This is a genomic window from Streptomyces albidochromogenes (assembly GCF_005981925.1).
Taxonomy (GTDB): domain Bacteria; phylum Actinomycetota; class Actinomycetes; order Streptomycetales; family Streptomycetaceae; genus Streptomyces; species Streptomyces albidochromogenes.
In genome coordinates, this window is sequence record NZ_VBVX01000016.1 from 1 (window position 1) to 41,715 (window position 41,715).

The following is a 41,715-nucleotide window of genomic DNA, read 5'->3' on the forward strand; positions in this document are numbered from 1 at the left end:
GAGGCCGCGGGCGGCGCGGGCGGAGGCGCAGCGCGCGGTCGCGAAGCGGCCGCAGAGCCGTCGCGAACCGGCCGGCGTACGCGGGCCGGTGACGCCCGCCCCGCGTCCACAGGATGACGCCCGCCGTCAGGCACGCCGCCCCGACGAGGGAGCCCAGCCAGGAGTACGCGATGCCCGAGCCGGTCTCCTCCCGGTGCAGGGCGGCCGCCTGCGCGGCGGCCGCCGGTGTGGCCGGCGGGTCCAGGGGTACGGACGGCGGCTGCAGCGACCCGACCGGGTGGACCCGCCCGGCGGCGGCGAAGCCCCAGTCGAGCAGGGACCGGGCCTCCTCGTACACGGCGCGGCCGCCGCCCCGTTGCGGGTTCATCACCGTCACCAGCAGGCGGCGGCCGTCGCGTTGCGCGGCGGCGATCAGGGTGTGTCCCGCGCGGGTGGTGTAGCCGTTCTTGAGGCCGATGATGCCGGGGTACCGCTTGACCCCGTCGCTGCCGGTCAGCAACCGGTTGGTGTTGCGGATGCCGAACGTCCAGGTGGGTGTCCCGTCCCGGCGGGTGCCTCCGGGGAAGCGCGTGGCGGCGGTCGCGGCGTACTGGGCGAACTGCGGGTCGGCGAGCCCGGACCGCCCGAAGACGGCCAGGTCGTACGCCGAGGACACCTGGCCGGGGGCGTCGTACCCGTCCGGCGAGACCACGTGGGTGTCCAGCGCGCCCAGCGACCTGGCCTTGGCCTGCATCTGCGTCGCCGTGGCCTTCCAGCCGCCGTTCAGCTCCGCCAGGACGTGGACGGCGTCGTTGCCGGAGCTCAGGAAGACGCCCCGCCACAGGTCCGCGATGCGGTACGTGTGGCCCGGGTTCACGCCCACCAGGCTGCTGCCCTCGCCCACGGCGGCGAGTTCGGTGTCGGTGACCGTGTGCAGCGCCGCGCCGGAGAGCCGGGGGAGGGCGGTGAGCGCGAACAGGGTCTTGATGGTGCTGGCCGGCGGCAGCCGCCGGTGGGCGTCGTGGGCGGCCAGCACGTCGCCCGTGGTCACGTCCGCCACCAGCCACGACAGGGCGGACACCTCCCGCGGCAGCGCGGGCGCACCCGGCTTCGGGCGTACGTGGGTGCCCATCCGGTGCAGCAGGGCCTTGTTGACGGACGCGGGTCGCGGCGGCGGCAGGGGATCGTCCTGGGGGGCGGCCGCGGCGGGGGGCGTCAGGAGGGCCAGCGCACCGAGAGCGAACGCCGCACCGGTGAGAGTCCCGCGAACACTGGACAGGGTGATCATGCGACCAGCGTAAAAACGGACGGTCGTACGCGCAGGGCCGCTGGGCCGACCGGCCGAACCCGGCTTCCCTCAGGTGGTGCCGGGGTGACTGCGCGCCACGTAGACGGTGTTGGACGACGTTCCCCCGCGCAGCGGATTGGGGAAGTCGACGACGTGGGCCTCGGCCTCCGCGAAGACCTCGGTGAGCGCACGGTGGAACCCGTCGTCGGGCGGGTCGTTCGACCAGAGCGCGAAGACGCCGCCGGGGTGGAGGCGGTCGGCCAGAGCGCGCAGCCCGTCCGGCCGGTAGAGCGCCGCGTGCCGGGGGTGCAGGACGTGACGCGGTGAATGGTCGACGTCCAGCAGGACGGCGTGGAACCGGCGGCCCGGGTGCCGGGGATCCAGGCCGCGCGGGTCCCCGGCCATGGCGAAGAAGTCGCCCTGGACCAGGCGGCACCGGGGGTCCGCCGCCAGGCGGGAGCCCAGCGGTACGAGCCCCCGCCGGTGCCACTCGATCACTTCGCCCAGCGCGTCGACCACGACCAGCGCGCGGACGCGCGGGTCGTCCAGGGCCGCCTGTGCGGTGTACCCGAGGCCGAGCCCGCCCACGGCGACGTCCAGCCCGGTGTCCGCCAGCTTCGCCAGGCCGAGCCTGGTGAGCGCCGTCTCGCCGGCCGTGAACAGGCTGGACATCAGGAACTCGTCGCCGAGCTTGACCTCGTACACGTCCGTGCCCGACTCCGGATCGCGCCGCCGTCGCAGGCTGATCTCGCCGAGCGGGGTCGGGCGCCAGTCGAGCTCCTCGAAGCGCGCACCCACGCGTGCCCCTCTCTGCGGTTTCCTCGGTTTTGTCGGTTCCCTCGGGTTCCTCGTTCCGGCCGCGGCGCCCGGGACGCGCACGACGTCGTCCCGGGCGCCGCGGCCGGACACCCTGTCACGCGTCGATGATGACCGGGATGATGAGGGGCTTGCGGCGGTGGGTGCGGAACGCCCAGGACGCCACCGCGCGGGCGATGAGCTGTTCGAGCTGGTGGGCGTCTCCGACGCCTTCCTCGGCAGCCTTGGCCAGGACCTTCTCGATCACGGGAACGACCGCTTCGAACGTCGTGTCGTCGTGGACGAAGCCCCGGGCGAGGAAGTCGGGAGCCTCGGCCAGCGCCCCCGTGTCGGCGTCGACGATCGCGACGACCGTGACGACGCCTTCCTCCGCCAGAGTGAGACGGTCCTTGAGCGACGCCTCGGTCGCGCCGCCGACCGTCATGCCGTCGACGTACACGTAACCGGCCGGCACCTTGCCCGTGATGGACGCGCGCCCGTCGACCAGGTCGACCACGACTCCGTCCTCGGCGATGATCACCCGGTCGGGGTCGACACCGGTACGGATGGCCAGGTCGCCGTTGGCCCGCAGGTGGCGCCATTCGCCGTGCACGGGCATGACGTGCCGGGGCTTGACGATGTTGTAGCAGTAGACGAGCTCGCCGGCGCTGGCGTGGCCCGAGACGTGCACCTTGGCGTTGCCCTTGTGGACGACGTGGGCGCCCCAGCGGGTCAGTCCGTTGATCACCCGGTAGATGGCGTTCTCGTTGCCCGGGATGAGGGAGCTGGCGAGCAGGACCGTGTCGCCCTTGCCGATGCGGATCATGTGGTCGCGGTTGGCCATCCGGGACAGCGCGGCCATCGGCTCGCCCTGCGAACCGGTGCACACCAGGGTGATCTTGTTGTCGGGCAGCTTCTCCAGTTCCCGCAGGCTCACGATCAGCCCGGACGGCACCTTCAGGTACCCGAGTTCGCGGGCGATCCCCATGTTGCGGACCATCGACCGGCCCACGAAGGCGACCTTGCGGCCGTACTGGTGGGCGGCGTCCAGCACCTGCTGGATGCGGTGCACGTGGCTGGCGAAGCTGGAGACGATGACCCGCCTCGGGGCCGTACGCATGACCTGCTCGATCGCGGGGTTCAGATCGCGCTCGGACGTGGTGAAACCGGGCACCTCGGCGTTGGTCGAGTCGGTGAGGAAGAGGTCGACACCCTCCTCGCCGAGCCGGGCGAAGGCCCGCAGGTCGGTGATCCGCTCGTCCAGCGGGAACTGGTCCATCTTGAAGTCGCCGGTGTGCAGCACCATCCCGGCGGGCGTGCGGATCGCGATCGCGAGACTGTCCGGAATGGAGTGGTTGACCGCCACGAACTCGCAGTCGAAGGGGCCGAACCCCCGCCGGTCGCCCTCACGCACGCGCACGGTGCGCGGCCTGATGCCGTGCTCCTTGAGCTTGGCTTCGAGGAAGGCCAGCGTCAGCTTCGAGCCGACGACGGGAATGTCCGACCGTTCGCGCAGCAGGTACGGAACGGCGCCGATGTGGTCTTCGTGGCCGTGCGTCAGCACTACCGCCACGACGTCGTCCAGACGGTCGCGGATCGACGTGAAGTCGGGGAGGATCACGTCCACCCCGGGCTGGGTCTCCTCGGGGAACAGCACGCCGCAGTCCACGATGAGCAGCTTGCCGGCGTGCTCAAAGACGGTCATGTTGCGGCCGATCTCCCCCAGACCGCCCAGGGCGACGACCCTCAGCCCTCCGGCGGGGAGGGGAGGGGCGGCTTTGAGTTCGGGATGCGGATGGCTCATAACTTGTGACGTTACCGGAGGCCGCGCCGCAGATCCTTTACGGGTTCACCCAGCAGGTTCACCGGGACACCCGAAGTGAGGTGCCGCCCCGCCCGGAGGGGCGGCGGCGCGTCGCACCGGGTGACCGCGAGGTCCACGAACATCACCCGTCTGTGACGACGGACTCAGTTCCTGAACGCGATCACGGGGCAGGTTCAGTGGGGGACAGGCCGTCGTTCACCTCGCCGGTCGATCGATCGAGTGATGGCGGTGCCCCTGCTTTCCTTGGGCGAGCGTCCCGTGCTTATATTTGCCGCACGGCAACAATCGAACGGAGCTAGATCACCCCGGCCGGCTGCCAGGCCAGGCGTTGTCGGTGGGGGTCGTGAAGGGAATTCCAGGTGAGCAGCAGCCAGGCCGTGGCCCGAAAGCGTGTCGCAGACGCCATGCGGGGACGTGTCGAGGAGATAGCCGACCGGTGGGTGCGGCTGCAGGTGCAGCAGGCAGCCCTCAGCGGCGGAACGAGCGAGAGCGAGCTGCGCGAGGAGGCGGACACGCTGGTCGCCGCCCTCGTCACCGGGCTCGACAGCGCGCTGCCGATCGACCGCGTCGCCACCTCGCACGCCGAGCTCAACCGCGCGGTGACCGACCTGTCCCTGAACCGGGCGCGGGGAGGCGAGTCCCCGACCGCGACGGCGATGGCCGTCCTCGCCCTCAAGGAGGCCCTCCTGGAGGCCGTTCAGGAGAGCACGCAGGACAGCGGTGAGCTGTTCTCGGCGGCGCTGCTGATCAACAGGCTGCTGGACGGGGCCGGAGCGCTGTCGTTCGACACGTACGTCGAAGGGCGCGAGGAGATCATCCGCCGGCAGAGCAGGCAGTTGCTGGAGCTCTCGACGCCGGTGGTCCGGCTCTGGCGCCAGGTTCTCGGCGTGCCGCTGATCGGGACGCTGGACACGGCCCGCACGCAGGTGGTGATGGAGAACCTGCTCCAGGCGATCCAGGACCAGGAGGCGACGGTCGCCATCATCGACATCACCGGGGTGCCGACGGTGGACACGGCGGTGGCCCAGCATCTGATGCAGACGGTCAACGCGGTGCGGCTGATGGGGGCTGACTGCATCATCAGCGGCATCAGGCCGCCGATCGCGCAGACCATCGCGCAGCTGGGCATCGACCTGTCGACCATCATGACGCGGGCGACCCTGTCCGACGCGCTGTCCGAGGCCATCAAACTCACCGCCGGACCCCTGCCCACGCCCGACGCTCCGGCATCGCGATGAGCGGCCCCGCGTCCACCGGCGTCCCCATCCTGCGCCTCGGCGACGTCCTGATCACCGGGCTGCTCAACGAGCTCGACGACAAGGCCGCCCTGGCCTTCACCCACGAGCTGACGGAGCGCATCTCCGCCGACCGGGTGCGCGGCGTACTGATCGACATCTCCCGCCTGGAGATCATCGACTCCTTCGTCGCCCGGACGCTGATGGAGCTGGCGATGATGGCCAGGCTGCTGGGAGCGCGGGTCATCGTCGCCGGCATGCGGCCGCCCGTCGCCATCACGCTGGTCGAACTGGGCATCGAGCTCGTCGGTGTGGAGACCGCCCTGAACGCAGAACAAGGCATGGCCGCCCTGGGCTGGCGCCAAAGTCCGCAGCCCCCGGAAGGGGCCCACCGTGACTCAACTCGCTAACACCTCCACCACCTCGCACGCTGCCCGCACCGACACCGACGCCGCGGCGGAGCCCGGCACGACGCGGGTGGTACTGACCACGGAGGAGGACCTGCTGACGGTCCGCCACGCGGTACGTGCGGCCACTCTCGCGGTCGGTTTCGGCATCGTGGACCAGACCCGGGTGGTGACCGCCGCCAGCGAGCTGGCGCGCAACGCCTACATCCACGGCGGGGGAGGGGTGCTCACGATCGACTGTCCGCGCCGCCACGGCGGCAAGGGACTGCGGCTGACGATACGTGACGAGGGCCCCGGCATCCCCGACGTGGACGCGGCGCTGGTGGACGGCTTCACCACCGGCGCGGGTCTGGGGCACGGGCTGGGCGGTGCGCGCCGTCTCATGGACGAGTTCGAGGTACGGACCGTTCCCGGCGGCGGTACGACGGTCGTCGCCACGCGGTGGGTGCCGCGTTGACCCGTCGGGTCGTGCCGCCCACCGCCCTGGTGCGCATCGATCACTACAGCGCTGTGCACCTGGCGGCCGCGACGGCCCGTTCGATCGCCCAGGAGAGCGGACTTCCCGGTGCGATGCCGGACCGGGCCGCCGTACTGGCCTCTGAACTGGCCAGCAACCTGGACAAGCACGCCAAGGACGGCGCTCTGTACATCCAGGCGCTGCCCCTGGGAACGGGGCTGGAGATCCAGGCGGCCGATCGTGGTCCCGGCATGCCCGAGCTCCAGCGGTGTATGGCCGACGGTTACACGACGACCGGCACGCTGGGCGCCGGCCTGGGCGCGGTGAGCCGTATCGCGTCGGATTTCACCATTCGCACCCAGGTCGGCGTCGGCACCCTGGCCTGCGCCCGCCTGGCGCTGCCCGGGCAGCCGCAGCACCTCTGCCAGGGCGCGGGACTCGTCTGCCTGCCCGCCGAGGGCGAGGCGGACTGCGGGGACGCCGCCGCGCTCGTGGAGCACGACGGGGTCCGTACCGCCATCGTCATAGACGGTCTGGGCCACGGGCCCCACGCGGCCGAGGCCGCCCAGACCGCCCTGCGGGCCTTCGACGCCGCCGCGGACCGGCCGCTGCCCGGGATCGTCACCGCCCTGCACCGGGCGCTGCGCCACACCCGGGGCGCGGCCGTCGGACTGCTGCGGCCGCGCCCGGACCACGCGGAGTACTGCGGCATCGGCAACGTCCGCGCCCTGGCGCTCTCTCCCGACGGCGTCCACCACCGGCTGACCGGCCAGCCCGGCGTCGTCGGCTGGAAAATGCCTCCACCCCAGTCGCGCATGATTCCTCTGACCCCGGGAACAACAGCCGTACTCCACAGCGACGGCATCAACCACCAGTGGGCCCAGGCCCCGTCCCCGTTCCAGCTACGCCTTCCACCGCCCCTGCTCGCCACAGCCGTCGCCCACGGACACCGTTCCGGCCGTGACGACGCAACCGTGCTTGCCGTCAAGCCTCACCTAGGGCCCCGATGACCGACAGTCTCTTCCGTACTCTGCCGCCGTTGCGCCGGGCCGTGCGCCGCCTCGCACGCCGGCACCGCCTGCCCGCCGACGTCAGGGCCCGCCTCGCGCTGTCCGTGACGGACCTGGCCGACGGTGAACTGCGCGCCGGCCGGCCCGTCGCCCTGAGCGCCGCGCACGAAGCGATCCCCGCCGACACGGGCACGGGAGCGGGCGGGGACCCGGCCACCGGCACGGAGGCCCACTCCCACCTGCTCGCCGTCACGCTGCACTTCCCCGAGGCGCCCGGCCCGCTCACCACGGCGGACCTCCCGCTGCCGGCGGCCGAACCGTCGCGGGATTCCGTCACCTGGCGGATCCCCGTCTCGGAGCTGGAGGACGGCTCTCTCCCGGCCGGACTCCCGGCCGGACCTCCGGACGGCGGCGGACGCTGGACGGAGATGCGGGCCGTGGAGGAGGAGCTGCGCGCGGCGTTCGCCCGTACGGACGCTCTCGTCGCCGAGCACCGCCGTCTCAAGCACGAACTGGCCGAGACCAACGCCGGCGTGCTGGCCCTGTACGTCCAGCTGGAAGAACGCGACGAGCAACTGCGCAAGGCCCACGGCCAGATCCTCCAGGAACTCGAGGACGCCCTGCGCCCGCAGCCGCTCACCATCGAGGGCCTGGAACTGGCCGTCCACTACGCGCCGGCCGACCCCAACGCCCCCACCGGCGGCGACCACTACGACTGGTTCCAGCTCCCCGACGGCACCCTGCACATCACCGTCGTCGACGCCCTGGGACACGGCGTACGAAGCACCCGCAGCGCCCTGAACGTCACCCACGCCGTACGCACCCTCGCCCTCGAAGGCCACCCCCTCAAGTCGATCCTCGCGCGCACCCACGAGATCCTCATGCCGCTGGACCCCGAACTCATGGCCACAGTCCTGCTGGCCCGCCTCGACCCGGCCACCGGCGAACTGCAGATCGCCAACGGGAGCCACCCGCCCGCCCTCCTCCTCCAGGCCGACGGCACCGCGGGCTATCTTGATGTCAAAGGCAGAGGTGTGGGGTTCCCTGTGCCTGGCAGCGAGAGAGTCCGCCAGGAGGACTTCCGTCCCGGTGATCTCCTCGTTCTCTACACGGACGGGCTCACCGAGAGCCGAAGAGACCCGTGCGAGGGGGAGAGACGCCTCGTCGAGGCGGCCCGTCGGCACGCGAACAGACCGCTGGACGAAATCCCCGCAGCGGTCGTCGCTGACATGCACACCCTCGTCCTGCACTCCGACGACACGGTGGCCCTGACGGTCCGCAGGACGGCACTCCCGGGCCACCGGAACGAGACTCCCGAGACGAAGAACGCCCCGGGTAGGGTCAAGCGACTGCCTTTGCATTGTGACAACGGTTACTTAAGAGCGCGCCGACAACAGCGGTCCGCAACGGGATGCAAGAGTGCCCTACGAGGCAGTACATCAGGACGGCGCAGCCGGTCGAAGACAGCGCCGTTCGCGTGAAGTGCGTCGCGGACTACGAAGGAACCCACACCATGACCCAGGAGCCCGGTCGCTGGCTCGGAGCGGCTGAAAGTGCACTTCGGGCGGCGCCACCCACCAGCCTGCCGGCCGCAGCCGGCGCGCTGCTCGCCGACTATGTGGACGCCCGCGCCGTGACGCTGCTCCTCGCCGACTACGGCCTGAGCGTGCTTCAGCCCGTGACGCGTCTTCCGCGAACAGGCGAGACGGTACCTGCCCGGGGTGACCACCCGGCCGGCCGCGCGTTCTCGGCGCAGGCCCCGGTCGTCGCGGTGACCGGTGAGCCCGGGATGGTCACCACACACTTGCCCATCACCGTGCGGGGAGACCGCCTCGGGGTGCTGTCCGTACACCTGCCAGAGGCGATGGCGGGGGCGCCCCGCGTTCTGGAGCTCGCGGCCTTCGCCACGGCGTTCGGCCACGAACTGCTGGCGGCCGAACGCGACACCGATCTGTACCTCCAGGCCCGCCGGCGCAAGCGCCTCACCCTGGCCGCCGAGATGCAGTGGCAGCTCCTGCCCGGCCGCGGCTTCGCCCGCGAGGAATACACCCTCGGCGCCCACCTGGAGCCGGCCTACGCCATCGGCGGAGACAACTTCGACTGGAGCACCACCGACGACCACCTCACCATCACCGTCTGCGACGGCAGGGGACAGGGCATCCAAGCCGCCCTGCTCACCAACCTCACCGTCAGCGCCCTGCGCAACGCCCGGCGCGCCGGTATCTCCCTGCCCGACCAGGCATGCCTCGCCGACCAGGCGGTCTACGGCGAGTACGGCGGGGCCAAGTACTCATCGACGCTGCTGCTGCGCTTCGACCTGGCCACAGGGCAGGTGAGCGCGGTCGACGCGGGTTCCCCCCAGCTCTTCCGCCTGCGCAACCACATCGTCGAGCGGGTCGAACTCGAGGCTCAGCTGCCGCTCGGCATGTTCGAGGAAACGGAGTACCGGGAACAGACGCTGCACATCGAGCCCGGAGACCGTCTGATCATCGCGAGCAGCGGCGTGCACAGCGCCCTCTCAGCGGAAGGCAAGCTCTTCGGCGAGATCGCCCTGCGCGAGACCATCGCCGCCACGCACGCCACACCGCCCCACGAAGCCGCGCGCGCCGTCGTCGACGGGCTGATCCAGTACCACGGCAGTCACGACCTGGCCCACGACGCCGCCGTAGTCTGCCTGGACTGGCGCGGCCGCCCACCGTCCGAACCGCGACCGCTGATGTGAGTACGTCGCCACACGGCAGCCGAACCCGGGACCAGTCGCCCTGCACCTTCATCCAGAACGGTCGTCACTGGCTGTCGAGAAGGCATGCAAGCCGGTCACCAGCGCTGTCCGCTCAGCCGGCGTCATACGACTCAGCGCCTCACGGAACAGTTTCCGACGACCGGCGGACAACGCCTCGACCAGTTCCTGGCCCTGCACGGTGAGCACCAGCTCGATCTCGCGTCGATTGGTCGCAGGGCGTTCGCGGCGCAGCAGACCAGCTGCCTCAAGGCGATCGCACAGTCTGCTCACAGCGGGCGACCTCGTGCCGGCCTCCTCGGCCAACCGGGTCAGATTGATGCCCGGGCAGCGCCGCACGATCAGCAGCGCATCGAGCTGAAGTGACGACAGCCGAGGAAACACGTTGCGGGAAGCATGCTGCCAGGCCGACACGACCGCCCCCGCTGCTTCAGCCACCTCGGTCGCCACAACGTCCAAGGGCTCGTCCGACGGCGCCGCGCCTTTCATACAGCCGTCACCCTCATGGACACTCCTACGCCCTGCTTCACAGGCTGACTCTCTCGCGGCACCACCAAGCACCGATTACGGCTCACCTGCCCACTGAACGGAAACTATCCCCACCAGGGCGAAAGTTTCCCTCTTCTCCCGGCTGAGCCGGTCGAAGCAGTCGCTTCAGGACACCCGGATATGCGACTGCGCGCTCGGGGTCTGTTCAACACCCTGCGCCGCCGTCCAGGTAGGCCGGGGCCGATCCGCACGCGGGGGAGAGCTGAAGACGTCCGCTGCACGGCGGTAAGCCATCCCCGGAGACGCTCGCCCTGCCACTTCGGCGAACCTCCGGTTCCACCCGCCACCAGTCGTGTCGGGGTGCCGGGCAGACGAGAGTTCGCGACCGCTGCCTCGCCGCCGACTACACCGGAGAGGGAGCCTGCCTCTGATCGGGCAGGGCCACGCCAACGGTCCCTGTCGCAGTCAGCAGCTCGTAGGTCTCGGTCAGACGCAGCAGACCCGCAGGCTGATCCTGCAGCCCTGCCACCACCAGGCGGCCGGCCTCCCCACTGACGCGCTGACGCAGACGCAGCAGGGCATTCAAACCGCTGGAGTCCATGAAGGACACCCCCGACAAGTCCAGGCGCAGCGTCGTGCCGCTGATCGGTGCAGCGAGGGCGGCTTCCTCGACCGCAGGCGCGGACACCAAGTCCATTTCCCCGGCCACCCCGATCACTGTCACGTCTGCCTGCTGCTCGACAGTCACGGTGAAAGCATTCACAATTCGCCCCTCACTTCGGGGGTCGAGCCCATCACGGCGGCCCGCTGAGCGGGGCCGATCAGCACACGGCATGGGCCGTGCACAGCCAAGAGGAGACGCTCTCACCGCGCCAGGCCCCCGAGGGCACCGCAGCGGCACGCGCCTCCTACCAGGCCGGGCTGGTCTCCCTCCAGCATCCCACAAAATAATTGTCGTACGACAACAGTTGCACGAAAATGATTCCAACTGTGGCATTCGGCAGACTTCACGTCGGCCGGTGCTCACTACTACCGCCTCTGCTGCCCTGTATGAGCAACCCGAGGAACGCGGGCGTACCTACCCTTCCGCCGAACGTGCGCACCGCGTGAACAGCCCGCTGCACCTGCTCGGGACCGAAGTGCGGTCGCTCCATGACATGCCACGCAGGCGAGGGCCCCAGCGGCGTCAGCGCGGCGGATGGGCGGCGGCCAAGTACAGCAACCGCATCGTCCGGCCGCTGCGCTTCACAGCCGGGGAACGGGGCTGGCCGGCTGAACGCAGGCCGCAATCGGCAGCGGTTCATGGGCAAAACCTCGCAGGCCGCACGGTGGCCCATCGGCCCGGCAGGCGGCCCATGCCACGAGCAGCGCCCCGGTGAGCACCCAAGGCCCGTACCAGATCGCCGTCAGCCACGTGGGGTGAAAGAACGCCTGAACATTGGCGGCTGTCAACTCGTTGAGAAGTGGTCGGACTACTCCCAGTTGACCTCGCTGACGGTGGGCGGCAAGACGTACGCCGGCCAGTACGGGTCGACGGACCAGAGTGAGCGGATCAAGCTCGGCGACACCTTCTTCCACAACGGGCCCCTCGGCCTGTCCGCGAAGTCAACGGGCGGTGTGGACATGGGATTCAACCGGGAACCCGGGGGCACGTTGAACTCCATGCCGACCGGGGGGCAAGAGCCACTACTCCCTCACCGACGCACTCGGCTCCGTCATCGCGCTCGCCGACGACGCCGGCACCAAGGTCAACTCGTACTCGTCCAGCCCCCGCTGCGTCACCCGCGCGGTGACTTCGGAGACCGTCCCGCAGCCGCACCGGTTCGCCGGCGGCTACCCGGACCCCACCGGGCTGTACCTCTACGAGGCCCGGTACTACGACCCCAACATCGGCCGCTTCACCTCACCCGACCCCTCCGGCCAGTGAACCCCCCTCACCTGAACCGGCGACCGACCCACAACGGGCTCCTATCGCCGAGGGCACTATGAGGGGGGCTAAGGGCGCTCGGGAATACAGCAACTGACGCCTGGTCGTAAGACCGGGGACCAAGAAGGGATCAGCAATTGGAACTGCGGAGCGCGTACCTGCTGGCCAACGAAGGGCGCGTCATGCCCGAGGGCACAGCAGGACTCGTAACTTTGTCGGTAGCCATCGCTGCCCTCATAGCGGCGATTGTGTACGGAAGGGTCACCCGAAAGCGCGGCCGCAGAGACTGACGTCCTCTCTGACGATGCCGTGCATGCGCAACGTCGATGACCACAGCATGGAAGTGATGATTCTCGCCACAAGGAAGGATGCTGCGTGGACAGGCAGACCGTGATTGGGATTGCGGCCCTCGTTATCGGAGTAGCTCTGGTGCTGTCGCGGTCATACTTTGCCCGGGGTGCGACCCAGCAGCAGAACGTCTTCGGTAGGGCCAACTCAAGTAACCCTTCCTTCGCGCGAACGATGCCGGTAATCATTGGTGGCGGTATCGCCTTGTGCGGCGTGCTCGTCCTCGCCGGTGTCCTCGGAGTGCAGTAGTCGCCGGCCGAACGGCCGCGTATGCGGGTTTGAGGGCGCGGGCTACCAGCGCCCCCGACCTCTACGCCCCAAACGCCCGCGATCTGCTGGTGAGGGCCCAACTCCTGCTCGGCGCAATCCGATTGTGGTGGGCCAGTACGTACAACCTCAGCGCCCACCTGACGGCAGAGCTGAAGCGGTACGGGGCCGAGCACGACCTGGAGGATCGCGGTGATGCGCGGGGGAAGCCCAGCCGGCGGGCGATGGCCGTTCGGCAGCCCCCTCCACAACGGCGTTGCTGACAAGAACAGAGGAGCCGACGACTGTGGCCCCGCGGGATGGCGGGGCCACAGTCGTCGGCTGGGGTCCACAGCTCGGCCTTGTCACGTTCAGGCGGCAGTGCTTCCCTCTACACTGGTGGATCAGTTGTTCACGTCCTCGTTGAAGTCCTTCTCGCATGCCTCGCGTTCACTCTGCGTATTGGCATGCTTGACGCAGTCGTCGAAGTTCTTGAACTCCTCGGAGTTGAGGATCGACGCGCCGATCGCGATGATCACGACGGACGCGATCAGTCCCAGCGCGCCGAGCACCGCGCCGATGATGGACATCCTGCCGTGCGCTGCGCGGCCGCCGCGTGCCTTGCGTGCGCCGATGATTCCGAAGATCACAGCGAGCAGGCCCAGCACGATGCCGCCGAAGACCGTCCAGAAGAGCAGGATCGCCGCGACGCCGAGCACGAGCGCTGCGATCGCCAGTCCATTGCCCCGCTTCACACCCGGGTCAGGGGTCTGCGCGTGGTCGCCGGGCGTCTGGGGGTGGTTGGAGAAGGACACGCCATCACACTCATCTCTGCTTCCATGCCAACCAGTCGTTGTACGTGCTCCCTTGTGCCCTGGCGTCGGTGACGAATGCATACCGTTGTCATGCTGCAATAGAGACCCTGCCGCCCGGCAGTTCTGGCTAGTCCTCCGAGTGACCGGCAGTCCGGCCGATCAGCGCGATGATCGTCTTACCGGGGATTGGGCCGGGGCTGACCGTCACCTCGTCGCTCAGGCGGCGCACCATGTGCCAGCCGAAACCTCCGCTGCCGCCGTTCAAGTCGGGGGTAACCTCGCGTGGGTGTGCGGGGTTGGTGTCGCTGACCGCGACGATCACTGCCGCTTCGTCGGCGCACAGTTCAAGGGTGTAGCGGCCGCCGCCGTGGCGCACGGCGTTGGTGACGAGCTCGGACACCACCAGGACGAGGGTGTCCATCACTTCCGCAGCTGGCACCGGGCTGAGGCTGTCGGCGTACGCCCGGGCAATCTCGCGGGCGCGACAGATATCGGCAGTGCTGTCGCCCATAGCGCGAAGGGTGGCAACGGTGTTGGTGACCTTTGTGTCGTTCATGCACGTACACCCCACCTAGATCGGTTGTACCGCTTTGCGGAACAGGTCACGTGCCCGCTCAAACAGGTTTCACACGGGGACGGGAGAACGCGAAGATAGAAGTTGTGTCGCTGGCTGTCGGCCAGTTTCGAAGAGGGCCTAGGAGTTTCCAGCATTTCGCCGGATTGATCGCCAGGGAGAAGAAGGTCGACGCCATCGTGATCACCGGAGCGAGGAGCAATTCTGTACGAATGCCGAAGGCTCCGGAGGGCGGGTGGCATGTCACGCATCCGCACTCGACGCTTTCCCGCCGATTCCGCCGGCGGATATCCGGCAACAAGAACTCGGCACAGAGCCGGTCGACGGTGTTCTCCAGGTCAAGAGCCTGGTACCGCCCGGCACCAAGGGGCCCACACGTGCCGCGATATGGAAGAGGACTGCCCTGTATGGCAGCTCGAGCGGATGCTGCGTGAACGGCCTTGAGCCGTGTACGGCCTCTTGACGGGGGTAACTGCCGGTGCAGCAGACCAAGCCTGACTGGGGGTTCGTTGTGGCACGGACAGTCCTTCAAGACGCGGCCCGTACGGAACCGGAGAGACGGAGCACTCCGGGCAGGCCCCCGCTGTCCAGGTGGGGGCGAGCGGCGGCCATGCTCCTGGCTTTCGCGGGGACCGTGGTCTTCGCCGTGCTCTTGGCCCGGCTGACTCTGGAGCCTTCGGTTGCCTCTGAGCCGTTGACACACAGCAACTTGCGGCCCGGGGATTCCATCCGCGACTATCTCGCCCAGCCCGCTTTCCGTGACACCGTCAAGCAGCTCGGCGGCAATATCGTTCTCGGCATGCCCTTCGGCATGTTGCTGCCGGTTCTCGCGCCCCGCGCCCGGGGGCTCATTCGCGTCGTAGCGGTCACGGCACTGGTGATGATGCTGGTCGAGTTGGTGCAAGGAGCCCTTATCACCGGACGAGCCTTCGACATCGACGATGTGCTGCTCAACACGACGGGCGCCCTCCTGGGCTACCTACTGATCGGACGCCGACTGGGCCGCGCAGTGCACCCCCGGCGCCGGCATTGGTGGCATCGCTTCACGAAGCGCTCCAGCCCCGCCAACTAGCGGCAGGCGACCCTCCCGCAGTCGCACCAGTTCGCCGGCGGCTACCAGAGCCCACCGGCCTGTCCGACGATGAAACCTCGGCCCTGCAACATGGGTTACTTGCGAGGTTCCACCAGCCAACCTGCGCGAATTAGCCCTTAACTCCATCGGAGGGATCTTCCATGTACGCGACCGCAGACTGGACCAGCCTGTCCTACAAAGGTCTGGGCGGAACTCCCCTGTGGGTGCTCGTGATCATCGTGCTCGTTTGCACAGCGCTCGCGTTCCTGGCGAAGACCAGGAGGAAGTAGTAGGGGTGGCTGGGTGCGGCAAACAGCCTCGGCTAACGGCGCTGCGGAGATGCAGTGCACGCCTTCACTGCTGTAGTCACAGCGCCCGTCGCCACACCTCAGGTCGCTACGTAAAGGAGGAGTTGCTTTGAGCGAGCTCGCGGCGATCTGGTTCCCGGAGGGAGCCGCCGGACTGGTCCTGCTGGTAGTCGCGATTGCGGCGGTACTGATGGGGACTTTCATGGGGCGTTCGAAGCGGCGCGGGTGACGACGAGCCTATGCGGCAGGGCTACGGTGCCGGTTGTCGCCAACTGAGTGGTGAGCGAACGGGAATCGCGCATGGCTCCTCCCATGCGCAACCGAAGCCCTCCCCGTCGCGGTCGAGGCGGCGGGGGTCGCCAGCGCCGACACAGACCGGGCCCGGGAGGTCCGAGCAGTCGAGGTCGGGGCCGGCGGCCCTGGTGGGTAAGCACCGTCGGGTTCCGGCTCGAAGGCAGTCGACTCTGGGGGCTCGGCCGGCGGCGGGGAGCAGGTGCTGGATGCGATCGGTTGCGTCGGAGCCGTAGCAGTGCCCCGTCTCGGGGCGCATCGATCGCCAGGAGGCGTACCGTCGCAGAGGCGCCCTTGAGGAGATCCTGCGATCACCTGGTGTCCTTCCCGCCCGGTGGGAGCACGTATCTCACGCGCTGAAGGCGGCCGGACGGTCAGCAGGTGCTCGGTGCGGCCCCCGTCGGCGAAGCGGCCCGCGAGCCAGGGCAGGCCCTCGGTGCCGGCGCCCGCAGTCGCTGCGGTGTGCCCGGGGATGTGTTTGCTGGCGGACCTCACCGAGGCGCCCCGGCGGCACCGGTCGTCGGCCACTTCCTGCCGCGTGTATCGATCACACGCCGGCTTCCCCCGTCGTGCCTGCGCCCTCACGAACCAACGGTGCGGGCTCGCCGCGTTCGTGCGGGGCTCGCCATTGACGGACGTTACGTGAGAATCGCACGGCTGGTCATCCAGCCATTCAGGAAAGAACGGCCTCGGGGACAGCACGCAGACAAGCACTGAATGCGCCCCGGCGGCTCCGTTCGGATCCCAGCCGCGTGACCTGACCGCTACCCCCTGCGGCACGCCTTACCAGGCAGGTGGAAACGTTTCTCTTAATTACTTAATCCTTACACAGCTTGGTCGGCAAGCAGTTCCGCTTTTGACCAACCTCGGGGTCTGCGCGGTAGTCATCTGACCGCATTCACACTTTACTTATGATCGTATGTTCTTTAGCGGCCTTGTCATGGCATCCGCTCATGCAGGTAGCTATTGCCTGCACCCGCTTTCCCGCTCAGCGCTCCCGATGAGTGCCTGGGCAGGGCGGCTGTGAACCGGCGTCCGGTTCGCTGTCGGCCGGGGAGGGTGGTTGTAACCCCGTACGTGAGGAGAAGTCGTGAAGAAGGCTTACGAGGCACCGACACTCGCCCGGCTCGGGACGTTCCGGAAGAAGACCGGGCTTCTGGGGCGTTCCGGCAACGACCGGCTGATCCTGAGCAAGAACTGACCACCGACGGTTCTTGACTCGACGTCATGACTGAACTGCACGAGAGTGCGGGGGCGGGCCCCGGCGACGCGCACTTCGCGGTCTTCACCGACTGCCAGGACGCGGCCGCCGTGGCCCGCTCCCTCTCCCTCCCCGGAACACAGACCCTGGAGCACGCCTCCGGCCGGCCCTGGCTGGTGGGGCAGTGGCACGACCAGGAGATCGTCAGCGCGCGCGCCGGCCGTACGGCCCTCGCCGTCATCGGCTGCTGCCCGACGGACGCCGCGGAGCTCGAGCGCCATGCCGGGCGGCTGCGCGACCTCGCCGAACTCGACGCGCTGGCCCGCGCACTTCCCGGCAGCTTCCACCTGGTCGCCGCGCTCGACGGGCGGCTCAGGGTGCAGGGCACCGCCTCCGGACTCCGGCTGGTCTTCCATGCCCCCGTTGCCGGAGTCCACGTGGCCGCCTCGCGCGCCGACGTACTCGCCGCCATGCTCGGCGCCACCCCCGACGAGGAGCAACTGGCCGTCCGGCTGCTGTGGCCGACCCCTCATCCTCTCGCCCAGGAACCCATGTGGCGAGGCATCACCTCCGTCGCCCCGCACGACGCGCTGATCGTGACGGCGGACGGGCGAACCGTGCGCCACTCGCGCTGGTGGACGCCGCCGGAGCCGGTACGCACGCTCGACGACGGCGCGCCCCTCGTCCGCGAAGCCCTGGCCACCGCGGTCGATGCCCGTACCCGCCAGGGGGGCGTGGTCAGCTGCGACTTGTCCGGCGGGCTCGATTCCACCTCCCTCTGCTTCCTCGCCGACCGTTCCCCGGCCCGGGTGGTGGCCAGCACCTGGCCGGGCCGCGACCCGGCCGATACCGATCTGTACTGGGCCGAACAAGCGGCCCGGTCCCTGCCGGACGTCGAGCACGTCGTCTGGGACGCCGATGCCTCGCCGCTGGTCTACACCGACCTCCTCGGCATCGACGACCTGCTGGACGAGCCGACCATCGGCGTCATGGACCGCTCGCGGGTCCTGCACCACCTGCCCGGCCTGGCCGAGAGGGGCAGCCGCCTGCACATGACCGGCATCGGCGGCGACCACGTGGCCTGGTGCTCGGAGGCGTACTACCACCGCCTGGCGCGGACCCGCCCGCTGTTCGCCCTGCGCCAGCTCCGCGGTTTCCGGGCCCTGTGGCAATGGCCGCTCGGCGGCACGGCACGCGCCCTGGCCGACTCCCGGCCGTACGGGAAGTGGCTGGCCGACTCCAGCAGGCACCTGAGAGACCCCCTGCCCGCCACCGTCAGCACCAGCCTCGGCTGGGGCATGCCCCCTCGTCTCTTCGACTGGGTGACCGCCGACGCCGAACAACTGGTCCGCATGTCACTGCGCGAGGCGGGCGCACACGCGGTCCCGCTGCACCCGGACCGCGGCCTGCACGCCGACCTCGAACAGATCCGTTCGTGCACCCGCATCATCCGCCAGTGGGACCGGATGGCCGCCCGGGCCGGCCTGCCGATGGCATCGCCCTTCCTCGACGACCGCGTCATCGAGGCATGTCTCGCCGTTCGCCCGAGCGAGCGCGTCACGCCCTGGCAGTACAAACCCCTTCTGACGGCCGCCATGAGCGGGATCGTCCCCGACGCCTGCCTGCGGCGCACCAACAAGGCCGCTGCTTCCATGGACGCCGCCAACGGACTGCGCGAGCACCGCGCCGACCTGCTGGCGCTGTGGGAGGGCTCCCGGCTCGAACAGCTCGGCCTGGTCGACGCAGCCGCCCTGCGCCGCCTCGCCCAGCGACCGGCCACACCCGAACTGCGTGACGCCGTCCTCTACTCGACCATCGCCGCCGAGGTGTGGCTGCGCGGTCTGGACCGCACCGGCGGCCCCAAGGCACCAGCCGCCTCCCCTTGACAGAGAGCTTCCCTCTGACAGCCAGCTCCCCAACAGGAAGGCACCCGCATGGTCTTGAAGTTCGCCACCAATGTGTCCACGGCACAGACCGACTACGGCACCGTCCTCCTGGACGAACGCGCCGGGGAGTACTGGGAGTTGAACCCCACCGCCACCCTGGTGGTCAACATCCTGATGGCGGGCGGTGACGAAGCCGACGCGGCCGCCGCGCTCGCCGGCGAGTTCGACATCGACCTCGCCCAGGCGACGGATGATGTCGAAGCCCTGGTGAGGCAACTGCGAACGTCGGGGCTGGCCGGATGACGACGCCGAGTGCCCTGGAGCGCCCGAGCGGCGTCCCCTTCGCACGGCGCACGGCCGCGCGTGTCGTCCTGCTCCCCGCCGTCGTACTCTCGCTCCTGCCACCCCGCCGGATCCGCGCCGTACTCGATGTCGCATGCCGCGGGGCCCGCCCGGCCACCACCGCACAGGCCAAGGACGCACGGGACGCGATGTGCGCCGTGAGCCTGCGCTGCGCCGGCCCGAAGGGCTGTCTGCCCCGCTCCCTGGGGGCTGCGCTGCTGTGCCGACTCGGTGGCACCTGGCCGACCTGGTGCACGGGGGTACGCGTCGTACCGCCTTTCACCGCGCACGCCTGGATCGAGGCCGACGGTCACCCGGTCGACGAAGGGGTGCCCGACGACTACTTCACCCGTCTGATCGCCGTCGGCCCCACGAGCCGGCCGACGGGCCGATGACCGACAGCCCCGTCGTGGACTGCGAGAAGGCACCGACGGTCGGCGACCGCTCCACGCGGACCGCGGTCGCCACCATGTACCGGCTCACCACCGGGCACCGGGCTTCCGTCGTGGTAGCCACCGTGCTGACTCTGGCCGGTTCCGCGCTCGGTCTCGCGCAGCCGCTCGTCGCCAAACACGTCGTGGACGCGAGCGGACACGGCAAGGTGCTGTGGCCACTGCTGCTGCTCCTGGCGATTCTGTTCGTCACCGAAGCGGCGACCGGGGCGGTGGGGCGTTTCGTTCTGGAGCGGATGGGTGAGGGCGTCGTACGCGGACTGCGCCACAGCATGGTGGCGCGGCTGCTCCGCCTGGAGATGAGGGAGTACGACCGCCACCGCAGCGGCGATCTGATCTCCCGGGTCACGGCAGACTCCACCCTGCTCAGAGAAGTCGTGTCCCAAGCGCTTGTCGATCTGGTGACCGGGGCCCTCGTCGCCGCCGGCGCGATCGTTCTCATGGTGTGGATCGATCCGCTGCTGCTGCTTCTGGTCGCCCTGACCGTGACCGCTGCCGCCGTAGTCGTCGCCTCGCTGCTCAAGGGCATTCGCGCCGCCTCCGAGCGCATGCAGACGTCCGTGGGCGCGATCGCCGCAGACCTCGAACGCGCCCTCGGAGCGCTGCCGATGGTCCGCGTTCACCGGGCCGAGGACCGCGAAGCGGCCCGTATCGGAGAACGCGTCGAAGCTGCCTACACCGCGGGCGTACGCACCGCGAAACTTGCCTCCGTGATGAGCCCGGCGGTCGAACTGGCCGTTCAGGGATCCTTCCTGATCGTCCTGGTCATCGGCGGGCTGCGGGTGAACGGCCAGGCCAACTCCCTCGGCGACCTGGTGGCCTTCCTGCTGTACGCCTCCTACCTCGTTCTGCCGCTGTCGTCGGTCTTCCGCGCGGTCGGCCTCATCCAGCGCGGCATGGGCGCCTACCAGCGCATCGACCATGCGCTGTCCCTGCCGATGGAGCCCTCGCCAACCCGGCCACCGACTGGCCGGGCAGGTACCCGTACACGTACAAGCGAACCCGACCGGTACGGCCGGCAGCACCAGGAGGCCGCCCTCGCGCTGCGAGACCTGAGCTTCGGGTACACCCCGGACCGGCCGGTGCTGCACAGCGTCTCCTTCACTGTCCCTCACCGACGCCAGACGGCCCTTGTCGGCCGGTCGGGTGCCGGAAAGAGCACGATCTTCGCCCTGATCGCCAGGTTCTACGAACCCGACTCCGGAAGTCTGTTGTTCGACGGCCGGCCCTCCACCGAACTGAGCCGCGCCGCCAGCCGAGAGCGCATCGCCGTCGTCGATCAGAGCACGCATGTCGTCCACGGCTCGCTTCACGACAACATCACCTACGCCGCGCCCGACGCCACCGACGCGGAAGTGCGGCGCGTCGTCGAACTCGCGCAACTGGAGGAAGTCGTGCGGCGGCTGCCCGGCGGTTTGTCAGGCATGCTCGGCGAGCGCGGCGGCACGCTCTCGGCCGGCGAGCGCCAGCGCGTGGCGCTGGCCCGCGCCCTGCTGGCCCGCCCCGCACTCCTCCTGCTCGACGAGCCCACATCCCACCTCGACACCATCAACGAGACCGCGCTCACCACCGTGATGAGGGATGCCGCGCAGGAATGCGCCCTGCTGGTCATCGCCCACCGGCTCTCCACGGTCCAGCACGCCGACCAGATCGTCGTGCTCGAGAGCGGCCGCACCGCCGCTTGCGGGCGCCACGAGGATTTGCTCACCACCAGCCCCATCTACCGCCGACTGGCCGCCGGACAAATGCTCCGCCCGGCCGACCCCGCACCCCTCACCCGTGACGACCTTTCGCCGTCCTCACAGCCCGCTGTGACCCGAGCGGGCACGACTCCGACCTCAGTGGCTCACCCGCAGAGGCGCCCGGAATGAACGTACGACTCACCCGGCACAGCCATGCGCCAGGTGGGCGTTTCCATGGGCTGGGGGCTGCCGCCGGTACTCAGCGGCGGCAGGCGGCGACGATGGTCAGCAGGACGAGCGCGATGGCCGCCAGCTGGAGGCACCCGTGCCATCTGCCCCCCTCTTGCGCGTCTCGACGCGGCCACCGGGGGAGTGCCGGGATGCTTCCCGGCGTAGTGCTCGATCTGCCGGCGCAGTCCCTCGGATGCGCGGATTGGCGGTGGGGCGGCGCGAGGCTGCTTCCCCCGCCGGCACGCAGCAGCTGATCGCCCCGGATCACCAGGCAGCGGATGCGTGATACGGCTACTGACGCGAAGCTGAAGGTATGACTGATCCACTCGTTCCTCCCGAGGAGACACCTCCGGCCGAAGGCTCCACTGCCGAGGCCCACGAAGAGCGGGCCGACGGCGGTATGTGGGAGCACCCGGGCTGGTGGGTGTGGCTGATCATCATCGGTGCCGTGATCGTCGCCGCCTACTTCGTCGCCCGCATGATCTCTCTGTGACCCTGGGCAGCACCAAACCTGCTCCACCGGCCCCGCCTGGAGCCACCGGACACCCCGTCGGGGCCATCATCCCGGGGTGTGGGCCGTCACCCGCTCACGACCGATGCAACAGCCGTCATAGGTTTCCATGCGACTTTGCGGGCGCATGAAGCCGGGCACGCAGGCCAGCGATGTCACGGAACTCGGCCGCTCAGGTCGCGAAGGCATCCGGTGCGGCAGCGACGCGGCACACAAGGTGCGGTACGGCTGCTGCGCGGCTCAGCCCGGCAGCCGTAGCGTCGCACCCTCCCGTAGGCCCGTGATCTGTTCCCCGGCGCGTCTTCAGCCGCCGACGTGGATTCCGGGGCGGCGTGCGGGGTCGGGTTCGTGGCTGCGGATGATTTCGCGGGTGACGGGAGCGGTGTCGCCGCGTCCGATCAGGAAGTAGCGGAACATGTGCGTCAGTGGGCTTCCTTCGGCCCAGGCGAAGTAGCAGTGAGGCCGCACACCGATGTGGTCGCGCAGGGCGAGGAGGATCGTGGCGATCGCGTTCGGCGCGGCGGGGGCTTCCGCCCGCAGGATGCGGTAGCCGTCGACCTCGACGCCGCGCACGGTGAGGGTCTCGCTGAAATCGGAGGGGTCGACGACATCGATCTCCAGGAAGAGGACGTCAGCGGGGCCGGGTACCGGGTTGGTGCCGCGTTGTTCGCGCTCCTTGTCCCTGTACTCCGCCACGTCGCCCGCCTGACGCCGGTTGGCGATGATGTTGATCGAGTTGTCGTGGGCGAGTGTGTCGGTGATGAACCGGCGGGCCGCGCTGTCGAAGACGAGGCGGTCGGCGCGCAGCTCGGTGGTGCGCGACACCCGGGAGATCAGTGACACGGCGATGATGCCGGCGATGAACATGCCCGAGAGGGCGATGCCGTCGGGCTTGTCGATGATGTTCGCCACCAGGGCGTAGAGCAGTACCGCGGTGAGCGCGGCGAAGCCGGCGGTGGTGACGCGTTGGCGGCGGCGCAGCGCGGAGACGGTGACGGCGAAGGCGCCGGAGACCATCATGGCCAGGATGCCGGTGGCGTAGGCGCCGGCCTGCTTGTCGACGTCGGCGTCGAACGCGATGGTGATGATGATGCACAGGGCCGTGTAGACCAGGACGACCGGGCGTACCGCTCGTCCCCATTCGGGGGCCATGCCGTAATCGGGCAGGTAGCGGGGCACGATGTTGACCAGCCCGGCCATGGCGGACGCGCCCGCGAACCACAGGATCAGGATGGTGCTGATGTCGTAGACGGTGCCGAAGGCTTCGCCGACGTGCTCGTGCGCCAGCCGGGCCAGGGCACGGCCGTTGGCCGCGCCGCCGGCCTCGAACTCGTTCTCGGGGATGAGAACGGTGGCGACGAAACTTGCGGACAGCAAATACACGCTCATGATCAGCGCGGCGGTGGTCAGCAGCCTTCGGGTGTTGCGGATACGCGAACGCAGCCGCTGTTCCGGAGTTTCGCCGTCGGCGGTCACGAGCGGCATCATGCTCACGCCGGTCTCGAATCCGGACAGGCCGAGCACCAACAGGGGAAACGCCAGCAGCGCAGGGCCCATCAGGTCGCCGAACCCGCCCCCGCCTTCGACGAGAGCGTCGGTCCAGGCCGACCAGGCGCCCGGCGTCGTGAACACATGCACCAGCCCGACGGCGATGACCACCGCGTTCAGGGCAAGGAAGACAGCGACGAGCGGGATGGCGACGCTAACCGCTTCGCTGAACCCGAGGAGGAACACCCCTCCGAGCACCACCAGCAGCGCCACGGTGAGGGCGACCTCGTGGCCGTGCAGGGCCGCGGGGAAGAAAGGGTTCTCCACTACGTGCACGGAGGCGTCCGCCGTGGACAGGGTGATCGTGATGATCCACGAGGTGGCAACGAAGCCGAGGAGTACGAGCACGAACAGCTTGCCCCACCAGAACGGCAGCAGGTCCTCCAGCATTGCCACGGACCCGGCCCCGTGCGGGCTTTCCTTGGTCACCCGTCGGTACATCGGCAGCATTCCCAGCAAAGTGAGCGCCACGATCAGGAGCGTCGCCAGCGGCGAGACCGCCCCGGCCGCGAGGGCGGCGATCGCCGGTACGTAGGCCAGGCTGGAGAAGTAGTCCACCCCGGTCAGGCACATCACCTTCCACCAGGCATGCGGCTCGGCATGGCCCTGACCGGCCGCGGGGCCGATCGGCTGCACCTGGTGGCAGCAACCACCGGGCAAGCCCTCCGCTGGGCTGCTTCCGCACGGCGGGACTGTCCACGACTTCCGGCACGGCCGGTTCGTTCGCGTCGCCCATATCCCCCATCAACCTTTCTCCGCCCGGCAGGCATGGCCCGGCAGGCACTTCACCAACCGCAAACGATCACCGAGTGTGCGGCCTTCAGCTAGTACCCCTTTGACGAGGGGGTACGTGTCGACCGCCCCAGTGCCCTCTGCTTCAGGAGCTCAATCCCGGAGCGGCAATCTGCGCCCGCCAGTTGGCTTCGAAGTCGTCCAACAGCTGCGGGTGTACCGGGCGGGAACTGACGCTGAGGCATCGTTCGATGCGGTGTGCCACATCCTTGCCCGTGCTGGGTTTGACGCCCTCAGGCCCTCAACCTGTGGCGAGCATGCCCGTTCTGCCGAATGGTTCTAGTAGGCCAGTTTCGGATCCCCGGGGTCTCGCGGGCCGTCGTTCGCGTGACGGTGCGCCGGGTATGGACTGGACTCCGCTGCTCGAGGAAGTCTCAGACGCGGTGGAGATGCTGGCCGCGCAGGTTCGCGGCCGGCGCTGGTGGGCCACCGCTGCGCCGGGTCCTGGCCGGGGGAGGAGTCGCTGGTGATCACGGGAGGCGCATGTGTACGGGCGCAAGCCGCCGTCCCAACCGCACTGGCTGCCCCGCCCCGTGCGATTTACCAGCCGCATCGGCGAACGATGGACGCACCTCGGCAGGCCACTGCGGTGCGGAGGTGGCGCATCGCGGCATGGCCCCGCGGACCAGGACTGTCCAGCCACAACTGGCCCGCCTGGAGGATGGGGTGCGATAGAACGCTTCTGCCAGCATCGCGGAGCAAGCCCTGCTTCTCCGGGGGGTGACGTCTGGCATGGCCGTTTGAGGGCATGAGTCCTACTCAAAGCGGCTTCCTGGCCGGTCGTTGAGCAAGAGGAGGGGGATCGTCGATGAGTGTACTGGGCGTTGTAATCCTGTGTCTGTTCATGGCGATCGGCGTGGTGCAGGTCGTCAAGCCGCAGTTGCTGTGGAGGATAAACCGACCCTTTTAGGCGCCCTTCGTGAAGGACTACGACGCCGCTGAGCCCTCCCGTGCCGGTTACATGATGGCGCGTGCCGTAGGCGTGGTGTTCGTGGTGGCAGCGGCAACGATGCTGCTGTCGTCCCTTCGCTAGCAACAGTCAGAATGCGGGGGCTCTTGAGGACACTCCGAGAGCCGAGAACCGGGCACTGAACATGGGGTGAAGAGGCATGGAACTGGCTGCGATGTGGCCTGACGGGGCGATAGGGAAAGTGCTCGCGGTGGCAGTGTTCGTGGTCCTGCTGTGCATGTTCTCTTGGGGCCTGTACCGAAAGAGGCGCTAAGGCTGTCCTATGTGGTGAGGCTGCGGAAGCGTTTGTAGCAGCAGATGGTGGCTGCCAGTTGCGAGAAGTGCCAGGGAGTTGTCAGGGTGATGCTCGTAGCGGTGGTTGAGCCGGCGGTCGGTCAGTTATGAGATGGTGCGTTGATGACCCAGCGGCGCCGGCCGAGGCATTCGCTGGACTCGATTCCTTTACGCGCGATCCGCAGGCCGATGCCCTAGCTGCGTAGCCAAACTGCAAGGCATGGGAGCTATCCGGGGCGAAGGCCGCCGTCGGGAACGCCGCAGTGATCGCCGACGGAGGCTATCGAGGTCCGGGCTCGTCATCCACGCCGCCGTGACCCTGGGCAGAGCGAACTGCCTGCCTGGAAGGAAGAACACAACGCCTCTCACCGCACGATCCGCGCTCAGGTCGAGCATGCCTTCGCCCGGATGAAGACCTGGAAAATCCTGCGATTGCCGTCTCAAGGGCGATGGCGTGCACCACGCGCTGCTCGGCATCGGCCATCTGCACAACGTCGGGCGCCGTGACTGACTGCACCCGGCCCGAAGCACTGTCCGTTCAGGATTCGGCGGGCAGGAGCTGGACCAGGCCGACCCAGTTCTCCTCGTCCACCTTGGTCTGGGTGGCGCGGACCTTCCAGCGGCCGGCGGGCAGTGGGACCGGTGCCTCGGCGGGCATCCCGCCGTCGGGGTACTCGATGCCCAGGTCGGGGCCCGCTTCGGCGGAGTCCATGAGCACCGCCGGACCGTCCGAGGCCCAGGTGCCGCACTCCTCCCACACCGTGGCCGGGTCTGCGAGGACAGTGTCCGCCGCGGCTCTCAGTCCGGCCTCGGATTCTGCGGCAAGCCACTGCAGGAACGCTCGGTGCTGGGGCAGATAGCAGCTGGTCGCCGGCTCGTCCGCCAGCACCAGAGCCTGAGCACCGTTCTCGTCGAGGGGGATCACACCGGCCAGATCGTCCACCGCGCAGGCCCGCTCGTAGTCGTCTGGGGCGGTGGCGTCTCCCGCCATGAGACCACTCTCCGCCGTCCCACCGCCCCAGGAGGCCAGGGCGGAGACGGGGACGACGATCAGAGGGCCGCCCATCGACTCCACCCAGACGGGGGAGGGGCCAGAGGCATCGTCTGCGGTGGATGAAGAGGTGATCATGCACGTCAGTGTGCCCTCGCCCACTGACAATGTCCCCTCGGTCATCGGAACCCAGCATGGGGAAAGGCTCAGCGCCTGCGGCAAGCAGCAGTTACGGGACAGCCCTCAGGTCTGTCAGTTCGTACCGCGCGCAGCGTCACCCTGCTTGCAGCACCTGAGTCCCGCTCGTAGGGGCGCACCACACCCATGCGCCCGATCTACCACCCAGGCGTTTCCCAACTCAAAGACACCACTTCCTGGTCGAACAGGGCGTTTCACCGCTGAACAATGGATCTCGCACTCCGCTTACAAAGCCAGATGCCTCAAGGGGCGGGCACAGGTTTCGATGGTCTGGCAACCGGAGCCGGACGGCTGGTCCACCTGCGGGCCATCACCTGCGGGTACGCCGTAGACCGGTACTGGTGTCCGCGATCAGGACAGGGAGGAGGTTGATGGCGCGTTCCTGCAGCCGTCCGATCGGGACGGCGTGCTGGATGTGTCGACGCTGATCATCTTGACCCAGGCCGCGGGCTCGTAGCAGGCGAGCGCACAGGACGTACAGGGCCGCCCACCGAGCCATGAGCGGGTGCAGCTCCCGCTTCATCCGCGGCCGAACGGGTCAGGAACAACCCTGTCCGGGGTCGCTGTAGCCTCATCCCGGTAGACGTAGCGGCGGTCTGGCGGCGGATGGGTGCTCCGGCTATCAGCAGCACTGGTGAGGTGAGAAGGATGGCTGCCGGGATCACGACTCTCGAGGCAGTGAGCTTCGCTTTTCCTCGTATCACATGCGCTCAGCATGCTGGGCCTGATGCCGCTTGTCAGCCGGGCGACTTTGATCCGACCTTGGTGATCCCTTCGCGTTCACTTGCCGTGCCGTGCCTGGTCTGAGCATCGAACCCGAACCGGCCCAGGCAGGCCCTCGGCTCGAAGAACAAGTGGCCCGCCACCCGCTACGACGTGGGCGAACCGTGTGACGATCTGAGACCTTCCTCGAAGGCGACTGAGCCAGACCCCGACGAGCTCGCGGGAGACCCCGAGCCGGCTGAAACCCGGTAGTCAGGTCGCGGTGGGTATGTAGGGCGCTGCTGCTACTTGGGCCATAGTCCGCAGCTTCATGAAGTAGCGGGCGCAGTACTCCTCGTTGATCAGAGGAACGATTTTGTCGAGGTTGGTGATGCAGCCCCAGAGGGAGGCGATGCCACTGTCGTCGAGCTCGCCCTTCAGCTCCCTCTGTATGAGCCCGGCGACGTCGGCGTCCAGGAGGATCAGGTCTACGCCGTCGAAGTCCACGCCACGGAAGCTGTCGGGGAACAGTGAGTGCAGGTGGTCCTCCCACAGCCGGGCGAGGCCGCCGTCGGGCTGGGCTCCGCCCACGCCGGCGGCTGTCGACTCTGCCGTGGACGGTGGGCGAAGGAGCAGGGAGACGGCATCGAAGACGGCCCGCACCATGGCGACGGCCCGGAGCGGGTGGAGGGCGGCACTTGACTTGGCGCCCTGCGCCAGCTTGTCGCGCAGCAGTCGGCCGCGGTTGAGTTCGGCGGCGAGTCCGGCCGTGATGAGTCCTGCGTGTGTGGCCCGTTCGATGAGGACGTGGAGCGGTTCCTTCGCGGCGAGACGCTCGGCAAGGACGTGCTCCAGAGCGAACAAGGAATGCGTGACGGCGGCGGTGGCGAACTCGTACCGGTAGTAGGAGTGCCGGATGAGTTCGCGCGAGGTCTCCATCGCGCTCATGACGTACATCGACGCGTCGCCGGGCAGAACCAGGTCGGCAACCAGGGCGTGCATGTCCGCATACTCGGCAACGAGGTCGCGGGCGCGCGGGTCCCGCACCGGCGGGAGGAGCGGGTCGGGCGGCGGCGGCAGGGTGTTCACCGGTGCAGTCTTGTAGCCAAAAGGCTGTCGGTCCATCGGATTCGTTCGGGGTGGGCGCCCCGCTGCCACGTGTCGCCACCGGCCCAGTCGACCTTGAGAGCAAGCCCACGCGGATAGCTGCCTTCCCGGAATATCGCTGGGCCCTGTGGCCATCGGCCGTTACCGTGCGACTCAGGACCAAGGGGATGGGCGGGCTGATGCTCCCAACGCTGCTGGTGGACGTGGACGGACCGCTGAACCCGTTTGCCGCCAAGCCGCACCGGCGGCCCGCCGGTTATGAGACGCACCGGCTTCTCACACCACGCTGGGAGGCCGCTGAGCGGCGCCGTCTGACCGAGTGGGGTTTGCCGAACAAGCGGATGAAGCCGCTGCGGGTGTGGCTCAACCCGGATCACGGCCCGGCCTTGGAAGCGCTCCCCTTCGACCTGGTGTGGGCAACGACGTGGGAGGAAGAAGCCAACACCTACGTCGCCCCCGTCCTGGGATTGCCCGAGCTGCCCTTCATCGCCTGGCCATCACCGCGGCCTGTGCCCGCCGGCGATGTGTTCTGGAAGACGCCGGAGATCGTCACCTGGGCCCAGGGCCGGGCCTTCGCCTGGATCGACGACGAGATCACCGAGGCGGACCGCACCTGGGTCGGGGAGCACCACATGGGTCCCGCCCTCCTGCACCGAGTCGACCCCCGATACGGCCTCACCCTCGACGACTTCGCCGCACTGACGACATGGGCAACCGCCCTCGACTGAATTCCACAACCGGTCGACAGCCACCTGTGGCGTCGTCCCGCGTGATCGCGCACAGCCGTCGGGAGACAGATCACCGCACCCCGTCCGACGCGCCGTTGCCGACAGGAGTATCTGTCGCCCAACCGGCAAGTGGGACCGTGGACCGACACCACCCCAGCACGAGCGAACGGGCCGACCGTGTCACGACCGCGTACAGCGAATCCCTGCCGGGCGACTCCCGGACGATCCTGGACCGTTCGGCTCACCGGGCGCGGCGACCGTTCGGCAACCGTCACTTGCACCATCGCCGCGTGCCGGATGCCGCCCCGCTCCAAGGACCTTGCGGCCATGTGCGCCTTCGCCGCCCAGCGCGTGGCCGCCCACGCCGAGCCCCGCAAGTCGTCGGCCCGGCCGCGCCCTGCGGCCACGGCGTCGTGGCGCGGGACAGGGGCGCTGAGCCGCGGCCGATCCGGCTGATCCCCCGGCCGGCAGACCAACTCCATACAGTGCTCCAGCCCAACCGCGCCTGGGGTACGCGAAAGCGCCGATTGCGGGCCCAAGGGCGGCTGCTAGCGTCCAGCTACGTGAATGACAGCGTGTACGTGGGTAATGCGGGCAAGGACGCGGCGCTTGATCGGGGATGGCTCCTTGGCCACTTCAAGGACGCGGGGGACCCGCGCCACAGTGAGGCTGTGGAGATCAAGTGGGGTGTACACCCCGGTGGCGATGAGCGCTCGCAGTGGGTGAAGGGAGAGAAGCGCACAGCTCTCCTGGTCCTCATCAGTGGCCGCTTTCGCGTGGAGTTCCCCGGCCGCAGCGTTGTCCTGGATCAGCAGGGCGATTACGTCGTGTGGGGGCGCAATGTTGATCACTCGTGGTTCGCGGAGGAGGAGTCGGTGGTCCTGACCGTCCGGTGGCCGTCGGTGCCCGGCTATGCGGTGACGGAGCAGGCCCAGGTGCGACCGCAACCCTGATCAGGAAGGGGGCGCTTGTTACAGCGATCCGCTGATGACGACGACGAGGGCGGTCGCCTCGCAGCGGAACCCACGCGCCCACGCACCCGTGTCTCGAGCCGCTACGGGCTCACCTCGGCGTGGGCGCAGAGTGCACGTCGTACGGGATGCGCTGGGCCGCCTCGCCCACCCTGCCCCGCTGCCGGACGGCGCCCGAGGAACTGGCCGATGTCGCCGCCGGGCAGACCCGGCGCCAGCTCATCGAGGCGTTCGGCACCCTGAGCGGGCCATTCAAGTCCTGGACGGCCGGATCAGTCGCCTGCAACAGCTGCCGACCTCCGCCCGCCGGCGCAGCACGGCCGGCCCCGAGTCCGAGCTGTTGGTCCAGGTACGCGGCCAGCTACCGGACCTCAGCGAACCAGGCCTCCAGCTGGACGCGCCCGGATGGGCGCTCGCCTCGAAGCGGCGACAGCCCGGCCCACCCAGTAACTGAAACTCCAGGAACGCGACGACGACCTCGCCGTCGCCCGCGCTGCCAACCGCGAGCTCATGGCCCAGCTCAACCGCCACGCCGACCGCTTACCCCACCCGACTGGGGTGAGCGCTTGGCCGTTCCGGACGCGCGGGCTACAGCGCCGCGTTCGAGAAGGCGGTCCAACATCCTGTCGGCGATCTGCTGATCCTCGACCGCGTCAGCCTCGACAAGGCGTGGAGGGGTTTCGGGCTGGGCCCGGCGCTGGCCGTCGAGGCGATCCGCCGGCCCTCCGGGGGCTGTTGCGCGGTAGCGGTCTATCCCGGCATGGGCGAGTACCCCGAAGACCGCGAGCAGGTCACCGAGGCCTATCGGCTCAAGGCGAAGAAGAAGATTGCCGGGCTGTGGGAGAGCATCGGCTTCCAGCCCATCCGTCACGGGGTATGGCTCCTGGACACCGGCCTGCGCCGACCGGAGGAGCTCATGCAGGCCCGCCGAGCTCAACTGTGCGCGCTCGGCACGGCCTTCCAGCAGCCCGCTTCCGCCTGAAAGCGCCCGGCGGGCGCCACGGGCAGATCAGACGGCACCGGGTCGTGCCGTCGAGGTCGCGGACGATCCGGCGCTTCCTTCGAGCGCCGCATCCCGCGGATGACACGAACAGCGAGGACGAAGGACAGAGGGGGAGCGGGGAACGATGGGGGAGAGGCAGCCGGTGGGAAAGGACATCCAGGAGACACTGGACTGGGCACGGCAGCGCCTTGAGGAGCTGGGCGTTTTCGCAACGGAGGACGGCCTGCGGTGGGCAGCGGCCCACGGGCTCGTCCTGTCCGTGTGGCGCAACGGCCCGATTGAGGACGCGCACGCCTCCCGGCCGACCAGCCGGCGCAAGGCATTGCACGACGGGACGATGCTCGCCCACAACACCTGGCTCACCCGGCAGGCCTTCGACGTCCTGGGCTCCGACGACCAGTTCCGTCTCTATGCGCTGGAGGACATGGTCCTGGACCGGGACACGGTCTGGCCGGGATGCGAGGGGACCCTGACGGACTTCGGCTGGGGATTCCTCGGAGAGATCAAGAAGCAGGTGAACAGCGCATCGACATGTTCAGGCACTTCGAGAAGGGACTGCCGCCGGACGACTTCCTCGTCTTCGCCGGCGCTCCCCGGATCGGGACCCGCGATGACCATGACGGTATGCCGAAATGGCCTGCCTGCGTGGAAGCGGCGATGCGACGGCTGCGCGGCGAGGACGAGGAGTTTCTTCGCGAGTGGGGTGACTTGATGACCCGTATCGGTCCCACTCCCGCTCCCGTCACCGCGGACCATGAGACAACCCGGAGACTGCTGCTGGAGTCGCCCTGGCAACTGGGCGCCGAGAACCTGAACTGGTTCGCCTGGAACCCGATCCTGCAACCAGGCACGACACAGTAGGCGCGGCGGCGCACGGCCGCCAGATACAGCGATAGCGAGATCGCGCGGGAGGATCTACTCTCAGAGTGCCAGCACGTCATGTCTCGCAACTTCCGTTATGGACCCCTGCGGTGGTCGAGGGCACGGTGGCTGCTGCTCTGTGCGTGCGAGTCGGCGCGGCCGCCAGGTGGCGAGCTGGGATAACCGCTGTCTCGGACGGGGGCTCATTTATGCCGATCCGGGCCCGGGCACCGCACGACGCAGACGGTACCTCGTAGGCGTAGTGCCGGATGTGGGTGGGGGAGTACCACTCATAGCTCACGCTTTCACCCGGCAGGATCACCTCCCAGCCGGTGACCCCCTGCTCTGCCAGTACCTCTTCTGCTGCCGTGGCGGCGGTCTGGCGGACCCAGTGGGTGGCCCCACCCAGGTTGGGATCCCGCAGAGGCCCGGCGATCTGGCGCTCACCCCTCAGCAGGAGCACCCTGCCGTAAATGGGGTCCGTGCTGGCGGAAACGTTGGTGAGCTCCGCGCAGTTGTGCGCTCCATTGACGCGCAGCGCATACATGCTCTCCCAGCCGGGGGCCGGCTGAACCTGCGGCCGACCGTCAGGGCACGCCAGAATCTGGCTCGTCACTGGATCCCTCTCCTGGAGGGGTGCGGCAGCGGCGGGGGCCGAGAACAGGCTGAGCAGCAGGGCCGCCGCCGTAGTCGTGGCTGCCGTGTGTCGTTGGCTGTGTCCGCTGGTCATACCCGCCTCCCCGTGCTCCCTGACCGGACACTTCCATTGTCTCTCTGTCGACGAGCTCATGGCCGGTCTGCTCGACAACAAGAAGACCGACTCCGCCAACCCCCTGCTCCGCATCATCGGAACGCTCAAGCCGGGCCAAGACCCTCTCCCGGCTCCCTCCACCGCAGGTCCGTGTCGGGTGATGTGTGCGTGGACGGGCTCGAGGGCGGCCTTTCCGGTGCAGGACAGGGCCGGATCGCTTGGGAGTGGCGGGTGTCGGGGACGGTTGGCTGCCAGGCCAAGTACCTCTCCCACTTGCGGACAGAAATCTGTGCTCGTCGGAGTAGACATTGGGTGGTGATTTGGTTATGGTTTCTCTCGTACCGCAGAGAGATCGCAGGGTCTGGCAGAGATGAACTGCCGGGCAGCAGGACCGCAGTTGTAGTTCGCAGGGCGGTGCGGTGGTGGAGTTTCGAAGCCAGGTTTGTTGCAGGACGGCGACGGGACTGACGACCGCACCGGGTAGCCCGCAGTGATCAGGGGCCGCCGTGAGCAGTACGCCAGTTGACGCAGTGTCAGTACCCGCAAGTGCAGTTCGCAGTACCCAGCAGTGAAGTCAGAGAAGTACCTCGGTGAAGGCGTCGGCTGCGGGCGCGCGCACCGGGAGGTTCGGCAGTGGGGTTCTAAGCCAGAGCAGACGCAAGACGGACAACGGGGCTGGCTGTCGAAGAGTGGCGCTGACGCAGGCCACTGAGCAGGTCGCATCACCAGCAGTAGTGCAGTACCCGTTTGGTAAGCAGTTGATCCCAGAGGGAAGAACGGAGGAACGAGGCGCCATCAGGATCGCCCGGGCGGAAGTCTTTGAGTCCGGGTACCGCAGGACATCCGATAGTGAGGTGGCCTCCGGTCAAGCAACCGCGATCCCCGCACCCCCGACAGCAACCAGGTCGGGCACGCGGACACAAGAGGCCGGCGCAGTAACCAGGGCCGGCAGATGGTGTAGCAGTTCCTTCGGGGCCCTGGTGCCAATGGCACCAGGGCCCCTCCAGCATGTTCCACAGGAAGGTGCGATGACCGCAGACGACACCCACGGCCGTCTCGACGACGATGACTACCCCGCCTACACCACGGGCCGGGCCGCCGACATGATCGGCACCACCCAGGGCTTCCTGCGCGCTCTCGGCGACGCCCGTCTCATCACCCCGCTGCGCTCAGAGGGTGGTCACCGCCGCTACTCCCGCTACCAGCTGCGTATCGCCGCCCGGGCCCGGGAGCTCGTCGATCAGGGCATCCCCATCGAGGCCGCGTGCCGCATCATCGTCCTCGAGGACCAGCTCGAAGAAGCCCAGCGCATCAACGCCGAACACCGCCGCACCGTCGGATCGGCGAACTCAACGGCCGCAGCCTGAGACGGCCGAGACCTACAGCTCCTCAGAGTCCGTGGCTGCCACCCACACATGCTGCCCGGGACGCAAAGCGTTCCGGGCAACTTCGCTCACTTGGACCGGCCGACGGCCAGGACCGCACCATTGCCGCCTGGTGTGAGCCGCCGACGTGGATGCCAGCAGGAACACCCCGCCCAACGACCAGCAGCGACACGACCCGTCACCCCGCGCGTCTGCAGCTTCGGGCGCAGGACGGCATGAAGCAGTGCCGGGGGACCGGCAGCGCGCGCAGAGCGGCTTGACGGTGGAAGTGCTCTGTACGGGTTGCCCGGTGCGCGTCGCGCACCCGCTGCGCCAGCACCGTAGTGGCCCGACGCGCCTCACCGATCGCCGCGTGCGGCTGCTCGGTCAGCCGCAGGGCATTCAGCCGGCCACCCGGCTGCAGCCCCGCACCCAGATACTGCTTGTCCGAGGAAGCCACACCTTCATGGTGCTCCCCGTGCGCCCGACCATACGGGGCGCGAGAAGCACGCTGCCGCCCGTAACGGCGGCCGGCGGTCCGTTGAAGGGCTGGGGAACGGTGTCCTCGGCGCGGGTCCCTGTCACTCGCAGGGATAGCTGGTGATGCGGACGGTGTACGCCGCGGCGACCCAGCGGTTGGTGCCCACGTTGCGGAAGCCGTTGGTGGTGGACGCCGACGCGAGGATCGTGGCGCCGTTGGGGTAGGAGTCGACGACCCGGTACTGGGTGCCGGGTCCGCTGCGGACCAGCAGACCGCCGCTGGCGTTGACCCTGTAGTAGCACCGGGTGGCGAGCACACCGGCCGGCACGAGCTCCACGGCCGCGCCCGTCGTGCGGGCGGGTGCGGCGGCCTGGGCCGTGAGACCACCGCCGAGGAGCGCGGCAGCGGACAGGGCCGCCACGGCCGCCGTGCGGGCGGCGGAGCGACGCGGAGACATGGTGAGGCGTGCTGCTTTGACGGTCATGGAATCGATTCCCCTTGCGTCGTCGGTTCTGGGTGCGGAACACGTACGTAGGAGCAGGCCCGGGCCGGCCGAGCGGTGCGTCCTCCCCTTGTCGAAGGCGGCTTACCTCCAGGAGTTCGACGCCGAGCATCCCCGGACACGCCGAACGCCTTGAATACTCCTGGTTGCCGACACGGGCTGCTACGCCCTTAAGCCATGGCTTAAGGGCACACCGCCACGCTGCGGTTCCCGGCCAGCAGCTCCCGGCCGAGGGCAGTTGCCACGTGCAGGACGGAACCACCGCGACGACTGGTGGTGATGAGGCGCGCGTCGTGCAGTGCCTTCGTGTGCTGGCTGAACGGCCGCCAGGGAGACACCGAGTCGCGCGGCCAGTTCAGTGGTGTTGCAGGCAGGACCTTGATCGGGATTGTGACCAGCCCGAACGAGATGGCGCCGCTCCAGACGGGGCGTGGCATACGACCTCCAGCAGGATGAGGAATCAAGCCCCAAACGGACAGGTGCGCGAGGCTCGGCAGCGGTTGTGCGGAGATGCCGTTCAGGTGAGCCGGTGAGCGGCGGTCTCGGTGAGCCGCCGGATCAGTGGCAACGCCTGGATCGGCAGAGCGAAGGAGCCCCCGGCGTGGCCGTGACGATCCGGCCGGGGGCTTTCGCCCGCGCAGCCGTTGGACCGCGAGAAGATGCAGGCCGGCGTTGCTCAACGGTTCCGGGCCCAGGCCGGGCTGTCGAAATGCAGGATGCCTGCCACCGCGGCGCCGGGCCGGGAAGACCGCTGCCATGGTGTGAGGGACGGTTCAGGTGCTCGCGGTTCGGGGTCGTGGGTACAGCCTGACTGCGGCCGGGTCAAACTGCTCGAGACCGATAACGCCACTCGCGTCTCCGATGGAGATCTGGATTCCGTCGATTTTGCTCAAAGGGGTGATGTCGATGGTGTCGGATTGTGTCCCACGGCAGTTGATGAAGAACCGCTCAAGGCTGGGGAAGAGACCCGGGACCAGGTTGAGCTGGGCGTCTGAGATCGGCAGGAGTCGGAGGTAGGTGATATTGCGCATGGGGGCGGCTTGATTGAGGTCGTAATCGGATAGGCAGAGTTCTGTCAGATGCGGGAGTGTGGATACTTCTTCCCATTCTTCGCTGCTGGGGGCGGTGTTGCTTACCAGAACTTCCAGTTGCTGCCATCTGGAGATCCCGGCTAAAGCGTGTTGCAGAACCGTCAGGAAGATCGTGTAGGACGTCACTCCGGAGATCAACAGGCGTCGAGAGCTACCAGGAAACCGGACAGAACGCAGCCGTCAGCGGTCCGGTTCATGGCGCGAAACCGGCGTCGGATCAATTCTGCAACACGCTTTAGGCCGTGTATCGAAAGAGTCCTGCTGAACACCGCGAGCCGATTTCGACGGCACGTGGCTGTCAGTGCCCTCAAGTAGGTTCTGTCCGTTCGGCCTGACAGGTGGGTCGTGGAGCTGAGGGATTCGTCGTAGTGAGCATCTACCTGCACTTTCGTGCCGTGGCTGAGTCCGAGATCCGGGATGACCACACCTGGCTCGCCGCGTTCATGTCTGAGGCTTGGGAAAACGACGACGCCGAGTACGTCGCAGGCATCGCCCACTCGATCAACAAGGGCTGGGACGCTGTAAACGACCTCTACGCAGCCGCCGATGCCCTCTATACAGACGCCGACGAGCCCTGGAATTTGCCGATCTACGGCGGCCGCCCGGTACCCCACAGCGCTGACGCCGATTCCTCCGATCCCCCGCTGATGCTTCTGGAGCCGTCTGGGGTGTCACAGGCCGCGCGTTTCCTTACGACTGTCTCTTTCGACGAGCTGTGGAACGTCGTCGACGCAAGGTTCAGCGCCCTCGGCCGGACCAAGCAGGAGCACCTCGAACATCACAGGAACCTCCAAGAGTTCTACGGACAGGCGGCTTCGGCAGGCCACGCGGTGGTCAAAGCGGTATGGGCTTGAGTCGTGGCTACGTGCTGATCACAGCCATTCGTTGATGGCCGCGACCAGCACGGTCGCCTCGTAGCGGACGGCGAGTTTGTCGTACCGGGTTGCGACAGCGCGGTGTCTCTTGAGACGGTTGATCCCGCACTCGACCGCGTGGCGTTCGCGGTAGTCGACCGGGTCGAAGCGCGGCGGCCGGCCACCGCGGGAACCGCGCTTCCGGCGGTTGCGGGCCTGGTCGGCCTTGTCGGGGATGGTGCAGCGGATCCCGCGGCGCCGCAGGTAGGCGCGGTTCCCGCGGGAGGCGTACGCCTTGTCCGCCCGCACGCGATGGGGACGGACCCGTGGCCGGCCCGGACCGACGCGGGGCACGCGAACCCTCTCCAACACCGGTTCGAACTGCGGCGAGTCCCCGCGCTGCCCGGCCGTGACCACGATGGCCATGGGTTTCTGACCCTGCTCGACAGCCAGGTGGAGCTTGGGGGTGAACCCGCCGCGCGACCGTCCCAGCCTATGATCATGGGGCTCGGTGAAGATACCGCCCGGTGGTTCCATCTGCAGGTCGCCCTGCTTACGGGCGCCGGCCGCGTGCTGGTGGGCGCGGCAGACCGTGGAGTCGACGTTCAGGTCCCAGACGATCGCGCCCTTCGCGTCGGCCAGGGACTGGAGGCGGGTGAGGATCCGGTGCCAGACGCCGTTCCGCTGCCATCGGCGGAACAGGTCGTAGACCCGGTTCCACGGGCCGTACTCGGCGGGCACGTCCCGCCACGGAACGCCGGTCCGGACACGGAACCGTATGCCGTCGATCAGCTGCCGCCGAGGCCAGACGGGCGGCCGCCCCGCCCTGGCACCCTTCGGCAACAGCGGCTCCAGCACTGCCCACTGCTCGTCCGTGAGATCTCCCCGACCCATGAACCGTGATCATTCACAGCCCAAGATCCACTTTCGATACACGGCCTAGTTGTATTGATCTGCAACGTTGTTGACGCGGGTGATGGGCGGGTGTCCGCCGAGTGCGGTGTGGCAGCGGTGGTGGTTGTAGGCGTGGAGGAAGTCTGACAGAGCTGCTGTCCGCTCGTGGTTCGAGGCGTAGGGCCGCAGGTAGGCCCACTCGTCAAGGAGCGTCCGGTTGAAGCGTTCGACCTTGCCGTTGGTCTGCGGCCGGTAGGGCCGGATCTTCTTGTGGCTGATGCCGGCCGCGGTGAGGCTCTGGGTGAAGAGCCTGGGCTTGTAGCAGGCTCCGTTGTCGGTCAGGACACGTTCGACGGTGATGCCGTGGTCGGCGAAGAACGCGTTCGCGCGTTGCCAGAAGGCGATGGCGGTGTGCTGGCGCTCGTCGGGCAGGACCTCGCTGTAGGCCAGGCGGGAGTGGTCGTCGACGGCGGAGTGGATGTAGCTGTAGCCGATCACCGGAGTGTAGCTCTTGCGCTCGGTCGTGGTGGCCTGACGATTACGGTCGCCGGCCGTCCTGCCGACGGTCCGCCATCCGCCGCCGTCTGGGATGTTGCCGAGCTTCTTGATGTCGACGTGGACCAGTTCGCCGGGCCGGTCACGTTCGTAGCGGCGGATCGGCTCGCCGGTGGGCCGGTCGAGCCAGGCCAGACGGTTCAGGCCGTGCCGGAGAAGGATGCGGTGCACGGTCGAGGCCGGAAGGCCAAGGATCGGGCCGATCCGTGCCGGGCCGAGCTTGCGGTCGGTCCGCAGGCGGCAGACACGGGTCTCGACAGCAACGGAGGTCCGGTGCGGAGTGGTGCGGGGTCGGCTGGAACGGTCGCGCAGGCCCGCGTCGCCCTCGGTTCGCCAGAGGCGGACCCATTTGTGGGCCGTGGGGCGGGATATGCCCATCTCCGCGGCCACGTGCGCGACGGGACGGCCCGCCAGGACCCGTTCGACCAGGATCCGCCTGCCGTGAACGGTCAGCCGGGCATTACGGTGGGACACGAAGACCTCCGTGCGGTGTAGTCCTAGACACCTCCACCACACCGGAGGTCTTCGCCATGATCAAGACCTGGCCGGCGTTAACAACGCTCGTGATCAATACACCTAGTGGGTGATGAGGCGGATCCTGCCGTTGTCGGTGCTTCCGGGGGCGGCGGTGAAGCCGAACCGGGCGCGGGTCTCGACGGTGATGCCGGTCTGGGTGGCGGCCCTGGCCCGGGCGGCTTCCTTGACCTTGGGCTGCCAGGTTTTCTCGACCGCGGCCTTCAGACGTCGGCCGTGCTCACCGGTCGCTGTCTTGATCTTCTTGTCGCGGTGGCGCTCGACGGTGCGCCCGGAGACGCCGATCTGCGCTCCGACGCGGCGGGCGAGCTCGGTCCTGCTGGCGGGCTTGAGGGCGGTGCCGCGCTGGGCACGCCGGTCGGCTGTCTCGGCTCGCTTCAGCAGGTGCTGGATCTGGCCGTAGGTGGTGGCGGGCAGCGGTCGGGTCGCGGTCTCGCGTTCCGCACGGGCGAGGGCGTCGTAGATGTGTCCCACCGGTGGGTGTCCCTACTCGTCGTAAGTCGTGGCGTCGTGGTGGGCCTTGAAGCGTCTGGCGGAGGAAGGGGCGCTGGTTGATGAAACCGGCGCTCCACGTCAGGTTGCGGGTGCCCTCGTGTTCGACCCTGCCACGCCTGATGCCAAGTACCGCAAGGGAGGGCGCCCGGGGCGTAGATCGCGTCCGGCAGAGCCCGGAACACCGCGGCGCCCTGGGCGAGGGTGGCCCTGCCGCATTCGGCCGCAGTAACCCCGGGCGGTGGGTGATGATGGGCCGGTGAATACCGCCCCTGCCGACGCCCCTGTGTCCCATGTGCCCGCGTGGCCTTTGTTTCCTGATCAGGTGCGGGGGAGGGATGCGGTGGTGCGTCATCTGCGCCGCCCCGGTACCCGGGCGCAGTACATCTCGGCAACAGGCACGGGTAAGACTCTGGTCGCGATCCGGGTCGCTCTCGCGCTCCGGGCGCGGTTGACGCTGGTTGTGGTGCCGACCCTGGATCTGGCCGCGCAGACTGCTTTGGCGTGGCGGCTACCTGCGTCACATGATCATTGTGTCGTCGATGGATACGGCCGGCCATGAACAGCTCGCGGCCGCGCAGGTCGGCTCGACCGGCAGCCCCGAGGCCCTGGCCGCCCTGCTGTCGGTGGTGGGGGAGGGGCCGGGCGAGATCCCGTTCCTGACGGTGATCTGCACGTACGACTCCCTCAGCAAGGTCCGCGATGCCCAGCACGCCGGCCGGGCGGTGCCGGCGTTCGACTTGGCGGTGATGGACGAGGCGCACCGGATCGCGGGGCGGGCGGAGAAGAAGTGGACGCTCATCAACGACCAGGCGGCCATCCGCGCAGATCGCCGCCTGTTCATGACCGCGACCCCACGCAGCTTCGCCGCACCCGAGCTGTCGGAGTCCGCCAGCCTGATCCGCCCGCGCCGCCGGCGCGGCGCCCCCGACACGGACGCGGAGGCGTTCGCCAACTCGATGTCGAACCACGCCGTCTACGGCCCCGTCGTCCACGACTACCCCCTCGCGACCGCCATCGCGGACGGCCGCGCCGCGGACTACCGCATCGTGGTGCCCACCATCAGCGACGACGACCTGCGCACCCAGCTCAACCTCACCACCCCCGCCAACACCAGCGACGACGCGGACAAGCCGGGCACGGATGGGGCGCTGCGCACCACCGCCCTACACCTCGCGGTCCTCAAAGCCATGGCCCAGCACAGCCTGCGAAGAGTGCTCGTGTACTTCCACCTCGTCGAGGACGCCAAACGATTCACCCGCGAACTCGGCCACACCCTGCGCCTGCTGCGCCGCACCGCCCCCGACCCGGTTCCCGATGTGGAACCCGAGCTGTTCTTCGTCCACGGCGAGCACACGCCCGACGAGCGTGCCGGTATCTTCGCCGCCTTCGCCGCCGCCCGGTGCGCGATCATGACCAACGCCAAGCTCATCTCGGAAGGCGTCGACATCCCGAGCGTGGACGCGATCGTCTTCGCCGACCCCACCGGCAGCATCGTCCGCTGCGTCCAGGCCCTCGGCCGCGCCCTGAGGACCGACGTGAGCGGCAAGACCGCCAGCCTCGTCGTCCCCGCCTACGTCCCCGCCGGCGCAAACCCCGAAGACATCCTCGGCACCGCCTACGAGCCGGTCTGGGCGATCACCACCGCCCTGGCCAGCCACGACCACCGCATCCTCGAGCGGTTGCCGAACAAGGCGAACCGACTGCCGCGCGAGACGAGCGCGCTGGTGATGAAGCGCTGGCACTTCGACTTCACCGTCCACCCCGAACGCATCGCCCGCGCCATGGACCTGATCGCCTTCAACCCCCGCGGCCCCCTCACCCGCACCCGCCGCGAAGGCCTCACCTCAGCCCAGGCCTTCCACGACACCTACGGCCACCTCGACGTCCCCACCGACTACACCGACCCCGTCGGCTTCGAACTCGGCCGCTTCATCACCAC

40 protein-coding genes and 3 pseudogenes are annotated in these 41,715 nt (G+C 68.7%); 25 read left to right on the forward strand and 18 right to left on the reverse strand.

Features of this window, described 5'->3' with window-relative positions:
- The 3 genes from E2E34_RS03965 to E2E34_RS03975 all read right to left on the reverse strand — a co-directional run.
- Positions 1-1,267 (reverse strand): D-alanyl-D-alanine carboxypeptidase family protein (locus E2E34_RS03965; protein WP_138900497.1); only part of this gene is annotated, 1,267 nt, incomplete at its 3' end.
- A gap of 69 nt (positions 1,268-1,336) precedes the next feature.
- Positions 1,337-2,065 carry a polyamine aminopropyltransferase gene (locus tag E2E34_RS03970; RefSeq protein WP_138900498.1) on the reverse strand — a complete coding sequence of 243 codons (729 nt, stop codon included), beginning with the start codon at positions 2,063-2,065 and terminating at the stop codon, positions 1,337-1,339.
- Positions 2,066-2,180: 115 nt separating this feature from the next.
- On the reverse strand, positions 2,181-3,866 hold the full coding sequence (locus tag E2E34_RS03975; RefSeq protein WP_138900499.1) for a ribonuclease J: 1,686 nt from the start codon (positions 3,864-3,866) through the stop codon (positions 2,181-2,183).
- A 380-nt stretch (positions 3,867-4,246) separates the two neighbouring features.
- Between E2E34_RS03975 and E2E34_RS03980 the strand changes: the two genes are divergently transcribed.
- The 6 genes from E2E34_RS03980 to E2E34_RS04005 all read left to right on the forward strand — a co-directional run bounded on the left by E2E34_RS03980 (position 4,247) and on the right by E2E34_RS04005 (position 9,718).
- Positions 4,247-5,125 (forward strand): STAS domain-containing protein, encoded by an 879-nt coding sequence (locus tag E2E34_RS03980; protein ID WP_138900500.1) that lies wholly within the window; start codon positions 4,247-4,249, stop codon positions 5,123-5,125.
- Positions 5,122-5,532, forward strand: a complete 411-nt coding sequence (locus E2E34_RS03985) for an STAS domain-containing protein (RefSeq protein WP_138900501.1) — start codon at positions 5,122-5,124, stop codon at positions 5,530-5,532. The genes E2E34_RS03980 and E2E34_RS03985 overlap by 4 nt, the downstream gene beginning before the upstream one ends.
- Before the next feature lie 67 nt (positions 5,533-5,599).
- Positions 5,600-5,986: an ATP-binding protein gene (locus E2E34_RS03990; RefSeq protein ID WP_167518202.1), complete on the forward strand. Its 387-nt coding sequence runs from the start codon at positions 5,600-5,602 to the stop codon at positions 5,984-5,986.
- A complete protein-coding gene (locus E2E34_RS03995) occupies positions 5,983-6,996 on the forward strand; it encodes a SpoIIE family protein phosphatase (RefSeq protein ID WP_208765139.1) in 1,014 nt (337 codons plus the stop codon). Before E2E34_RS03990 ends, E2E34_RS03995 begins: the two co-directional genes overlap by 4 nt.
- Complete coding sequence (locus tag E2E34_RS04000; protein WP_138900503.1) at positions 6,993-8,477, forward strand: PP2C family protein-serine/threonine phosphatase; 1,485 nt, start codon at positions 6,993-6,995, stop codon at positions 8,475-8,477. Before E2E34_RS03995 ends, E2E34_RS04000 begins: the two co-directional genes overlap by 4 nt.
- A 32-nt stretch (positions 8,478-8,509) precedes the next feature.
- Positions 8,510-9,718 carry a PP2C family protein-serine/threonine phosphatase gene (locus E2E34_RS04005; protein WP_138900504.1) on the forward strand — a complete coding sequence of 403 codons (1,209 nt, stop codon included), beginning with the start codon at positions 8,510-8,512 and terminating at the stop codon, positions 9,716-9,718.
- Positions 9,719-9,766: 48 nt separating this feature from the next.
- Here E2E34_RS04005 and E2E34_RS04010 read toward each other — a convergent pair whose 3' ends face one another.
- Entirely contained in the window at positions 9,767-10,225 is a 459-nt protein-coding gene (locus E2E34_RS04010; protein ID WP_138900505.1) for a MarR family winged helix-turn-helix transcriptional regulator, read from the reverse strand.
- Positions 10,226-10,628: 403 nt separating this feature from the next.
- Positions 10,629-10,973 carry an STAS domain-containing protein gene (locus tag E2E34_RS35260; RefSeq protein WP_167518201.1) on the reverse strand — a complete coding sequence of 115 codons (345 nt, stop codon included), beginning with the start codon at positions 10,971-10,973 and terminating at the stop codon, positions 10,629-10,631.
- Positions 10,974-11,686: 713 nt separating this feature from the next.
- Between E2E34_RS35260 and E2E34_RS04020 the strand changes: the two are divergent.
- Positions 11,687-12,149: pseudogene (locus tag E2E34_RS04020) on the forward strand (RHS repeat-associated core domain-containing protein); the annotation flags it as partial.
- A 1,001-nt stretch (positions 12,150-13,150) separates the two neighbouring features.
- On the opposite strand, the gene E2E34_RS04025 reads toward E2E34_RS04020, so the two are convergent.
- Together E2E34_RS04025 and E2E34_RS04030 are read right to left on the reverse strand one after the other, a co-directional pair.
- On the reverse strand, positions 13,151-13,561 hold the full coding sequence (locus E2E34_RS04025) for a DUF4190 domain-containing protein (protein ID WP_138900507.1): 411 nt from the start codon (positions 13,559-13,561) through the stop codon (positions 13,151-13,153).
- Positions 13,562-13,688: 127 nt separating this feature from the next.
- Complete coding sequence (locus tag E2E34_RS04030; protein WP_138900508.1) at positions 13,689-14,117, reverse strand: ATP-binding protein; 429 nt, start codon at positions 14,115-14,117, stop codon at positions 13,689-13,691.
- A 529-nt stretch (positions 14,118-14,646) separates the two neighbouring features.
- On the opposite strand from E2E34_RS04030, the gene E2E34_RS04035 reads away from it, so the two are divergent.
- From E2E34_RS04035 to E2E34_RS04070, 7 genes are all read left to right on the forward strand, one after another.
- Positions 14,647-15,207 (forward strand): VanZ family protein, encoded by a 561-nt coding sequence (locus E2E34_RS04035; protein ID WP_425573456.1) that lies wholly within the window; start codon positions 14,647-14,649, stop codon positions 15,205-15,207.
- Positions 15,208-16,896: 1,689 nt separating this feature from the next.
- The gene (locus tag E2E34_RS04045) at positions 16,897-17,007 is read left to right on the forward strand and encodes a keywimysin-related RiPP (RefSeq protein WP_138900510.1); all 111 of its coding nucleotides are present in this window, start codon (positions 16,897-16,899) and stop codon (positions 17,005-17,007) included.
- A gap of 26 nt (positions 17,008-17,033) precedes the next feature.
- Positions 17,034-18,893 (forward strand): lasso peptide isopeptide bond-forming cyclase, encoded by a 1,860-nt coding sequence (locus E2E34_RS04050; RefSeq protein WP_138900511.1) that lies wholly within the window; start codon positions 17,034-17,036, stop codon positions 18,891-18,893.
- Between the two features lie 48 nt (positions 18,894-18,941).
- Positions 18,942-19,196: a lasso peptide biosynthesis PqqD family chaperone gene (locus tag E2E34_RS04055; protein WP_138900512.1), complete on the forward strand. Its 255-nt coding sequence runs from the start codon at positions 18,942-18,944 to the stop codon at positions 19,194-19,196.
- Positions 19,193-19,630, forward strand: a complete 438-nt coding sequence (locus tag E2E34_RS04060) for a lasso peptide biosynthesis B2 protein (RefSeq protein ID WP_138900513.1) — start codon at positions 19,193-19,195, stop codon at positions 19,628-19,630. The genes E2E34_RS04055 and E2E34_RS04060 overlap by 4 nt, the downstream gene beginning before the upstream one ends.
- Positions 19,627-21,558 carry an ABC transporter ATP-binding protein gene (locus tag E2E34_RS04065; protein ID WP_138900514.1) on the forward strand — a complete coding sequence of 644 codons (1,932 nt, stop codon included), beginning with the start codon at positions 19,627-19,629 and terminating at the stop codon, positions 21,556-21,558. The genes E2E34_RS04060 and E2E34_RS04065 overlap by 4 nt, the downstream gene beginning before the upstream one ends.
- Positions 21,559-21,913: 355 nt before the next feature.
- Positions 21,914-22,093, forward strand: a complete 180-nt coding sequence (locus E2E34_RS04070; protein ID WP_138900515.1) for a DUF6480 family protein — start codon at positions 21,914-21,916, stop codon at positions 22,091-22,093.
- A gap of 321 nt (positions 22,094-22,414) precedes the next feature.
- On the opposite strand, the gene E2E34_RS04075 is transcribed toward E2E34_RS04070, so the two are convergent.
- A complete protein-coding gene (locus E2E34_RS04075; protein ID WP_244315502.1) occupies positions 22,415-24,295 on the reverse strand; it encodes an APC family permease in 1,881 nt (626 codons plus the stop codon).
- 1,075 nt (positions 24,296-25,370) lie between these two features.
- On the opposite strand from E2E34_RS04075, the gene E2E34_RS37610 reads away from it, so the two are divergent.
- Positions 25,371-25,484, forward strand: a complete 114-nt coding sequence (locus E2E34_RS37610) for a DUF6199 family natural product biosynthesis protein (RefSeq protein ID WP_244315503.1) — start codon at positions 25,371-25,373, stop codon at positions 25,482-25,484.
- Positions 25,485-25,681: 197 nt separating this feature from the next.
- Here the strand turns inward: E2E34_RS37610 and E2E34_RS36210 are convergent.
- Positions 25,682-25,885: pseudogene (locus E2E34_RS36210) on the reverse strand (IS5/IS1182 family transposase); the annotation flags it as partial.
- A 24-nt stretch (positions 25,886-25,909) separates the two neighbouring features.
- Here E2E34_RS36210 and E2E34_RS04090 point away from each other — a divergent pair.
- Positions 25,910-26,205, forward strand: a pseudogene (locus E2E34_RS04090) (transposase family protein); the annotation flags it as partial.
- Between the two features lie 27 nt (positions 26,206-26,232).
- Here E2E34_RS04090 and E2E34_RS04095 read toward each other — a convergent pair.
- Together E2E34_RS04095 and E2E34_RS04100 are read right to left on the reverse strand one after the other, a co-directional pair.
- Positions 26,233-26,823, reverse strand: a complete 591-nt coding sequence (locus tag E2E34_RS04095) for an Imm21 family immunity protein (protein ID WP_138900516.1) — start codon at positions 26,821-26,823, stop codon at positions 26,233-26,235.
- A 1,035-nt stretch (positions 26,824-27,858) separates the two neighbouring features.
- Positions 27,859-28,674 carry a hypothetical protein gene (locus E2E34_RS04100; protein ID WP_244315504.1) on the reverse strand — a complete coding sequence of 272 codons (816 nt, stop codon included), beginning with the start codon at positions 28,672-28,674 and terminating at the stop codon, positions 27,859-27,861.
- A gap of 185 nt (positions 28,675-28,859) precedes the next feature.
- Here E2E34_RS04100 and E2E34_RS04105 point away from each other — a divergent pair, with 185 nt between their 5' ends.
- The 6 genes from E2E34_RS04105 to E2E34_RS04125 all read left to right on the forward strand — a co-directional run bounded on the left by E2E34_RS04105 (position 28,860) and on the right by E2E34_RS04125 (position 34,373).
- Entirely contained in the window at positions 28,860-29,420 is a 561-nt protein-coding gene (locus tag E2E34_RS04105; RefSeq protein WP_208765140.1) for a hypothetical protein, read from the forward strand.
- Between the two features lie 563 nt (positions 29,421-29,983).
- Complete coding sequence (locus E2E34_RS04110; protein ID WP_138900518.1) at positions 29,984-30,373, forward strand: cupin domain-containing protein; 390 nt, start codon at positions 29,984-29,986, stop codon at positions 30,371-30,373.
- Between the two features lie 778 nt (positions 30,374-31,151).
- A complete protein-coding gene (locus E2E34_RS04115) occupies positions 31,152-31,373 on the forward strand; it encodes a hypothetical protein (protein ID WP_138900519.1) in 222 nt (73 codons plus the stop codon).
- Positions 31,374-31,536: 163 nt separating this feature from the next.
- A complete protein-coding gene (locus E2E34_RS04120) occupies positions 31,537-32,106 on the forward strand; it encodes a hypothetical protein (RefSeq protein ID WP_244315505.1) in 570 nt (189 codons plus the stop codon).
- The gene (locus E2E34_RS36215) at positions 32,106-32,255 is read left to right on the forward strand and encodes a hypothetical protein (protein WP_244315506.1); all 150 of its coding nucleotides are present in this window, start codon (positions 32,106-32,108) and stop codon (positions 32,253-32,255) included. The genes E2E34_RS04120 and E2E34_RS36215 overlap by 1 nt, the downstream gene beginning before the upstream one ends.
- Before the next feature lie 1,779 nt (positions 32,256-34,034).
- Positions 34,035-34,373 (forward strand): helix-turn-helix domain-containing protein, encoded by a 339-nt coding sequence (locus tag E2E34_RS04125; protein ID WP_138900520.1) that lies wholly within the window; start codon positions 34,035-34,037, stop codon positions 34,371-34,373.
- A 196-nt stretch (positions 34,374-34,569) separates the two neighbouring features.
- On the opposite strand, the gene E2E34_RS04130 is transcribed toward E2E34_RS04125, so the two are convergent.
- From E2E34_RS04130 to E2E34_RS04145, 4 genes are all read right to left on the reverse strand, one after another.
- Positions 34,570-34,830 (reverse strand): hypothetical protein, encoded by a 261-nt coding sequence (locus tag E2E34_RS04130; RefSeq protein ID WP_138900521.1) that lies wholly within the window; start codon positions 34,828-34,830, stop codon positions 34,570-34,572.
- 121 nt (positions 34,831-34,951) lie between these two features.
- Positions 34,952-35,335 (reverse strand): SH3 domain-containing protein, encoded by a 384-nt coding sequence (locus E2E34_RS04135; protein WP_138900522.1) that lies wholly within the window; start codon positions 35,333-35,335, stop codon positions 34,952-34,954.
- Positions 35,336-35,535: 200 nt separating this feature from the next.
- Entirely contained in the window at positions 35,536-35,790 is a 255-nt protein-coding gene (locus E2E34_RS04140) for a hypothetical protein (protein ID WP_138900523.1), read from the reverse strand.
- 336 nt (positions 35,791-36,126) lie between these two features.
- On the reverse strand, positions 36,127-36,570 hold the full coding sequence (locus tag E2E34_RS04145; protein WP_138900524.1) for a hypothetical protein: 444 nt from the start codon (positions 36,568-36,570) through the stop codon (positions 36,127-36,129).
- 242 nt (positions 36,571-36,812) lie between these two features.
- Here E2E34_RS04145 and E2E34_RS04150 point away from each other — a divergent pair, with 242 nt between their 5' ends.
- Positions 36,813-37,298 (forward strand): DUF1877 family protein, encoded by a 486-nt coding sequence (locus E2E34_RS04150; RefSeq protein ID WP_138900525.1) that lies wholly within the window; start codon positions 36,813-36,815, stop codon positions 37,296-37,298.
- Positions 37,299-37,316: 18 nt separating this feature from the next.
- Here the strand turns inward: E2E34_RS04150 and E2E34_RS04155 are convergent, their stop codons facing one another.
- The 3 genes from E2E34_RS04155 to tpg all read right to left on the reverse strand — a co-directional run bounded on the left by E2E34_RS04155 (position 37,317) and on the right by tpg (position 39,755).
- Entirely contained in the window at positions 37,317-38,192 is an 876-nt protein-coding gene (locus E2E34_RS04155) for an IS5 family transposase (protein WP_138900526.1), read from the reverse strand.
- A 45-nt stretch (positions 38,193-38,237) separates the two neighbouring features.
- Positions 38,238-39,221, reverse strand: a complete 984-nt coding sequence (locus E2E34_RS04160; RefSeq protein WP_138900527.1) for an IS481 family transposase — start codon at positions 39,219-39,221, stop codon at positions 38,238-38,240.
- Positions 39,222-39,323: 102 nt separating this feature from the next.
- Positions 39,324-39,755, reverse strand: coding sequence for a telomere-protecting terminal protein Tpg (gene tpg, locus E2E34_RS04165; RefSeq protein WP_138900528.1), 432 nt, complete (start codon positions 39,753-39,755; stop codon positions 39,324-39,326).
- 364 nt (positions 39,756-40,119) lie between these two features.
- Between tpg and E2E34_RS36945 the strand changes: the two genes are divergently transcribed.
- Both E2E34_RS36945 and E2E34_RS36950 read left to right on the forward strand, forming a co-directional pair.
- Positions 40,120-40,335 carry a DEAD/DEAH box helicase family protein gene (locus tag E2E34_RS36945; protein WP_279637870.1) on the forward strand — a complete coding sequence of 72 codons (216 nt, stop codon included), beginning with the start codon at positions 40,120-40,122 and terminating at the stop codon, positions 40,333-40,335.
- Positions 40,316-41,715 (forward strand): DEAD/DEAH box helicase (locus E2E34_RS36950; RefSeq protein ID WP_279637869.1); only part of this gene is annotated, 1,400 nt, incomplete at its 3' end. The genes E2E34_RS36945 and E2E34_RS36950, both read left to right, overlap by 20 nt.

What these genes read in the sequence shown, in the direction of transcription:
- E2E34_RS03975 (WP_138900499.1), bottom strand. Translation starts at nt 3,866, where the DNA reads ATGAGCCATCCGCATCCCGAACTCAAAGCCGCCCCTCCCCTCCCCGCC.
- E2E34_RS03985 (WP_138900501.1), top strand. Translation starts at nt 5,122, where the DNA reads ATGAGCGGCCCCGCGTCCACCGGCGTCCCCATCCTGCGCCTCGGCGAC.
- E2E34_RS04000 (WP_138900503.1), top strand. Translation starts at nt 6,993, where the DNA reads ATGACCGACAGTCTCTTCCGTACTCTGCCGCCGTTGCGCCGGGCCGTG.
- E2E34_RS04005 (WP_138900504.1), top strand. Translation starts at nt 8,510, where the DNA reads ATGACCCAGGAGCCCGGTCGCTGGCTCGGAGCGGCTGAAAGTGCACTT.
- E2E34_RS04010 (WP_138900505.1), bottom strand. Translation starts at nt 10,225, where the DNA reads ATGAAAGGCGCGGCGCCGTCGGACGAGCCCTTGGACGTTGTGGCGACC.
- E2E34_RS04030 (WP_138900508.1), bottom strand. Translation starts at nt 14,117, where the DNA reads ATGAACGACACAAAGGTCACCAACACCGTTGCCACCCTTCGCGCTATG.
- E2E34_RS04050 (WP_138900511.1), top strand. Translation starts at nt 17,034, where the DNA reads ATGACTGAACTGCACGAGAGTGCGGGGGCGGGCCCCGGCGACGCGCAC.
- E2E34_RS04055 (WP_138900512.1), top strand. Translation starts at nt 18,942, where the DNA reads ATGGTCTTGAAGTTCGCCACCAATGTGTCCACGGCACAGACCGACTAC.
- E2E34_RS04060 (WP_138900513.1), top strand. Translation starts at nt 19,193, where the DNA reads ATGACGACGCCGAGTGCCCTGGAGCGCCCGAGCGGCGTCCCCTTCGCA.
- E2E34_RS04065 (WP_138900514.1), top strand. Translation starts at nt 19,627, where the DNA reads ATGACCGACAGCCCCGTCGTGGACTGCGAGAAGGCACCGACGGTCGGC.
- E2E34_RS04070 (WP_138900515.1), top strand. Translation starts at nt 21,914, where the DNA reads ATGACTGATCCACTCGTTCCTCCCGAGGAGACACCTCCGGCCGAAGGC.
- E2E34_RS04095 (WP_138900516.1), bottom strand. Translation starts at nt 26,823, where the DNA reads ATGATCACCTCTTCATCCACCGCAGACGATGCCTCTGGCCCCTCCCCC.
- E2E34_RS04105 (WP_208765140.1), top strand. Translation starts at nt 28,860, where the DNA reads ATGGGCGGGCTGATGCTCCCAACGCTGCTGGTGGACGTGGACGGACCG.
- E2E34_RS04115 (WP_138900519.1), top strand. Translation starts at nt 31,152, where the DNA reads ATGGGCGAGTACCCCGAAGACCGCGAGCAGGTCACCGAGGCCTATCGG.
- E2E34_RS36215 (WP_244315506.1), top strand. Translation starts at nt 32,106, where the DNA reads ATGACCCGTATCGGTCCCACTCCCGCTCCCGTCACCGCGGACCATGAG.
- E2E34_RS04125 (WP_138900520.1), top strand. Translation starts at nt 34,035, where the DNA reads ATGACCGCAGACGACACCCACGGCCGTCTCGACGACGATGACTACCCC.
- E2E34_RS04135 (WP_138900522.1), bottom strand. Translation starts at nt 35,335, where the DNA reads ATGACCGTCAAAGCAGCACGCCTCACCATGTCTCCGCGTCGCTCCGCC.
- E2E34_RS04140 (WP_138900523.1), bottom strand. Translation starts at nt 35,790, where the DNA reads ATGCCACGCCCCGTCTGGAGCGGCGCCATCTCGTTCGGGCTGGTCACA.
- E2E34_RS04155 (WP_138900526.1), bottom strand. Translation starts at nt 38,192, where the DNA reads ATGGGTCGGGGAGATCTCACGGACGAGCAGTGGGCAGTGCTGGAGCCG.